Source organism: Armatimonas rosea (assembly GCF_014202505.1).
GTDB classification, from domain to species: Bacteria; Armatimonadota; Armatimonadia; order Armatimonadales; family Armatimonadaceae; genus Armatimonas; species Armatimonas rosea.
Genome location: NZ_JACHGW010000004.1, coordinates 670696 through 727829, shown reverse-complemented (window position 1 = coordinate 727829; position 57134 = coordinate 670696). Strand labels below are relative to the sequence as shown.

Sequence of the window (57134 nt, the reverse complement as noted above, 5' to 3'; positions counted from 1 at the left end):
ATCCCAAAGTCGCTCCAGAGGGCATCGAGCTCTTTTTGCCCCTTCTCGTCCAGAACCAGCTCCCGGAGCGGGACATCATCGCGGAAGTAGCTCACCGCGTTGTGCGTGCCGCCGGTGAGAAAGCGCCCGATGTGCTGGTAGATATTGTCCGACTCCATCAGGCCGCGCTCTTCGATATAGAAGACATCCGGGAAGATGCGGCTAAAGGTCTCAAAGCTCGCCAAGTAGGCCTTGCGCTCATCCTCGTTCGCAGGCGCGAAGAGATCGGGGTCGACGGGGTCGGGGACCATGACGGGGGCCCCCTGCACCTGGCCGAGTGAGCCGCCCTTGACCGGTGCGGGGCGCATGGCGGGGACACCGCCGATCTGCAGGAGCTTGGGGTTGAAGCTCAGGCGGTGCGTGGCGTACTGGCGGTCCTTCCAGAGGACATTGGTGAAGCTCCCCGTGCGGAACTCTCGCGGCACATTGAGGTTGCCAAAGCGCCAGGCGATCTTGTCGCGACGCAGGGTCACCACCCAGCTCCGAAGCTCGGTGCAGGCCTTGCGCGCTGCCTCGGGATCGCCGGGAAGCGCATCAAACCTCTTGCGCAGGGTCGCCACGGGGCCGACTGCATGCTCACTGCCACTCAGGAGCTTCCAGATCGTCTCCAGGTACTTCGCGCTGACTTTTTCCTCCGCCGCGGCCGCTGCCACCGAAGCGGACTTTCCGTGCTTGAGCTTCCAAGCGGCGAAGAAGTAGTCGGCGAGCTCGGTGGGCTGGCGCTTGTAGAAGGCGACAATGCGCTGGGAGCAGAACTTCTCCCGGTCGGTGTCGGCCAGGACGGGGTGGCTTGCGAAGGCGAAGCCCGTGGAGGTCAGGGAGAGGTGATCCGAGATCTCCTTGGCCGCCGCCAGGTACTTCTTCATCAGCGCGGGGGAGAAGGTCAGCGACTCGCCGGAGTTATCGAAGCCCTCCTGGTTGGCGGGATCGACCGGGAACTCTTTGGTGGGGCGCAGGTCGACGCCGGTCAGGTCGCGGATAGTGTAATCGTACTCCCGGTTGCTCAGGCGGCGTGCCAGCACCGGCCCCGGGTCGCCCGCGGTGCGCGCGATCTCGAACTGGCGCACGGCGCGAATCCAGGCAATCACGGCATCGCGCTGCTTGTCGCTGGGGCGCTTGCTAGACTCGGCGGGGGGCATGTCCTTGATGGTCAGGCGCTCCATCACGAGAGTCCAGTGGGGCAGCTCCTTGATCACCGCCGAGACATTGGCATACGACGCGAGGTCGAGCTGGGCGGCGGGCTTGTTCTTGCCGTGGCAGTCGGTACAAAACGCCGCAAGAAACGGACGAACCGTCGTGGTGAACTGCTTCTCAAGCTCCGCGCGTGTGGGAGCGAGGGGGGCGGAGCGGGCGTCGGTGGCGGAGGGCCAGAAGACCATCGCGGGGAGGGCAAGTGTGGAGGCAAGGGCGCCCCAGCCATAGGGACTGAACCTGAACGTTCGGCTCATCGATTCGTGCGACTCTTTCCCGCTGCGCTACCTTGGGGAGTTTGGCAAGGACTTGGCAAGCGGCGGCGGTTGTTTTGGATAGAAAAATAATAGCACAGCTCCCTGGATTCGTCTAGGCGGTTTCCCACAAAAAGCGGTATATGCAAGAAATTAGAACCTCCCCGCAAAAATTTCTGGTAAAAACCTCCCAGCTATGCAAAATAAACTCGTTGACAGCATCAACCCCCTGATCGGCGCGAGCACGAGCCAGGAGTTTGGCGAGGGCAAGACCTTCCCCGGTCCCACCACGCCCTTCGGTCTCGTGCAGCTCAGCCCGGACACGATCACCGGCGGTGACAACGGCCCCGGCTACTCCTGGCACCACAAGACTATCGAGGGCTTCAGCTTCACGCACATGAGCGGGATCGGCTGGTACGGCGACCTGGGCAACTTCCTGGTCATGCCCACCACGGGCAAGCTCAAGACCGAGCGGGGGACCAAGGGGGCCGAGGACGGCTACCGCTCGCGCTTTCGCCACGAGACCGAGGTGGTCAAGGCGGGGTACTACGCGGTCACCCTCGACGACTACAATATCCGGGCGGAGCTGACCGCCGCGCCGCGTGCGGGGCTGCTGAAGTTTACGTTTCCGAAATCAGACCAGTCTCGTGTGCAGATTGATCTTGCGAGGCGTGTCGGTGGCACGTCGGTGCGGCAGTCCGTGACCGTGGTCGACGACCACACGATCGAGGGCTGGATGGAGTGCACCCCCGATGGTGGCGGGTGGGGCAATGGCGATGGCAAGGCGCACTACACGGTGCACTTCTCGGCGCAGTTTAGCAAGCCTCTGAAAAAGTTCGGGGTCTGGTCCGCGGAGATCCCCGACAGCCAGCGGCGCAAGCGCGAGGATATCGAGAGTGCCGCCTACCGCGCCCGAGTCGCGGCCGCCGACGTGCTGGAGGGCTGCCGGGCGCGCGAGGGCAAGCACCTGGGCTTCTACACGGAGTTTCCCACAACCGAGGGCGAGGTGGTGCTAGTCAAGGCGGGCATCTCGTTTGTGAGTGTTGAGGGGGCGCGCCAGAACCTCAAGCGGGATATCCCCGGCTGGGACTTCGCGGGCGTCCACCAGAGCGCGCGCCGGCTCTGGGAGAAGGCACTGCAAAACGTGGAGATCGAGGGCGGGACTCCCTCCCAGCGCGAGGCGTTCTCCACCGCGCTCTACCACACCATGATCGACCCACGGGCGGCGTCGGACAGCGATGGCCGCTATATCGGGGCAGACCGCAAGCCCCACCAGACGGGGCAGTTTACCTACCGGACGATCTTTAGCGGCTGGGATGTCTTTCGGAGCCAGTACCCGCTTCTGAGCATCATCCGCCCCGATGTGGTCAACGATACAGTCAACTCCCTGATCCAGCAGGCTGAGCTCAGCGGGCGCGGCTGCCTGGCGCGCTGGGAGATTCTCGGGGCGGAGTCGGGCTGCATGATCGGCGATCCGGCGGTCTCGGTGATCGTCGATGCCTACCTCAAGGGAATCCGCCGCTTCGATACCGCCAAGGCCTACCAGCTCTGCCGCCAGAGCGTCATGGGAAATACAACATCGCGCCCCAGCCAGGCCGAGTACGAGCGCCAGGGCTTTGTTCCCGGGAGCATCTCCTGGACCCTGGAGAACGCCTACTTCGACCACTGCACCGCGCGCTTCGCCGACGCGCTGGGCAAGCACGACGATGCCACGCTCCTCAAACAGCGTGCCCAGAACTACCGCACGATCTACGATCCCAGCGTCGGCAACATGCGCGCCCGCAACCGCGACGGCTCCTGGACCACCTGGCACGGCGCGACGACGGAGGGCCAGGGCTGTGTCGAGAGCAATCCGTATCAGCAGGGCTGGTTTGTCCCCCACGATGTCCCCGGCCTGATCCAGCTGATGGGCAAGCAGTACTTCCTAGACTATCTCACCGCGTTCTTTGAGAAGACACCCGCCAACTTCAAGTGGAACCCGTACTACAACCACGCCAACGAGCCGGTGCACCAGGTGGCGTATCTCTTTGTCTACGCCGGCGCGCCGTGGCTGACCCAGAAGTGGGTGCGCTTTATCCTCAACAATGCCTACGGAACAGGAGTGAAGGGGCTCTGTGGCAACGAGGATGTCGGGCAGATGTCGGCGTGGTACTTGCTGAGTGCGCTGGGCTTTCACCCGGTCTCGCCGGTCGATGGCACCTACATTATCGGGAGCCCGCTCTTTGACCGAGTCACCCTACGCCTCGATCCCGCCTACTACAAGGGCAAGACCTTTACTGTGGTTGCCCACAACAACAGCGAGAAGAACTTCTATATCCAGAGCGCCCGCCTCAACGGCAAGCCGCTGGAGCGGGCTTGGCTCAAGCACGCGGAGATTGTCGTGGGGGGAACCCTGGAGTTTGTCATGGGGCCCGAGCCGAACCTGCACTGGGGGAGCGCACCAGGCACCTGAGCGTAAGGGAGTAAAGAACAGACAGATGTACCTAGACAGCGTTCTCGATGCTCGTAGGGGAGGTCGCGAGACCAAGGGAGGCGGCCTGTGGCACGTCCCCGACTTTTCCGTGAGCTTGCTCGTGCGGCTCCAATCCAAGCAGACCACCAACTTCCTGATCGCGGCCGAGCTGGCGACCAAGGAGAGCTGGCGCCTGGTGACAGAGCAAGGAACGGGGTTTCTGACCTTTGTCTCTAGCTCCCGCTATGGGGTTCCCCCGGTCTCGCTCGTCTCACGTGAGGACCTCTGCGACCAAGCATGGCACCAGCTTCGCTTAATGATCTCACAAGACACCGTTCGGATTTTTGTGGATGGAAAGCAGAAGGCCGAGGCGGCGATCAGCCTGCCCGTGGTCCCCCGCGAAGAGACGGGAACCCTCTGGCTGGGCTGCTTTCCGGCGCAAAAAGGCGGCTGTGATGGCTTTCTGGGCGATATCCAGCTAACCCGCGAGGGCAGTATTATCGGTAAGGCGGGCCTAGACCCTGCGGAGATGAAGGTTGTCCCCACCACGTTTAAGGGGGATGTTACGTCTGCGCTACGGACGGTGCCCTGGGCACCGTTTGCTGGAACTCGCTTCACCCGCCCCACAAACAACTCCACGACCAGAGCACCGCAGGTGAAGGTGATCACGTTTCCGGACTACCCAGGCGCATTTGCCGTGTGGGGAGCGCTGGGGAGCGACCTCGGGGGGCAGATCTGGGTCTCGGGAGCATCGCACTACACGGAGGACCAGTCGGCGCAGCTGTTTCGCTACAATCCCGACGACGAGACGGTTGCGCGGGTGGGGGATGTCCTCTCTGAGCTAAAGCGGGTAAAGCTCTACCGCCCTAGGGAGCAACAGGTAAAGGTCCATACGAAGTTTATTGCGGGAAAAGATGGCTTTCTCTACTTCGCCACCATGGACGATCCCCGGCAGGGCTATGTGGGTGAGGAGGCACCCCCGTGGGGCTCGCACCTCTGGCGCATCAAGCCGGGGACGACGAGCTGGGAGCACTTGATGACGATCCCTGAGGGGGTGATCGCTCTTGCGGGCAATGGCACCGACTTGTATGGCCTTGGGTTCCCGCACCATACCCTCTTCCGGTTTGACACCAAGGCGCGGACGGCAACACGGGTGCTGGTCGGGTCTGTCGAGGGGCACATCTCGCGGCACCTGATCTGTGACTATCGAGGGCATGTCTATGTCCCACGGCTTAAGTATGTCCGCCCTAACGATGCTGCTCACACGCTCGTGGAGTTTAATCGCCAGCTGAAGCAGGTCGCGGAGCACCCCCTTCCCAACTACCAGTACGGCGCGGCACAGCAGTGCCACGGCATTATCGCCTACCAGACCCTCCTGGATCACTCCGTTGTCTTTACCACCCACACCGGGCGTCTCTTTCGGATTGTCGTGCCCGCCGCCGAGACGCAGCCCAGTCGTCTGGAGGACCTCGGCTGGTTCCACAACGAGGACCGCTCGTATGCTTCTGGGCTCTATGCGCTCTCGGGGGAAGGGGAGGTTGTGGGGTTTGCTCAGGTGCGGGACCAGTGGAGCTGGGTGCGCTTTGATCTCGCCCGTCGCGTGTCGGTGTCGCAACCATTTCCCCTGAACCCACCCCCAGGCTGGTCGGCGGGGGACTGTTTCCTCTACGGCTGTAGCACGCGCGACGACTCAGGCGCTCTCTACGCGGCAGGGGCGTATCGGAATGCGATGGGGAAGCGCACCCCGATTCTGTTAAGAATTCGTCCCTAATGTGAGAGAGGGCTGAAACCATTGACAAAAATCTGGAGAGGTGATAAACTTTCTCCTCGGTCAGTGATGGCCGTAACGCCCTCGTAGCTCAGTGGTAGAGCACTTCTTTGGTAAAGAAGAGGTCATGGGTCCGATTCCCATCGAGGGCTCCATTCTGGCGCAACGCACTCGGATAGAGGCGTTGCGTCTTTCTGTGTAACGACACTAAAAGGAAGCTGAAGAATTATGGGAAAGGCAAAGTTTGAGCGATCGAAGCCTCACGTAAACGTGGGGACGATCGGACACGTGGATCATGGCAAGACCAGCCTGACAGCCGCGATTACGACGGTTCTAGCCAAGGCGGGTGGCGCGAAGGCGATGACCTACGAGGCCATCGACGCTGCACCCGAAGAGAAAGAGCGCGGAATTACCATCAACACCGCGCACGTCGAGTACGAGACCGCGACCCGGCACTACGCCCACGTCGACTGCCCCGGACACGCCGACTACATCAAGAACATGATCACCGGTGCTGCCCAGATGGACGGCGCGATTCTGGTCTGCTCCGCTGCCGATGGCCCCATGCCCCAGACCCGTGAGCACATCCTGCTCGCCCGTCAGGTCGGTGTGCCCTCCATCGTGGTGTTTTTGAACAAGGCCGACATGGTCGATGATCCTGAGCTTCTTGAGCTGGTTGAGCTCGAGGTTCGTGATCTTCTCTCCAAGTACAGCTTCCCCGGCGACGACACCCCGATCGTGGTTGGCTCTGCGACCCAGGCGCTTGCCGGTGACCAGGGTGAGTACGGTGAGCCCTCGATCCTGCGCCTGATGGACGCGGTGGATGCCTACATCCCCACGCCTGAGCGTCCCAAGGACCTTCCGTTCCTGATGCCTGTCGAGGACGTCTTCACGATCACCGGTCGTGGTACGGTTGCGACGGGTCGTGTGGAGCGTGGTCAGCTCAAGGCGGGTGAGCCGCTTGAGATCGTGGGCCTTAAGGACACGACCAACACGGTTGCGACCTCTATGGAGATGTTCCGCAAGACGCTCGACTATGTCGAGGCGGGTGACAATGCGGGTGTTCTTCTTCGTGGTGTGGACCGCAACAAGATCGAGCGTGGTCAGGTTCTTGCCAAGCCGGGCTCCATCAAGCCGCACACGAAGTTCGAGGCGGAGGTCTATATCCTTGCGAAGGAGGAGGGTGGTCGTCACACCCCGTTCTTCACGGGTTACCGTCCTCAGTTCTACTTCCGTACGACGGACGTGACGGGTAACATGGACCTTCCTGAGGGTGTTGAGATGGTGATGCCCGGTGACAACGTCACGATCAAGGGCGAGCTGATCGCTCCTATCGCGATGGAAGAGGGTCTTCGCTTCGCGATCCGTGAGGGTGGCCGCACGGTTGGTGCGGGCGTCGTCTCCAAGATCATCGCCTAAGACTTTACTCTGTCCGGCTCTGGCAACCCAGAGCCGGACATGGTAGAATCTACCACCGTACGGAAACGTATCGTGTACTAATTAAATAATGGGAGTTTAGCTCAGCTGGTAGAGCGCAGGTCTCCAAAACCTGATGCCAGGGGTTCAAATCCTCTAACTCCCGCCTTGAAAATGACCGTAGAAATGCGGTCATTTTTGTTTTATAGAGCATTCCGTTTTGTCGATTTTTCTGGAGTAGCGCGTATGGAGGTTTCGTATGCGTTTGAAAATTCGCCCTGTTTGCCTGTGCCGAGATTGTGAAAATCGTGTTTCACGACCTGGATATCTCTATTGTAGCAATCGTTGTCAGCAGGAGCACCAACATCACGAATACGTGAAAGCCTGGCTGGCCGGGGAAAAAGATGGAGCCCGAGGAGTGGTAGAGGTTTCATACCACGTCAAGCGATGGCTCAAAGATACCTACGGCGAGAAGTGTTGCCAGTGTGGCTGGGCGGAGAGAAACTTGAATACGGGGCTCATTCCTCTTCATCTGGACCACATCGATGGCAACTGGCGCAACAACCGGCCCGAGAATCTGCGCTTGCTCTGCCCGAACTGTCATGCACTGACGGCGACCTATGGGGCTCAGAATCGGGGCAATGGGCGCCCCTTTATTGTCCAGAAAAAGGCGGTAGCTGGCGATCTAGGAGCTGCTTGAGCTCTTTTACCTTGGTCGCGTGGCCGTAGAGCTCCACATGGCTCCCCGTAGACTTGGGCGTGACCGTCGCTTTCACGGTGACCGAGGACCAAGGGAGCACGGGGATGCTATAAGTGCCCGTGTCGAGGCCGGGCTTACCGCCGAGCTTGCTGGCGGCGGCGGCGACAAATTTTTCTGTCTGTGGGGGGGGCATGTCGTAGTTGCCACCCATTCCGACCGTGGCGGCGGCGGTAAGGACGGTCAGTCCGATCAGTGTGGAGAGGGCACAGACCGTGAGGGCCACAAGCAGGCCCAGGAGTCGTCGTTTCATGCGATCCCCCGGTTCACGGCGCTTGCGATGGGGGCTAGCTCGGTCATGAGGGTAGCGAAGCCCTCGGGGGTGACCTGCTGGGGACCGTCTTTGAGGGCCTGCTCGGGCGCGGGGTGAACCTCGATTAAGAGCCCGTCGGCCCCAACCGCGACCGCGCCGCGACAGAGTGCTGAGACCAGCGCCGAGCGGCCCGTGCCCTGCGACGGATCGACGATCACCGGGAGGTGGGTGAGGGACTTAAGGGCGGCAACTGCGGCGAGGTCCAGGGTATTGCGGGTGTAGGTCTCGAAGGTGCGGATGCCGCGCTCGCAGAGGATGACATTGGGGTTGCCCTCCAGCAGGATGTACTCCGCCGCCTGGAGCCACTCCGCCAGGCTCGCCGACATGCCGCGCTTGAGACACACGGCGGTCTGGGTCTTGCCGACCTCCCGGAGGAGGTCGTAGTTCTGCATGTTGCGCGTCCCGATCTGGAGGATATCGGCGTAGCCGCAGACCAGCTCCACGCGGCGCGGGTCCATGACCTCGGTGATGATGGGGAGGCCCGTCTCGGCCTTGGCCTCCGCGAGAATCTCCAGGGCCTCGATTCCTAAGCCTTGGAAGCCGTAGGGTGAGGTGCTAGGCTTGTAGGCTCCGCCCCGCAGGACGGTGGCTCCGAGCGCCTTGACAGCCCGTGCCGTGGTCAGGGTCTGCTCACGGCTCTCAACACTGCACGGGCCGGCCATCACCACGACGGGGCAGCCCTCGCCGATTTGCACCGAGCCGACCGTGACCACGGTTGGTGTCGGGTGGTGCGTGAGGGAAGCGAGGGGGTAGGCTAGCTCAGGCACGCTTCCAGCGCCTCCAGGAAGCGGGCGTTTTGCTCGGGGGTGCCGATCGTGACGCGCAGGTGGGTGGGCAGGTCCTTGGGGAAGGCACGGACGATAATTCCCTGCTTCAGGAGCGCGTCGAACATGGCTTTCGCGGGGCGGCCGGTATCGACCACGATAAAGTTGGCGCGGGTGGGCACCCAGCTCAGGCCAAGCCGCTGAAAGCCCGCGATGAGCTGCGCGATTCCCTCGTCGTTGTTTTGCTTGCTCCGGGCGATAAACTCCGTGTCGGTGAGGGCGGCGGTGGCAGCGACCTGACCGGCAAGGTTCACATTAAAGGGCGAGCGTCCCTGGTTGAGCAGCGCGATCACATCCGGGGCCGCGACTGCGTAGCCAACCCGGAAGCCCGCCAGGCCATAGAGCTTGGAGAATGTCCGCAGGCAGATCACGGGTGCACCGGCCGCGAGGTAGTCGAGGGCGCGGGGGAGCGACGGATCGTCTTCGACATACTCGGCGTAGGCCTCGTCCAGCACGAGAAACGCGCGGGGAGGGAGGGCCGCGAGGAGCGTCTCCACATCGGCCTTGGAGATCACCGAGCCCGTGGGGTTGTGGGGGTTGGCGACAAAGACCAGGCGTGTTTTCTCGGTGCAGGCGGCGGCCATCGCGGCGGCATCGTGGCGCAGGTCGCCGGGGGTGAGTGGTACTTTCACCGTGGTGGCACCAGCGAGGGTGGCGGCAGCTTCGTAGAGCACAAAGGTGGGGTCGCCGACAATAATCTCATCGCCGGGCTCTAGGAAGGTCAGGCCGAGCAGGTGAATGACCTCGTCGCTGCCGTTGCCAAAGATCAGGGAGTCGGGGGAGACTCCGTGCTTCTTTGCCACTGCAAGCCGTAGCGTGTGGCAGGCACCATCGGGGTAGAGCGCAAGGGTCGGTAAGACGGTCTGGAGTGCAGCGATTCCGGCGGGCGAGGGGCCGAGAGGGTTCTCGTTAGAGGCCAGCTTGATGACATCGCCGACAATGCCCAGCTCACGCTTGACTTCGTCGATAGGCTTACCCGGCTGGTAGGGAATGAGGCGCGAGATACGGTCCGAGACCGCGAGGCGTTCAGGGTTCACGCAGAGAGTTTACCTCACGGGGGTAAACTTCGGAACGAATTAAGGATATAATAACGTATAGTGAACGGACGAAGTAAAGTGAACGGAAAAACACCTCCCCCCCCACAACACCGCCGTGCAAGCGCCCCTGCTCCCTTACCTCCCGTGGGGCGGCGCACGGGCCGCCGACGGAAGCGCGGCAACCCCTTGGGGAAGCTCCTCGGGCTGGGGGCTCTTGCCGCCGTTGTGGCAGGAGGCATCTGGGCGGGCAAGATGTTCCCAAAGCTACTTCCGGGCAGCAGTGTCCGTGATATCTTAGATCTCTACAACAACCCCGCGAAGTTCTTCCCCAAGAAAGACCAGATCACGGTCCTGCTCATTGGCAAGGACTACTCCTACGACAAGAACTACCAGCGCTACACGGGGAAGTCGAGCCGTGCTGACTCCATCATGCTGCTCTCGCTGGACTTCAAGACCCGCCATGTCTCCGCGCTCTCCATTCCTCGTGACACCCGGGTGCGAGTCGCGGGCAACACAGGCAAGATCAACGCCACCCTGAGCAACGATACCTACCCAGGACGCGGCGGCCCCGCGCTTCTCTGTGAGGCGGTCGAGGATATCACGGGAATCAAGCCCGACTACTACATCGCCGTGAAGCCCGATGCCGTGGGGAACCTGGTCAAGGAGCTGGGCGGAGTCGATGTGGAGACGATCGACGCCATTGAGTACAACGACTTCAAGGCGGGGCTCCATGTCAAGCTTCCCAAGGGGCCGGTGCATATCGCCACCGCCGATGAGGCCATTGGCTACTGCCGCTATCGTGAGATCGACCCGTATGTCCGCAACGCCGATGGCTCCGCTGTCTTTGTTGGTAAGGATAGCCGGGGTGTGCCTCTCTTCAAGCGCAAGTCCCCGGCGGAGATCTCCGCGCTCAACCAGTGCCAGGAAAATGGCGACACGCGCCGGATGGTGCGCCAGCAGAACATGATCCGCGCGATGATCGCGTCGGGGAAGCGCCAGATCCTGCACGCCGACACGCTCGTGGACACGGCGCTGAAGCAGTTTGACACCAACCTGGAGCGCCCGCAGATCTTTGCGATCGCCTCGCTCTACCGGAACACCCAGCCGGATCAAGTGGCCTCAGGAACGCTGGCAGGGGCGTTTGAGAAGCACAAGCCCTTCTTCTTCATCCCGGACCGCCGCAAGACCGAGGCGCTTGTCCAGTGGCTGGTCTACGGGGACGAAAAGGCGGCCAACCGGGTGACCACGGTCGCGGTTCAGAACGCAACCGATATCTCGGGGGCGGCGCGCCGGGCGGCGGAGCTGCTACGCGCCGAGGGGAACTTCGATGCCGACTATGTCACCGATGGCCCCAAGACACAGGCCACGGCCACGACTATCCAGTTCACACGGGCGGTCAACAAGCCCCGTGCGGAGATGATCGCCAAGCTCCTCGGGGGGGGGACGGTAAAGAAGGACCTGGGGCCGGACCGGAGTGGAAGCCTGAGTGAGAATGTTCCCGATATCACGGTTGTCTTGGGCAGCGACCTCGCTCCCCGCCTGGGCGAGCAGTCCGCGCTCCGCTAGATGCCACGTCTAGACCGGCGTCTCGCGCGCGTCACGACCATCGAGCGGGTGACAGCCACGGCTCTGTGGGGGCGCGCTCGGATCGACAGTGAAGCGCCAGAGCGTGCCATCGTGGCCTACCCGTCGCTGACTGGCCCGCTGGCGGTGGGTGACTGGGTGCTCCTCAATACAACCGCGACGGGGCTTGCGCTGGGCACGGGCGGCGTGGACTTTGTGATCGCGGCGTCCACGGAACCCATCCCTGTGTCCCTTCCCTCCGAGCAAGAAACAGGCGATGAGCACATTATCAAGCTACGCTACACGCCGCTACAGCACGCGGTCTCCGTGGTGGAGCAGAGCGCCGACTGGGACGAGACCACGACGCTGAGTGGGCTGCCCGTGGTGGCCTGCTTGCTCCATAGCCAGGTCGCGCTGGTGGCGGCGGCGGTGAAGGCGGCGGCTCCGAGTAAGCGAATCGCCTATGTCATGACCGACTCCGCCGCGCTTCCTCTCGGATTTTCCAAGCTCGTGGCGCAGCTCCGGGCGCTGGGGCTGCTCGATGTCACCCTGACCTGCGGCCAGGCCTTTGGCGGCGAGCGTGAGTGCGTGACGCTACCGTCGGCGCTGCTGGCGGCGCGATCGGTGGAGAAGGCCGATGTGGTGATTGTCGCACCAGGGCCGGGGAACGCAGGGACGGGCACCCGCTACGGCTTCTCCGGGATCGAGCAGGCCTGGACCCTCTCGGTGACCGCCGCACTGGGGGGCAGGGCGCTCTGCTGTCTCCGGGCCTCGTCCGCCGACCCCCGTCCGCGCCACCAAGGGCTCTCGCACCATAGCCGTACCGTACTCGCCCTCGCTGGAACCTGCCCCGAGGCCGGCTGGCCCCACGACACGCCACTTCCCGAGAATCTTTCAGCCACCCCACTCCTCGCGGACCCGGAGCCGGGGCTGGCACTACTGGAGAAAAACCACCTGAGAGTCACGAGCATGGGACGAACCGCGGCGCAAGACCCGCTGTTCTTTCGTGTGAGTGCGGCTTTTGGGTGTCTGTGATACACTATGTCAATGCTCTTTACGCCGGATGACCCTGAGTTCGCTGCCCTGGAGGCGCGCTTTCGCTGGTTTGAACATGTCCTGCTCGCAAGCTGGAACGAGATCGAGACCCCCGACACACTCCCCGACACGCTCCACTGGCTGGGGCTGCTCCCCGATGGAACCGAGCTGGATATCGAGGATGTCGAGTGCAGCTTGGCCTACCAGTCGGACTCGGGCTACACCGCGACTGTCTGGGATGCGAGCGGTGTCGAGGACGATCTACCTTGGGCGGTGTTTCTTGTCGATGACCTTGGGGCGCGCTTTTTACCGGAGTACAGCCTCTTTGACGGCGAGGACGAGCTCCCGGAGTCGGCGCTGGAAGACGTGCTGGCGAAGGCGGAGCGAGAGCTGCCGGATCGACTACTGGCGGGAGAGTTTGACCGAAGCGGAGAGCCGCTACCGATTCCAGGCTGGCTGACAAGCCCGGTCTTTATCGAGGAAGAAGCATAAAATGGACCTAACAGAGACAGTGACAGAGAGCCAGCGGCTCTACGAGGGGCGCGTGGTGAGCCTGCGCCTAGACAGCGTGCTCTTGCCCAACGGCAAGCCCGGCAAGCGCGAGGTGGTCGAGCACAGCGGCGCGATTGCCGTCGTCCCGCTCGATGCCGAGGGCAATGTGCTCCTGGTGCGGCAGTTCCGTCTGCCGACCGGGGGGACCCTGCTGGAGGTTCCGGCGGGCGGGATCGAGGCGGGCGAGGACCCCGCGCTCGCGGCAGGGCGTGAGCTGGCGGAGGAGATCGGGTTTGTACCAGGGAAGCTGACTCCGCTCTATGAGGCCTATGTCGCGCCGGGCTACTGCACCGAGAAGATCTGGGGCTACCTCGCCGAGGACCTCACCCCCGCCCCCGATGCCCACACCGATGCCGATGAGTTTGTGGAGACCGTCCCGCTACCCCTCGACGATGCCCTGGCCGCGATCAGTGACGGGCGCATCCTGGACATGAAGTCGGTCGCCTGCCTCACCATGGCCGCCCGTGTCCTGGCTCAGCGTGGGATCGCGCGGATGTAGTCCATGTCCCAGAAGAGGGCGGAGTAGTCGTTGCCCTGCTGGGGCTCCTGGATCGGGGTGACCTGGAAGCTGCGGATCGAGGCGATCAGAGAGTCGGGGTAGGAGACGTACTGGCGCAAGGTCTCCCGCTCGTTGTTGGGCATGAGCTGGGTCAGTGCAAAGAGCCCCAAGACGCGGCGGTAGGTATCGCCCCAGGCCTGGAGCGCGGTGTCCTCGGGGCGGTCCCAGCGCAGGTTTGGGGTCAGGCTAAAGCCGACAATCTCTTTATTGAGCCGTGCTTCTACTTCCTGAAAGTCGGTGGAGCTGGTGGGCAAGAGCGTGACGGGCACGTCTGCGTACAGCGCCATGGTCTCGGGCGCATCGGCAGCGAGGACGCCGTCGTGGCTGGTCTGGAGGCGGTCCAAGTACGCGCCACTATTGCCTAAAAAGGCGTAGAGCCGTATCGGGGCGGGGGCGGGGCGGAGGGCAAGAAGCTGGGCCAGCCCCGCGCCACAGCACAGGACGGTCCAGGCGAGCCGCACCCCGCGTGCATGGAGCCGAGGAAGCCGCCGGGCATGGATCGTGGTCTGCAGAAACGCCGCCCCGAGCACCGCAATCGCCGGCCCGTAGAGCAAAAGAACACTCGCACACTCGTCGGCGGGGAAGAAGAGGCTCAGGGCGATCAGGTGCACGGGAATCATCAAAAACAGCAGGCGACGGAGCCGGTTGAGGCGCTGGTCGGTGAAGCGCATCAGCCCCGAGGTGATAAAGAGCAACAAGCACAGCCCGACTGTCCCCAGCGAGCGTGGCAAGAGCTCGACCAGTGTGCTGGCGGACTTGGACAGTACCTCCAGAAAACCACCGTGGGTCAGGTAGGTGCTGACCGTACGGGGGAGCGAGACCGCATGGTAGAGCGCGGTTCCGGGGTGGGACTCCGTGCGCATGATCAGCTCGATCCCGCGGCTGTGGTAGAGCGGGTTGTGCGCAAACTTCTGGGCACGCAGGAGCTGAGGCGCGGCCACGACTCCCGCCGCCACGACGAACGCCAGCACCGCGCGAATATCCCGCCGCGTCGTGACCACAACCTGCCAGAGCAGAAACGGCAAGAGCAGCAGTGCGGAGTACAGCGACAGAAATAAGAGCCCCCAGAGCGCTCCCGCTGCCAGGGCGAGCCAGAGCGACGAGCGGCTACTACTACTGGTCACATCGAGCGAGACGAGGGCCGCGCAGAGAAGCCCCCCGAGGATCGCCAGGAGCAGGCCGGGACCGGGGAGAACGGCTGCCAGGAGCGCGCCGCCGCTCCAGACATAGAAAAACGCCGCCAGCTTGTTGTCTCGCTGCGGGAACCAGCGCCGGTAGAGCCAGAGTGTCACGAGCCCTCCCGTGAGGAGCAGCCCCATCCCGAGAAGAGTCGCGGCACGCTGGCCCTGGCCGCCCTGGGTCTCGTGGAGCACCTTCATCGCAACCGCTGAGAGGCCAGTATAGAGCATCCCATGGCGCATGTCCGGGAGGGCACCGTCCCCAAACGACGTGAGGCGCGCCACGTCAAGCGGGCGCAGGACAGGGGTACCAAGGCGGTTGTGCGCGGCGGTGTAGCGTGCGGTCAGGAGCTGGTCAAGCGCACTCTCGGGCAGGGCGATCGGCGCGTTGAGGCGTGGCAGCAGCACGACGCAGGGAAGCGCCAGCAGGAGCAGGGTGAGGATATTACGAACCAGACGGCCCAGGCGCATGGTCGGTGCCTAGTAGGCTCCCTGGCGCTTGAGCACACTCACCACGGTTCGCAGGAGGATCTCGATATCCATCCCGAGCGTCCGGTTGTCGATGTAGTACATGTCCAGCTTGACGCGCTCGGCGTAGGAGACATTCTGACGACCACTCACCTGCCAGAGCCCGGTCAGGCCGGGCTTGACCGAGAGGAGCTTGGCGGCGTACTCGCCGTACATCTCCAGCTCGGGCGGGGAGATCATGCGTGGGCCCACCAAGGTCATCTGCCCCCGGAGGACATTAAAGAGCTGCGGGAGCTCGTCGAGGCTGGAGCGCCGCAGCTTGTGCCCGACCTTGGTCACCCGGGGATCGTCGCGCAGCTTGAAGTCCTTTTGGAACTCCGCCATCAGCTCGGGGTGCTGGGCGAGAAAGGCATCGGCGTTGGTGATCATCGTGCGGAACTTGAAGGCATCGAAGCTCTGGGGCGTGCCCCCTTCGTACTGCTGGTGCGAGAGGACCCGTCGGCGGTGCAGGATCGGCCCGGCGGACGAGAGGCGAACGAGAATGGCAAGAACGGAGAACAGGGGGAAGAGCAGGACGAGCCCAAAAAGCGAGCCGGCAATATCAATGAGACGCTTCAACGTAAGGTAGAGCATGTTGGTGTTGGGGAGCGCAACGGGGGTAACCGCTACCTTGGTCTGAGGCGAATAAACCTGTGATTCCATTCTTATGTGATCTCGTTCCTGCTTATACACGGGGTGTTGTCTGCTGTTTCTCTCGGGCGTAGAGCTCTAGAAAGGCACCTGCGCTACAGTCCCAGCGGTGGTGGCGCTCGACATAGCGGCGTGCGGCCTGCCCTGCAAGCTCGGCCTGGGCGGGGCTCTCCAGGAGCGCGAGGCAGGCGGCGATAAAGTCCTGAGCTCCCTCCGCGACGTTCAGTCCCCCCTCGGTAATCGCGCCTGGGAGAGCGCGGCCCGCGATGGGGGAGGCGACTACGGGGCGGCCCATAGCCATTGCCTCTAGCGCCTTGTTCTGAATTCCCACCCCGATCCGCAGGGGGCAGATCGCGAGGCTGGCGCGGGCGATAAAGGGGCGCAGGTCCTCGACATAGCCCGTGACCGTGATCGCGGGGTCGGCAGCCAGCGCACGCACCGCCGCCGACGGCTCGTTGCCGGCGATGGTCCAGCGCAGGCCCGGACGCGCCCGCTTGAGCGTGGGCCAGAGCTGCGCGGCAAACCACAGCACGGCATCGTCGTTGGCCCGGTAGCTCATCTTGCCGCTGAAGATAATCGTGTCGGGCTCGGGGGCGAGTTTGGGGTTGGGCTGGAAGTAGTCCAGATCGACCCCATTGGGAATGACATGGAGCGGTGGGCGGGTTCCCAGTGCCTGGAGCGCGGTCGCATCGTACTGGCTTGTGACCCCGATCGCATCGTAGCCGGCGTAGGCACGCGGCTCCCAGCGCCGGAGCTTGAGCCACTCCTCCCCGGCGAGTGCCCGGTCCTTTAGTCGTTCTCCTTGGTCAAACATCTGGCGTTGGAGCGCGGTGATACAGTCGACCGCATCGAGCACACAGGGCAGGTCTCCCAGGGCAGAGCGGACAGAGGCAGCGCGCAGGTGTTCGACGTGCGCGGCATCGAATTGTTCCGCCTGCACTAAGCGGCGCACGGTCGCTCTCAAGGCGGGGGTGTCGCAGTAGGCCACCCAGAGCGGCTTGGGGCTCGGGAGCGCCGCGATGCAGCGGAGGGCGGCGGCGGGCTTCTCTAGTGGGACGAGATGGACACTCTCACAGAGCTCGGCCAGCTCCGCACGGCTTGCCGTGGAGACGGGAGCATCTTCCAGTGCGACCAGGGTGATCTTGCAGCCACGGCGGGCCAGGTGCCGCAGGAGCTGGTAGGTGCGGACGCGGATCAGCGACGGCACATACGGGGTGACAAAGAGGAGCTTCATCGCGCAAGCACCTCGCTGTAGTTCTGGCGGAGCTGCGTACCGATGGCGTCCCAGCCGTAGCGCTCCTCCATCAGGCGGCGGCCGTTGGCGGCGAGGCGTGCGGACAGGTCCGGCTCCGAGAGCAGCCGCAGCGTCGCCGCCGCAAACTCCTCCGCCGTCTCTGCTAGCAAGATATGCTCGCCGTCTCTCACATCAATCCCTTCTGCACCAACCGTCGTTGAGACCGTTGGCAGGCCCATCGCCAGCGCATTGAGTATCTTCACCCGCATCCCCGACCCCGAGCGCAAGGGGACGATAAACGCACCGCAGTCCTCCCCATAGGGCCGCACATCGGGCACCGAGCCCGTGACCGTCACCGCCGGGTCCGCCGCGAGGGCAAGGACTTCGTCGGTGGGCCGCGCCCCGACAATGGTCAGGCGGGTGTCGGACTCTCCCGCTTTGATCTTCGGCAGAATCTCCGCGCAAAACCAGCGCATCGCGTCAATATTTGGCGGCCAGTACATCGTTCCGATGGAGACAAGGGTCTTCGAGGCGGGTTTTCGGGGGCGCGGAGCGAAGTAGTCGGTGTCCACGCCAATGGGTAGCGTGTATATTCTACCCTTATTTGGCCCAAGTAAATCCTCTAGCGTGGTCTTGTCTTCGTCGGAGACCGCCAGCGTCCGATCGGCGCGTCTGAGAGCACCGCGCTCGAACTCCCGCAGACGCTTCCACTCTCCCGCGGCGTAGACGCGCCAGAGCGGGTTCTTTGCCGTCTCGGCGAGGCGCTGGGGAATCCGGTACTCGACATTGTGCTCATCGAGGATCACCTTGACACCCAGCGTGGCGGCGGGGACAAACTGCGCCATCTGGAGGTGGTCAACATGGAGCGCGACATAGGCTCCCGTGGCCAGCTCCCGCGCGACCGCGGCATGGAAAGCGGGGGTGTTGTCCCGCGTGACAATAAACGACTCGCCGGTCAGAGGGGCTCGTCCCGCCGCAAGCGCATTGCGAACCCGTGTCCGGTGGATGGGGATCGCCTCGACTCCGCCCACGCAGAGTTCGCGCAGCGGCTCGGTGTTCTTGGCCTCGTCGGGGGTGCGGATCAGGGCCAGCAGGGTGATATCGTAGGCCTGCGCGAGCTGACGCAGGACATGGTAGGACTTGATCTGCCCGCCGCCGTCGAGGGGCCAGGGGAGCAGGTGCGCCAGAAAGAGAACCTTGGGCTTGCTCACGCGCCGACCTCCCGCCAGAGCGCCAGCGTGCCCTCCGCCATCGCCCGGAGCGTGTAGCGGCTTGCCTGCACCGTGCCGCGCCGGGCATGCTCGGTCCAAGCCGCCGGGTCGGTGAGGAGGCGGCGGACGGCCTGAGCGAGCTGCGTGGGCTGCTCCGGGTCGAAGTAGAGGGGCGCGTCCCCGAGGATCTCCGGCATCGGCAGAGCGTGCGAGGCCACGACCGGTGTCCCTGCCTGCATCGCCTCTAGAGGGGGCAGGCCAAAGCCCTCCAGGCGCGACGGAAACACAAAGACACTTGCGCCGGCGTAGGCATCCGAGAGCGCCTGGTTGTCGAGGCTACGCAGGAGCTTCACCCCTTTTAGCCCACGCCGTGCCACCTCCGCCTCGGCCACCTCCGCTGTCCGCGCCGACGTACACACTAGCTTCAGAGTCGGTGCCAGGTCTGCCAGGAGCGGTAGGGCATCGTAGACCGCCTCGATATTCTTTCGGGCGTCCGGTGCCGCGATCGCCAGGATCGAGTTCTTCTCATGCCGCACTCCCGCGCTTGGTAGGGGAAGTGTCAGTCCAATCGGGACAATCGGGAAGCGCTCGGGGCTCCCACCCAGCACCGATGCCAGCTCCTGCGCGGCACCGTGGGAGATCGTGAAGGTCTTGGTCGCCCTCTGGGCGGAGTGGCGCATGAGCGTGGTCCAGTAGCCATTGAGCACACGCTGCCGGAGCGAGCGCTGCACCTTCCCTTCCCACGGGTAGCGCTTGAGCAAGAGGGCATCGTAGAGCAGGAGAAGGGTCTTGCACGAGAGCCCTAGCGGCAGGTAGTTTACGGTGCCGTGCACGAGCTCGGGCTTGTCGCGGCGCACTTGTTGGGCAAAGAGCCAGAAGTCGGTCTTGAGGCGCGATGGTGAGAGCACGCGGGTCTCGAAGGGAAAGGCTGTCTCGGTCGGGCGGTCTAGGTAGAGGAGCACCTCCACATCGGCCGGCTTCACCTCCGCGAGCCCTCGCACCAGCGCACTCACGTACGAGCGGTAGCCGCCCGCCTGCGGGTGCGAGAGCGGGCGCGCATCGATCACCACCCTCACGCCGCGTGCTCCGTCGCCGCAGACGGCTCCTCCGCCCAGCAGATCCGGTTCTTCCCTTGTGCCTTTGCCTGCTTTAGGGCTGCCTCCGCGCGCTGGGTGAGGGCTTCGAGAGTCTCCTCGGCGTGTGCCTGTGCGATTCCCATGCTCAGTGTCGTTTGCTTCTGAGGAAACGTCAGCTTGTTATTCTGAATGAAGTAGAAGATCGCCGCGTTGACCGCCTCCCCGAGCTTCTGTGCCACGGTCGGGACATGGACGCTCCACTCGGAGGTGAGAATCAGGGCAAACGTCCCACCGCTCGTTCTGTAGACCTCCATGCCGCGAAGGGTGGACTGCAAGAGCACCTCCCCAACTCGCTGGAGCAAGCTATCACCCATTGTCAGTCCATTGGTATCCATGAAGTCTTTGAGGTGATCGATATCCAGAGCAAGCACGGTCGCACCGTTTGCAGGCTCGTGCCCCCGCAGCGGAAATGCCTCCCAATGCCCAACCCCAGTCAGCGGGTCTGGGTTTTGAAGGAGAGGGGGTGCCCAGGCCACACGCCCAATCCCAAGGCGCTTGGCTACGTCGTGGGCTAGGTCGGCACGCTTCAGGAGGGACTCACCCGTCTCTGTCGGCTCGGAGAGCGCAATGCCGATATGCACCCCAAGTGGGCAAGACGAGCCGCCAAGGTTGTTGGCATCCAGGAGCTCCTGGAGTGCCACAGGAATGTTCTCAACAAGAGTCTTGGCGTATGCATCGAGCTTTGCAGACTCGGCATGGGGGATCAGAATAGCAAACTCATTGCTCCCGATACGGAAGTAAGCTGCGCCTGCGGGGAGTGAGCGCTTGATGGTAGCAACAAGGTCACACAGGACTTGGTCGCCGAAGCTGTGCCCGTACTGGTCGTTGAAGTAAATCAAACCGTCTTTATTGAGATAGAGGAGTGCGGTTCCTGGGGAGAGCCTGTTCAGTGCTCTCACTAGCGCCTTCTGGTTGTGGGCACTGGTCAGAGGGTCGCGCTGGTTGAGGCGTGCGAGGGTAACGTTTGGATCCGTGGGCGGCGTTTCTGTGTCTGCCTGCTTGCTTCGTCGGAGCGGGGAGAGGAGATAGCGCCCCGTGGCGACGGCGCTGGGGGGCAGCGCGCCGAGGGGGCCTTGGGTGAGGCGGAAGAAGCGCAGGCTGGAGCGCCACATGCGCTGACGCGTGGCCTTGGGAACCGCGCGGCTGGAGCCGCCACCTAGGTGGATCACGACCGATGCGGGGATGAGAAGCGTGGTGCCGCCGGTTCGCTTTTTCAGGCGGTGGCACCACTCGGTCTCCTCGCTGTACATGAAGAACTTCTCGTCGAGCAGACCGGCCTTTTGCGCTGCGCTCGCACGGACACAGAAGACCGCCCCGCCTACCCAGTCACAAGCAAAGGGGGCGAGGGAGGTGCGCGTGGCCTCGTCGAGGAGCTGCGTGTCGGTGTAGGGGCACTGGCCGCGCTCTAGGGCACCGGAGAGCTCGCTCTGGAAGCTGGGAAAGCGTGCCCAGGAGTGCTGGAGCGTGCCGTCGCCATTGAGCAGCAGCGAGCCCGCGACCGCCGCCTCGGGGTGGGCGTCCATTGCCTCTACCAGCCTTTCCAGGGCACCGTCGGGGACCAGCGTGTCGGAGTTGAGCAGGAGCCAGTAGCGGCCCTTCGCCTGCTTCAGCGCGAGGTTGTTGGCCTTGGCAAAGCCCAGATTCGCACCCGTCTGGATCAGCGTGACGTTGGGAAACGCACTCGCCACGAGCTCGGGGCTGCCATCTGATGACGCATTATCGGCGACAAAGACCTCGGCGCGGGCGACATTTTGAATGCTCTCCAGGCAGTCTTTGAGGAGCGCTTTCGTGTTCCAGGAGACAATCACAATCGAGAGATCGGGGGTCATGGTCTGCCCTCCGTGGGGCGAACCCAGTGCGCTTGGGGCCGGGGTTTCTTGATCCCCTTGCCCGTCGCGCTCGCCCAGGTGAGGCCGCGCAGGCGCGCCAGCCCGATCCCAAACCCCGCAAAGAGCCAGACATAGACCGTCCCGCCAAACGAGGCCATCGCGCCGTTGTGGTAGCTAGGAAAGATATAGTCCCCCAGGAAGGTGGCGGCAAAGATCCCCCAGCACCCGGCGTAGGTCGCCAGGAGCCAGGCCTTCTCCCAGGTCCCCGTAGGCAGAGCCCTCCAGAAGCGGTAGAGAGTCATGAGAGTTGCGCCTTGGAGCCAGAGAAGGGCGAGCAGGCCCAGCCAGCCGAGCTCCGAGAGGGTCTGGGCGTAGGTGCCGTGCGCCGATGTAAAGGTCGTGGAGTTCCAGACGGTCGGGGAGCCGTAGTGGTGGTTGTAGTTCTTGTAGTTGCCCAGCCCAACCCCGAGTGGGAAGGCATCGGCGTACTGGAAGGCAGCGCGTAGCATCCGGCTTCGGTCGTTCTCCAGGGCACCGATCTCCTGGCCACGCAGGGTGGCGACTCCCCAGTTCATGTGCCCGCCCGCATAGAAGTTCATCTTGTAGAACTTGTCCCAGAAGTAGCCAAAGTTCAGCAAGACAATCGCCGCGATCACGCCCACTCCGATCCAGAAGAGCTTGCGGCGGGCATTGAAGACAACTATGGCGAGCGCCAAGCCGCCGGCAAGCCAGCCTGAGACCCACTCCGCATTTCGGACAAACGCCCAGCCAAAGATCGTCAGCGCGACCGTGAGCATCACGGCCTGCTGCCAGCGCTTGCCGATCCCCGAGACCGCCAGCGCTGCCAGCACCCCGACAATCATCATCTGGGGAAAGGCGCCGTAGCCCTGCCCCGGAACATAGCGCGCCAGCCCGACCGGGTGGTCCATGTTGTTGGTCTTGGTCTGAAGCGAGAAGAGAAACAAGAGCACGCCGGCGGCAATAAACATCGCGGCCATGCGGCCCTTTCCGCGCGGCGTGACCACATTGGCGACAAGAAGCAGGCCGCCCAGCGCCAGCACCCGGAGGATGTTCTCAAGGACGTTCACCGCTATCGGGGTAGCGGTGATCAGGCCACGCTCGATATTGCTGTCGGGGAAGAGCAGGCTGTGGATGGTCGACCAGGCGCAGATAAAGAGATAGGCAAAGATCGGGGCGGTCAGGGGGGTGCGGAAGAGCTTGCCATCGGGGCGGAAGAGGCGCCGCAGCCCCCAGGCGGAGAGGAGCAAGACCAGGCCGATCTGGCTGAGCGCGAGCCCTTGCTCCCCACCGCCCCCCTGGCCTTGGGCAAGGCCGGGGGTCTTGAAGAGGAACCAGCAGGCGGCGATAAAGAGGGTCACGCCCACCTCCAGGTAGCTGGCGACCGTGATCACGCCCACCATCCCCAGCACGACAATGGCAAGCCAGATCAGGCCCTTGGTGCCCGCCCCCGACGCCAGGACGCCCCCGATTCCCAGCGCGGTCCCAATCACCAGGGCGCTCCCGAGCAGCTTGAGTTTCTGCTCCGCTCCCTGGCTGATGAGATCGCGCACGGGCCGGTCGGAGTCGTCGCCCCAGATCGTGGCCTCGTCGTAAAATTCTTCTCTTGCCTTACTCATTTTCTTGCTTGCACGAGGTGCTCCGAGAGTGCCTCCACGATCACGTCCCAGTCGTAGCGCGCCTCGACCAGAGCACGGGCATTGCGGGCGAGCCGCTGCCGTAGCTCAACACTCTTGAGGAGCGTGATGGTCTCCTGGGCAAAGGCCTCTGCGGTCTCTCCCAGGAGCAGGTGCTCGCCTGCGACGCTTCCCTCCAGCCCCGCCGCCCCGATTGGCGTGGCGACTGTCGGAAGCCCTGCGGCCCAAGCCTCTAAGATCTTCAGCCGAGTCCCGCCGCCCGCACGGAGCGGGACGACACAGACCTGCGCCACCGCGAGCGTGGGGCGCAGATCGGGGAGAAACCCGGTCAGGGTCACGTGCGGGTGGCGACAAAGGCTCTCGGGAGCTGCCTCCGCCCGCCCCGTCACAACCAAGTGCGCCTCGGGGACCTGCTCTTTAATCTTCGGTAGGATCGCCTCCACAAACCAGAGTACCGCGTCACGATTCGGGCCGTACGAGAGGGCACCGTTGTAGATCAGCCGCCCCGGGACCGTCTCGCTGAGATTGGCAGGGGTAAACTCAGCGGTCGCGACCCCGTTGGGAACGACTAGAGTCGCCTTCCCCGAGACCCGCTCGACCGCCGCCGCCTCGGCCTTTGAGACCGCAGTGAGTGTGTGGTAGCGCCGGAGCCGTCGCCCCCAGTAGCCCACCCCCTTTTGGTACGTCAGCCAGCGGGCCAGGCGTTCCCGCGGCTGGCTTGCCTGCCGCCAGGCGTGCTCCAGGCCCGAGACCTCGACCTGGTCCAGGAAGACCGGGCAGGGGAGGGTCTCGGGGAGGTAGGCATCGCTGCCCAGCTCCATCGCCAGCACGGCATCGGGCTGTAGGGCGAGCTCGGCCTCAATCGCGGCGACAAAGGCGGGGTTGGGGGTCTCCAGGATCGAGCGCGGCACCGACGAAAACAGAGCCCGGAGGGCACCGGCCTTCCCGGTCGCGCCGGGCTGGTGCCAGAGCCAGGGGACCACGGTCGTGGGAATGCCGGGGGGAACCTCGCCGGTTGCATCGTCCTGCCGCCCGACAATCAGCCGGACCTCGTGGCGCTGCGTGAGCCGCTGGATCAGGTGCCACGCCCGCAGGCGCGACCCATTGTCGGGCGGGTAGGGGAACCAGGGAGAGACGATCAGCAGCCGCATTTCAGGGGTATTGTCGGTCAAAACCTAGGCGGCCAACACCTCTACTCCGCAAAGGCCTCATCGATCAGGCTGAGGTAGGCGTCTTGGACCCCGGCCCCACAGACCACGCTCCCCGGGATCGGCCCATCGCAGCGGAGCGGGTTGCCCTGCAGGTCGGTCACGCAGCCGCCCGCCTCCCGGACAATGATATCCATCGCGGCCACATCCCAGGGCTTGTCGCCGCGGCTGATCATCCCCGCCAGCTCGCCGCGCGCCACCAGCAGGCCGGCATAGACCATCGAGCAGACCTTCAAAATCTTGCTCCCCTCGCGCTCCAGGAGGCTGGGCAGGCGGGTGAGCTCCCCGACCGGAAAGCCGCTCCACCAGATTCCCTCGACATCGGAGACCGTGGCGCGCAGGCTGGTGCCTTGAAAGGCCTTCAGGGGGACACCATTGCAGAACGCCCCCTTGCCGCGCTCCGCCGTGTACATCCGGTCGGCGTGGAAGTCGTAGGCGACCCCCACCTCCGTGACACCGTCGATCACCAGCCCAAGCGAGAACGCCGAGGTCGGGATTCCCAGCGCGTAGGGGATGGTTCCATCGATGGGATCACAGACCCAGACATGGCTCGCACCCGCGTGGGGCTGGCTGGACTCCTCCCCGATAATCGCGTGGTCGGGGTAGAGCCGGGAGAGCTCCCGGATCACGAGATCGTTGATGGCGATATCCGCCTCGGTCACGGGGGTGTTGTCGGACTTCCAGGTGCTCTCGCGGGCGGTGAGAAAGATCGTCCGGCCGATCTCCCCCGCCTGCCGGGCGAGAGAGACGGCGGTTTCTAGGTAGGTAGTATTCACTCGCCTATTGTAGCAGAGAGTTCCCCGATCAGTTTTTCGATGGTCGCGCGATCGAGCTTAGCCTCATCGGTCTGCCCGGTCCAGGCGACAACGGGGTGCTGGTACTTCGCCGTGCTCTGCTTGGTAAAGGCGAGCGTGATGGTGCTGCTGCCCGGGCGTGCTGCGGGGGCGGCGACAACAAGCGAGAGGTGCTTGAGCTCATGGCTCTCCGCCAGGGTCTTGAGCTCCGCGAGGCGTGTCTTGAGCTCGTCGGCGGTGTAGCCCCCTCGCTGGGCGCCCTTGGGATCGCTGACCTGGACAAACGACCACTTCAGCTCGGGGTGCTTCTCGATCAGGCTGTCCACGCGGCGGGCGAGCTTGAAGAAGTCTTCGCTGAGGGTCGGGGTGTAGAGGACGATCTTGGCCTCAGGGGAGGTGGCGGGGCTCACCCCACGGGTCTGCCCGTAGGTCGCGGGATTGAGGGGGGCTCGCTCCAGCCAGGGGCCGGTTGCGGCTGTCGCACTGGTGACCGGAAGGGCCTTGCCGACCTCGATGGCACGCTGCTGCCCAGACGCAGAAGCGGCCAGGCAGACAGCGGCGACGAGAAAAGAGAGTTGTTGTGATCTTTGCATAGAGTGATTCTACGTAGCAAAGATTAAAAATTTACTTCTTGTTGGAAATCATGCGGCCAGCCAGGACGGTAGACGTCCGGCTAGCCTCGACGGTAAACGTCGGGCTATGGGGCCTTCGGCCGCCTCCTCGTGCCTCGTCGGTAGAATTTCGCCGAAGGCGCGGCGGAGGAACGACGCCCTATAGCCCGACGATGTCCGTCTGGGCGATCTTCCAAGCCCCGTTGGGCTTAGCGCTTTCGGCTCGTGGCGTAGAGCTTGATCAGGGTCGCGGCATCCCGCGTGCTCAGAGACGAGCTGGTCTTGATCACCGGGAACATCACATCGCCATCGTAGGAGCTGTGCCCATTGTCGCCCTTGTTGCGCCCGACAATCCCAAGCGCGTGCCCGAGCTCGTGCTGCATGGTCGGGAGGATGATATTGCTCGCGATCCCGGTCTTGAGGGTGATCGCCCCTGACTGGATAATGCCATCGGCGGTCGGGTTGCCTGGGACAATGGCAAAGCTCACCGACGCCAGCCCGACACCACCATCAGAGGTATCGACCGTATCGCTAAACGTCACCGTGATATCCGCATCCGCCGCGGTATCGGTCTGGGTGAAGCGCACCAGGTTGCTGGTCGCCACCGACCACGAGGTCGCGCCTGCCATGACCTCGGTGGAGCGGTCCGTGGTGCCATCCTTGCCGATAAAGACCTTCAGCGGGTTGGCGGTCTTGGTGCTGGACCAGCGCAGGCTCAGAGAGAGCTCATCGAAGTAGTCCGTGGTGCTGGGAGGGGGAGTCGTGCCGCCGCCGCCACAGCCCGCGAGGACCAGCACCAGCGCCAGAGTCAGTAAAGGTTTGTTTCTCATGGGGGGATTATATCGGAAACCAAAACGGCGCTGCGGCACTCTAACAGGGGCAGTTATTTTTTTAGAGGAGAGTTTACAACCATGTTTTTCAAGCCAACCCGTGAGAGAGCCGTCTTTTTCACCCTCGCCAGCCTCGCCCTTGCCGGTGCCGCGCTCGCGCAGGACACCATCCCGCTCCCCGCCGTCTTGCCAAAGCCTAACTTTATCGGAACCCCCTCCGATGCACCCGCAGGCGCCAATGTCGAGAAGCCACTAGGCCGACCGCGCCCCATTCCCCAGGTACCCAAGGGAACGGTCAACCTGGCCCTCAAGAAGAAAGTCACCGCCAGCAAGGCACCCTACGAGGGCTCGCTGGATCTCATCACCGATGGTGTCAAGGACGCCAAGCAGGGCAGTGCGGTCGAGATGTACCCCAAGCTGCAGTGGGTCCAGATCGACCTGGAGGCAGCCTCTGAGCTCTCCTACGTCCTGGTATGGCACTTCCACGAGCAGCCGGTGGTCTTTCGCGATGTGATCGTGCAGGTCTCCAACGACCCTAAGTTCGTGGAGGGCGTGACGACACTCTACAACAACGACGCGGACAATAGCGCCGGTCTTGGTATCGGCAAGGACCGTGAGTACTTCGAGACGAGCGAGGGCCGCCTGATCGCTGCGAATAAAGTAAAGGCGCGCTACGTCCGTCTCTACAGCCGCGGTAGCACCTACACCGACCCGCTCAACCGCTACACCGAGGTCGAGGTCTACGGCCTTCCCAGCAAATAACCCTCCATTACTGGCTACGAAGGTAGCCGTAGCCCTCTCAAGCCCGAGGACTTGTTCCTCGGGCTTTTTGTTTTGCCCGCCTGCTCCGAGTAACCTCTCCCTCCCCCAGCCCCTCCCCGGGTACCCTCTGGGTGCGGGCAGTCGTTCCTCCTTGGGGAAGAGAGGGGAGCCCGACTCAGAACCCCCTTCCCCAGCGAAGAATGAGCGCCCGGGGGAGGGGGCAGGGGGAGAGGTTGGCATCGCCACCGGAGAGGGGCTGGGGGAGAGGTTGGCTCCGTCACCGGAGAGGTTATGCTCCCCGACGTGCTATAATCTCTCTGCATGGCCGACATCACCAACGTCAACCTCGTCTTCCTCCGAAAAGCCCGCGGCTTGGCCCCGCTCTCTCGCTACGCACTCCAGGACGATGGGACGCTCCTGGTCTCGGTTCCCGATGAGCTGGAGGTTCGCACGTTCCATCTCGTGCGCTACTCCGAGCAAGGGCGGAGCCGCACGCTCCACACCTACAACGTCGAGACCCTCCGCAAGACCGAGATCACCCCCGATGGCTCGTCGTATGTCGGCACCACCGACGATGACCTCTACCTCTTTCGCGAGGCGCGCAAAACCCGCTTCCTCTCCGACCGGCGCGCCTCCTACACCGATATCTCGCTTGGGGCCGAGGCCGCGCGCTTTGGGACCGCGTTCTGTGACCTGCTCGGCTCCGGGCACTCGGTCGCGCTCGGGGAGCTCGATGGGCGCTTGCTCTGGACAAAAGATATCGCCTATCCCATCAGCCGCATCTGTATCGACCGGGGCGCACGCTACCTTGCTATCGCGGGGGAGAGCGGCGATCTCTCGCTGGTAGACTACACCCGCACCACGATCTGGAGCCACCGCCAAGAGGTGCCACTGCTGGCGGTCGCCACAGCGGGGCCAGAGCGCACCGCGTTTGCCACGGGCGGGCCAGAGGTCGAAGCGGGCGGGGTCGGGCTGGTCGGTAGCGATGGCGTCCTCCTCTGGTTCACCGAGCTGGTCGGCACCCCCATTGATGTGGCCATGGACGCCACCGGGCAGAGTATCGCGGTGCTGCTCGCGCTGGACCATGGGAGCGGGCGCTTGGTGTTCCTCAACGACGAAGGCATGCCGATCTGGGATATCGACTTTGAGGACGCGCGCCCGACGGGAATCTCCGTGGCTCCGGGGGGACGCTTTGTGGCCGTGAGCCTGCGCGATGGCAGCCTGATCGCCTACGAGCTCACCTTTGGGGAGCGCATGGCCTCGCTCTCGGAGGAGGCAACCCTCGCCGAGGCCCGTGGCGCGTGGGACAAGGGTAATGTGGCAGTCGCCGCCGAGGTGCTCCGTGCGCGTCTGGACGCCGTCCCCTCCGATCTGCGGGCGTGCCAGCTGCTGAGTGACGTGCTCGCGGACCTGCGCCAGCGTGCGCTTGGTGCCGCAGAGACAGCGGAGACGGTCGGGGACTTTGTGGGAGCGGCGGCGCACCTCGCGCAGGCCCTGCAAGACCTGCCCCACGACCTCGTGCTGACACAGGCGAGCGCTGCGCTTCAGGAGCGCTGGTATCAGGCGAAACTTTTACAGGCACAGGCCGCTCTAAGCGAAGGGAACACCGATGCAGCCGAGGCGGCTTTTCTGGAGGCGATTCAGGCCAACCCCCTCGCGACTGATGCTCGGACGGGGCTCGCTCAGGTGCGCTATGCCGCTGCGGAGAGTGCGCTCTCCCGTGGCAGGGGGCTCCTGATGCGGGGAGATGCTGTCGGAGCGATCCTGGCCTTCACCGAGGCCCGTCAGAAGGGAGTCTCCGGGCCAGACCTGAACGAGCTTGTTCGTCAGGCACGGGTCACGGAGGCGATGGCCCTGGGCAACGCGCTCTACCAAGACCAGCAGTACGCCGCAGCGCTGTTCCAGTACAAGAAAGCCCTGCGTCTGGACCCGGACAACGGTGAGGCGCTTCAGAAGCTCAGATATGCTCAAAACTTCCTTCAGGACACACAGCTCTCGGATCGCTTTAGCCGCTTGGAGTAGTCTTCTCTTTGCTCTGGCGGCGCACGCACAGGCCCCGGAGGGCCGCCAGACCGCACCCCTTGCCAACAGCGGGGCATCCTACGAGCGCAAGCGGATCAAGCGCACGGTGACGCTAGACTCCCTGCAGGGCTGGGATCTCCTCTACGACACCCCCGAGGGCCGTGTCTACTTCGACTGGGACTCGCAGTTTCTCTACCTGGCGGTGCAGACCAAAGACGAGACCGAGGTCCGGTTTGATCTGGATGCCAATGGAGATGGCTGGTTTCAGGGGGCAGAGAACTTCAGCATCCGGCTCCTCAAGTCCGCGACCGGAGTCACGCCGCTGGTGCGCCGCTTCGACAATGTCCAGAACAAAGAGCACCCGGTCTGGGCCGAGGTATTGCTCCCCGAGGGCAGTGTGAGGGGGCACCAGCTGACCACGGAGCAGGGAGTTGTCCAGCTTGTTGCACTGCCGATCGGGCTCCTCGGGACGGGCCGGAAGCCCGGTGCGGAGGTGGGATTTCGGGCTCTCTGGGGGGGCGCCGCCCTCGCCGAGCCGCTGCCCGAGCTCCCCTTGCTCCGCCTGCAGCTCACCGACGACAGCGAGGCGCTTGCGGGGCCGCTCGCGGCGCACCTGAGCCTGCGCGACCGGGCGCTGGTGGCGGGGGGACTCGTCCGGGGGACACTGGAGCTCACGAACTCAGGGCTGAAGCCGCTCTTCCTGAAGCAAGTATTCTTGCCCGATGGGACGGTGATCGTGGACCTCAAGGACCCCATCATGATCCTCAACCCGGGCGAGCGCCTCAAGAAAGAGTTTCGCTTTGTCCTGCCCGAGGGACCTGAGCCCGCCAGTGTGGTGCTCCGGGGCGGGGCCGAGCGCGAAGAGGGCGGGGTGAGTGTTGTCGCACTGGCGAGTGTGGAGCGGCAGGAGCCCTACGCGCTCTCCCTGGACCACGATATCAAGCCCATCCTCAGCGCGGCCCCCGACGGCCCCGCGCGTCGCCGGCTCCTGGTCGCGACGATCACCGGGCGGCGTGAGGGCAAGACAAGTGGCCTCGTCCACCTCATCCTGCCATCGGGCTGGAGTGTCGAGGGCGAGGTAAAGCGCACGATCTCCCTATCCTACCCCAACGAGCGCCGCAGTGTCAGCTTCAAGCTCAGCGCTCCCGCCGGGCTCGCACCGGGCCGCTATCCCGTGGAGGCGCTGTGTGAGATCGGGGGCAAGTCCTACCGTGCCAAGGTGGATTTTACCGTCCAGTAGAGAATGTACCTCTTGCAGAAGTCATGGCGCTGAGCCCCTGAGAACAAGTCTTATGGTTCCGGCGAGGCGTGGTTCCGGTAACTTTTGCAGGAGGTATAATGTTCCGCTCCGATGCGTGCACTTGCTGGCTTTCTTGACCTGATCTACCCGCCCCGCTGCCTGCTCTGTGAGAGCTGGGAGGAGCCGGTGCTCTGCTCTGCGTGTGTGGCCCAGCTTCCCACTGTCCCAGAGCCGGTGTGTGTGGTCTGTGGGCACCCGAGTGAGCCCGAGCGTGTCTGCCGGCTCTGCGAGGCGGCGGCGGACCGGTGGGGCGGCTGGGCGTTTGAGAGCGCACGTGCGGCGGGGCGGCATGTCGGGGCGCTCCGCTACGGTCTCCACTTGCTGAAGTACCGAGGGAAAGAGTCGCTTGCCGAGCCCCTGGGGGCGTGGCTCGCGCACCGCTATCTCACGGAGCTCCGTGGCACGGCACCGCCTGAGCTACTGGTCGCGCTCCCACTCTCCGCGCGTAAACGGCGCGCGCGTGGCTACAACCAGGCGGCGCTCCTTGCCCAGCCGCTTGCGGAGCAGCTCGCGCTCCCGGTCTTACCGGAAGGGGCGTTTGTGCGGGTGCGTGCCGAGCAGTCCCAGATGACCTTGGGGGCGGCGCAGCGCCTCGCCAACCTCTCCCCGACGGACTTTGAGGTTACGGACCCGGCTTTGCTGGCGGGCAAGCGGCTGCTCCTGATCGACGATGTCATGACCACGGGGGCGAGCCTGCACTGCGCCGCCGCTACGCTCCTCAAGGCCGGGGCGGCGGGGGTCGAGGCGCTGGCGCTCTCCCGCTCGTTCTGAGCCGGCGGTGTAAAATGGGGGTATGGCAATCCATCTCTGCTCCCACCCGCTGGCCCAGCACCTGCTCACGGGCCTGCGCTCTACCGAGACCAACCCCCAGCACTTTCGCCCGCTCGCACGGCGCTTGACCACACTCCTCGCGCTGGAGGCGACCGCTGATCTCCCGACCATGGCCTCCCCGATTACCACCCCTCTGGAGCCAATGGAGGGGCAGGTCCTTGCCCATGGGATTGTGGTGATCCCGATCCTACGGGCGGGGCTGGCGATGCTGGAGCCGTTCTTGGAGCTCTTTCCCGATGTCTCCGTGGGCTACATCGGGCTGGAGCGCGACCATGCGACCGCGGTGGCGGCGAGCTACTACTGCAAGCTCCCACAGGTACAGGGCTGCACGACCCTGGTGGTGGACCCGATGCTGGCCACGGGCGGCTCGGCGGGCCAGGCGATCGACCATGTAAAGGCGGCGGGCGCGACCGATGTCCGCCTCGTGTGTGTGGTGGCGGCTCCCGAGGGCGTGGCGGCGGTCGAGGCGGCGCACCCCGATGTCCCGATCTACGCCGCGGCGCTGGACCGGGAGCTCAATGCGAAAAAGTACATCTGCCCCGGCCTCGGCGACTTCGGCGACCGGCTCTACGGGACGCTCTAGCGCTCACTTGCCGATACAGAACCGGGAGAAGATTCCCTGGATGATCTCCTCGCGGGTGGTCTGGCCCGTGAGCTCCCCAAGGGCGGCGAGGGCACCGTGCGTGTCCACGGCGATCAGCTCGGCGGGGAGCCCAAGGGCGAGGGTCACGCGGGCGTCGTGGATTTGGGCAGCGGCGCGGCGGAGGGCATCTTCGTGGCGGGCTCGCGTGAGCAGGGGGGCGTCGCTGGCGGGAACCGATGTCCCGATCACCGCTTGGACCAGCGCATCGAGCCCCTCCCCGGTGCGGGCGGAGATCGCCACGGCGGGGTGGGGGGCAAAGCGCTCCAGCTCTGGGGAGGCCAGATCGGACTTGTTTACCGCGATCACAAAGCTCTGCTCGGGCAGGGCGAGGGGCTCGGGGCGGGTGGCATCGACCACGACAATCACCACATCGGCGGTCGCGACCGCGGCACGGGCACGGGCGACCCCGATACGCTCCACGGGATCGTCGGTCTCGCGCAGCCCGGCGGTGTCGAGGACGCGTACCGGTACGCCGGCCAAGACCAGCTCCTCGGCCAGAATGTCGCGGGTCGTGCCGGCGAGCTCCGTGACAATGGCGCGCTCCGCTCCGGCGAGGGCGTTCAGAAGCGAAGACTTCCCGACATTGGGGGCACCGGTCAGGGCGACGGTGAGCCCTTCTGTGAGCCGCCTGCCGTACGCCGCTCCCGCCAGGAGACGCTCCAGGCGCTGCGCGGCGCGGCCGAGCGGGGCCTCGACAGTCTCCGGCACGAGCTCGCCCACGTCCTCCGGGAAGTCGATCGTCGCCTCCAAGCGGGCGAGGGCTTCTTGGAGCTCGGCGGCGATGCGGTGCGCCTCCTGCGAGAGGCTCCCGTCGAGCTGGCGGCGGGCGGCGCGCTGTGCTGCCACGGAGCGTGCAGAGATCAGGTCCGCGAGGGCCTCCGCTTGGGCGAGGTCGAGCTTCCCGTTGTGAAACGCCCGCTCCGAGAACTCTCCCGGACGTGCCAAGCGAGCCCCGGCGGCCAGGAACGCCTGTAGGACCTGAGCCAGGGTGAGCATCCCCCCGTGCCCCTGAAACTCGACCACATCCTCACCGGTGAAGGAGTGCGGTCCGATAAAGTGCACCAAGAGGCCATCGTCGAGGGATTCCCCGCTCTGCGGATCGTAGACCGTGGCACGCTTGAGCAGGCGAGGTGGCTGGTCTTGAAGGGAGCGACGCACGACCTGCGCGGCGATTGTCCGCGCATTGGGGCCGGAGAGGCGGACGATCCCCACGCCCGCGGCACCGGTGGCGGTGGCGATTGCCGCAATGGTGTCAGTCATGCGAGCGGACTACCGTGGCGGCGCGGCAAAGGGACGCTGGCCGGGGATATCCAAGGGGGGAGCCTCGGAGTTGAGGTCCTGTGACTGCCCGGTGCGTGCCCCCCCTAGGTTGGGGATCAGGCGGGTGGCGTTCATCAAGAGGGGATAGAGGGAGACTACGGCGATCACCCCATTGAGCAGGGTCCCGACCAGGCCAAAGAGAATATTCCACCAGCCGATCTGGTGCTTCCGGCGTTCATCGAGCATGAGAAAGACCAGCCCCACGGGGATCGCCAGCATGGGAAAGAGGACGCCCATCGCCACCGACGACCAAAACGCAGCGGGGGACTCACTCCGCAGCTCGGGAGCGGGCAGGGGGCGTGCCAGTGGAGGTGCTCCGGCGGGGACGGCGCTCATCGGAGCAGGCGCGGCGGCAGGCGGCGGAGCGCTCAGGACCTTGCCACACTTCCAGCAGGCAGCCTGGGTGGCAAAGTTATTGGAGCCGCAGGCGGCGCAGACAACACGCTCGTTGGACATGGGGCAGCCTTACTGAGGAAGCGTCGGTTCGGGGCGTGCTAGGCCGCCGTGTTCTGGAGTCTTTTCAAAGGGATTGAAGCCACTGGTGCGAAAGGCCATCATGCCCAGAAATCCAACCGCAAGAATCACGACAGCAACCATAGTCGCCCGACGGCCCTTGTCGGCGTTGGAGAGCTTGGGGACGATCACATCGGTGGTGGTGGTGACACTGGTGGAGTTAAATTTCTTAAGATTGAGCCCCGTGGACTCGGTCTTGGGAGAATTGCTAGGATCTGCCATAGTAGCCTCTTTGTACCATGCCGCAGAAAAAGAATCTTGAAACTTTTTGAGGACCAACCGATTCTAACGGCATACAGCTTGTATACGCAAGACTGGGACAGAGTGTGACCAAGTGAGCAAAAAAATGACCCCTGAGGAAATCACGACCGACGATAGCAACGAGGAGGCCTTTGCTTCTCTCCTGAAGCAGGCGTCTTCGGCACCGATGGTGACCATGCTACCGCCAGGGCTCTCCGAGCGGATCGCCGCCTCGACCTATGCACGCCCGACCCTTTGGGACAAGCTCTCACGGGTTCTGCGGCCTGCTCCGGCTCGCTTTGCCCTTGCGGGTGCGCTCACCGCTGCAACTCTCAGCGCGGTCTTCCTGCCCCGGCTCTCAAAGGTGACCGTGCCGCCACCACCTGGCACGCCCGCGCCCCTTGCGCCGTCTGCTGCCCCTAAGCAAACAACTCCTACAACGCCGTCCGCTCCCGTGTCTGCTACGCCGACTCCCGCGACGCCTGCCCCGGCCCTCGCCGCCGCGCCGACACAGCTTGCGAAGAGCACCGAGCGGCCCGCGACGCCAGAGTCCAAGCCTGCGCCTAAGCTGGAGCGTGCCACCCCTGCGCCGCGCGCAGCGGTGACTCCCATGAAAGAGCAGCCTAATCGGGACCTGAAGCCGCAAGTCGCGGCGGGGGCACCGGCACCTCTTGTCGCCTCGCCCACCGGACAGGTGACTCATGAGGTAGCCCCGACACAGCTCGCGGCGCGAACCGGGAGCACCAAGCTAGAGCCTGAGACCGCACCGACTCCCGCTCCGGCGGTGGTTAGCCCCGTGGTGGTCGCTAAGCGGAGCCCACGCCTGGAGACCGCGCTAGCCAGTGCGAGTGAGCCCGAGTCCACACCGACCACTGCCGCGTCGGAGACCGAAGAGGCCAGCCGTGCCCTCCGTAGCATGCTGACAAGCGTGGTGGGGAAGAAGAAAGCGCCCGATATTTCGTCGCTCTCCGCCTCTCGGAGTGGTCAGACAGCCGCGGGAACCGGCCTCTCGGTCGTCCGTGCGGATGTAAACTAGGAGTGGTACAATTGGCGTGGCGCATGGCGTTGCTATAGCGCTTGCTGGAGGAGACAATGGGACGGACAGCCCTTCGTTGCACCTGTGGTCAGCGTATTGGTGAGCGGGAAGTTCTGCGGGCCGGGTACTATCCGCGCCCTTTTGGTCCAAGCTATGTCCTCGTGCGCTACCGCTGCTCTCGTTGCCGGCGACGTGGGGAGCAGTTTCTTCGCCAGGAAGAGTGGGACCAGGGAATTCTCTCCGACGCTACCCTAGAGCTCGATGTGCCTGCCCGTACCAGCTTTGCGGCTCAAGGAGCCATTACGCTCCGGGAGCAAGCGGCCTTCCACCACCAGCTCGACAGCCTCGGGCTTCAGGAGCTCCTCTCCGAGTTCGAGCCCCGCGCCGACGAGTAGCGGCTAACCACCAATCTGTGACATCATCCGCAGGCTCCCCCCACGGGAGAGCCGTCCCTCAAAATCACTCTGAATGGGCTTGTGTACGAGGGCGGCGGCGGTGTGCTCCAGGATCTCTTGATCGGAGCAGCCCGCCCGAAGCGGCCCGATCAGATCGTACTCAAAGTTATCCGAGAGGCAGGGAACGAGCTTGCCATTGGCGGTAAGCCGAAGCCGGTTGCAGCCATCGCAGAACTTATGGCTGATCGGGTTGATCACCCCAATCGTTCCCAAGGCACCGGGAATGCGGAAGTTGCGGCTCGTGCTCTCCGGGGAGTCATTGAGCGTTTCAAGATCAGGCCAGAGCCGCTGAAGCGTGGCGAGCGCCTCCTCATTGCTGACATAGTGGGCACGCCACTGCGCGGGGCTCACCTCCCCGATCGGCATGTACTCCAGAAACCGCACCGAGAGCGGGCGCTCCTGGGTCAGCCGCCCAAACGCCGCCACTTCATCGTCGTTGATTCCCCGCATGAGCACGCAGTTGAGCTTGATGGGGGAGAAGCCAATCGCCAGCGCCGTCTCCAGCCCCGCCCACGCACGGGCAAACTCCGCACGCCGCGCTAGCTTCTCGAAGCGCGCCTCTTGGAGGGTGTCCATCGAGAGGTTCAGCCGCCGAATCCCCGCGTCCCAGAGGCCTTGGGCATCCCGCTCCAGCAGGATACCGTTGGTGGTCAGGGTTACCTCCTCAAGCCCCGGGATCGCCATGAGCTGTGCGGCCAGCTCGGGAACCCCCTTGCGGACCAGTGGCTCGCCGCCCGTGAGCCGCACTTTCTTCAGCCCGACACTTGCCAGGACCCGAATGATCCGCACGAGCTCCTCGAAGCTCAGCACGTTGTCTAGGTTCTCAAAGGGCACTCCCGCCTCCGGCATGCAGTAGACACAGCGCAGGTTGCAGCGATCCGTGAGAGAGACACGCAGGTACTCGATCCGTCGGCCAAAGCGGTCTGAGAGGGCAAGGGGCAGGGGAGTCATCCCTTGATTATACGCAATATTTCCAGGAGATGCTGAGAATTCGGTATACTCTATACTCTGTGCTGCGAAGTCTTCTGCGAGTCCTGATCTTTATCCTCCCCTTGCTTCTCTGGATTGGGCTGGCTGCCTTGGTGGCCACGGAGCTCGGAAGCTACCAGCGCTCCTGGATACTGCTCCACCAGCTCCTCGACTTTATCCAGCCGGGCTTCTACTACGGCGATCCCTCGGTCGTCTCGATGTACCAGCTCACCCAGGCGACCCGTAAATTGGCCCATGTCGTGGTCTATGCGGTGCTGACGATCTTAGTGATCCGGCTTGCGCAGCGGGGCCGCTCCGAGCTCCGGTTTCGCTCCTTGGTGCTCGCGGTGCTAGTTGCCGGGGCGGTTCTTGCGCTCGAGGTCTACGTCCGCCGCTACCACTCTGAGGGGACGCGCCATGTCCGTGCGGAGCAGTTTTTGCTCGATGGGATTGGGGTCGGACTGGTCCTGATCGGGGCTGTTGTGTTCTTTTTTCAGAAAGCACTGGAGCGCTGGTTGCTTACCGAGCCTAAAAACGGTTAAAATCCGCGCTAGCTGTGTCACACTACGAGATTAAACTGTTTGGGACCTTTCAAGTGCTGCGCGACGGGGAGCCGATTGCGCACTTCCGTACCCAGCGCGCCCGTGCAATTGTCGCCTACCTGGCGCTCTTTCCAAAACAACACTCCCGTGAGCGTCTCTGCGATGCCATCTGGCCCGATGCGCTCCTCGAAGAGGGCCGCTCACGCCTGCGCCAGGAGCTCTCCGTCCTCCGCAAGACCCTGGAGCTTCCCAGTCAGGAAGAGCTTCTGATCGCGGATCGGCTGACCCTGGGGCTCCGTCCGGGGAGCTTCACCACCGATGTCGCCGCCTTTGAGCGCGCCTACCGTGCCGGCGAGTGGCGGCTGGCGGCAACCCTCGGTCGGGAGCCCCTGCTGGAAGGTTTCTGGGACGAGTGGGTCTTACAGGAGCGAGGGCGGCTGGAGCTCCTGGGAGAGAGCGCCCAGAGCAAGTGCACCGAGGCGGTCCCCCTTGTCGCCGCTCCGCTTCCGCTGGCCTTGCCCCTGCCCCTCACCCGCTTCTTTGGGCGTGAGCGTGAGCTAAACTGGCTGGTGGAGGCCCTCACCGAGGGGACGCGGCTGGTGAGCCTGACGGGCCCGGGCGGGAGCGGGAAGACCCGGCTGGGAATCGAGACCGTACGGGCGCTCCAGCGGGCCCACAGCGCGTCCCCGGTCTTTGTCTCCTGCGGCGACTTGGAGGCGCTCTCCCGGCTCCCCGAGGCGGTGATTGTCGCCACGGGAAACCTGCGGCAGCCCCTCCAAGACCCTCTTGAGCAGGCGACGGAGATACTCCAGCAGCTGGAGGCTCCGCTGCTCGTTCTAGATGGCATCGAGCAGCTCGTCCCCCGGGGAGCGCCGCAGCTGGTACGCACCCTGCTGACAACTATCCCCACCCTGCGCTGCATCGTGACAAGCCGACAGCCTCTGGATCTGGCAGGAGAGCGGGAGCTTCCTGTCATGCCCCTGGCCGTACCCGAACAAGGGCTGACAGCGGAGCGGATGTACCTCTGTGCCTCGGTGCGGATGTTCCTCGACCGTATCCAGGCAAAGCGCCCCGAGTTCTCGCTGAACGCACGCAACGCCGAGGCAATTGGCGAGATCTGTCGGCGGCTGGAGGGACTCCCCCTCGGGCTGGAGCTGGCGGCGGGACGCTGCCGTGAGCTGAGCCCCGAGGCCTTCTTGGAGCGCTACTCCCAGCGCCTCCACGAGATCGAGGCCCGGGATCGGGATATCCCTGCCCGCCACCGGAGCCTGCGCGCCCTGATGGAGGGGAGCTACCGCGAGCTGACCGAGGCGGAGCAGCAGCTCTTTGCCCGTCTCTCGGTCTTCTCGGGAGGCTGGACCCTCGCGGCCGCGGAGGCGATCTGCGGCGAGGGAGTGGGGGAGATCCTCGATGAGTTGGCGACCCTGCGCGACCGCTCGCTGGTCTTTGTGGAGGAGCGTGGGGCGAGCCAGCGCTGGAAGATGCTGGAGCTGCTGCGCGCCTTCGCCACCGAGCTACTCCCCCCCGACGAGCGCCGGGGGCTTCTGCGACGGCACACGCGCTACTGCTGGGAGAACGCGGCAACCCTACTCACCGACCCGGCGGAGACGGCGAACCTTCGTGGCGCGGTCGAGGCGGCGTTTGAGGAGCTGGCGGACCCTGCCCTCGCGCTGGAGCTCTGTGTCCGGCTGAAGGACTTCTGGCTCTACCGGGGGCACCTGCGCGAGGGCCTCGCCTATCTGGAGCGGGCTCTAGGCGCGACCGAGGGCGCTCAGGGGGTGCGGGCGGAGGGCTTTCGGATCGCGGGGATTCTCTCCCGACGCGCGGGCGATCGTGAGCAGGCCCGCCAGTGGCAAGAGACCGCGCTCGCTCTCTACACGGCGGTGGGCGATGAGGCGGGAGTCGCGGCGGTGCACAACAACCTGGCCGTGCTGGCGCGGGTGACGGGCGACCTGCAAGAGGCGCTCCGCCAGCACCGGGAGGCGCTTGCCCTACGACGGCGGCTGGGAGACACTGCGGGCGTGGGGTCCTCGCTGAACAACCTTGGGGTGACCTACCGGGCTCTTGGGCGTGGCGCGGAGGCGCTGGAGAGCCTGCAGGAGTGCCTGACCTACTACGAGACCAACTCCGTGGGGGCGGGGGTGGTGCATATCAACCTGGGCTGGGTGGGGCTCCTCCTGCACGACCTCACGCTGGCGACTCAAGAGTTCGGGGTGGGGCTAAAGCTCGCCCTGGAGAACGACCTGACCTCCTGGTTCCCCGAGCTCTGGGAGGGAATCGGCGAGCTGGCTGCCCAGCGTCAAGACGGGGAGAGTGCCGCGCGGCTCTGGGGAGCCGCCGCCTTGGAGCGTCGCCGCCAGGGCCTTCCGCTCGCCCCCGAGGACCAGCGGGAGCACGACCAGCGACAAGCAGCACTGGAGACGTTGCTTGGCCCGGAGCGCCTGGCGACCCTGCTGGAAGAGGGCAAGAGCCTGAGCCTGGAGGCGGCTCAGGCGCTCGCCCAGAGTTTTTGCGTCTAGGCCCTACTTCTTCAGGCCGTAGAACGCCTCGGCATTGTCGTGGAAGAGCTTGCGCTGCTCGTCCTCGGGGCGGTCCTTGACGATCTCTCGAAGGGTCTCTACCCAGCCACGGAAAGTCGTGGCGATATTACAGACGGGCCAGTCGCCGCCAAACATCACCCGATCTGGGCCGAACGCGTCCAGGGTGGGGACAATCACCGGGGTGAGCGCCTCGACCGCGTTCATGCCGGGCTTGACGGTCTTGACGATCCCGGAGACCTTGCAGACGATATTGGGGCGCTTGGCGAGCTCTTTGATATCCCGCTCCCACTGTGCTTGGTTGGGGTTGGCCGCCATGCCATTGCCGCAGTGGTCGAGGATAAAGCGGGTCTTGGGGCACTTATCGACCAGCTTGGCCGCGTCCGAGAGCTCGGTGGGACGGATGCAGATATCAAAGCTCAGCCCCAGCTCCCCGAGTAGCTGGATATTCTTGACATAGGTCGGCTGGAGGCAGAGACCGCGCGGTGCATCCGGGACCTGAAGTACCTGGCGCAGGCCCTTGATATAGGGGTGGTAGGGGCTCTTGGCGAGCATCTTGGCGTAGGCGGCAAAGCCCGGTAGCGCCGGACGACACGAGACTACCCCGGCAGCCATGACGGTCTTACGGCTCGCACTGAGCCCGGCGACATACTTGGCCTCGGCGACCTGCTGCTTGGGCGCGACATCGACCTCCATGTAGACCGTCTTCACCACATTCAGCCCCGCAGTCGCCTTGGCGTAGTCCTTGAGCGTCATGCTGTGGTTGAGCTTGGGCTCGGTCTTGAGCCAGGGCGGCTGGAACTTGGTGAAGTCCCAGAGGTGCTGGTGGGTGTCGATAATGGGAAGGGTCTCTAGAGTCAAACGAGCCATCGTAGGCGTCCTCCACAAGGAAAGCTAGCGCCGATTGTACCTGAAAATTTCTTGTTGCGCCGGTGTTGCGTTTGTGTTGCGGACATGGCCGATACTGCCTCAAGAAGGAAACGAGACACCATGAAGCGCGTATCTTGGGGATTTGTAGCGGCACTAGTAGGCAGCCAGGCACAGGCTATGGAGCGGCCCATTATCTTTGAAGAGAGGGCACCGGCACAGTTTCTCGCCCACGCTCATGGATTCCAGCTTGGGCTGAGTGGGGCAGGGGCACGGCTGACACTCCCGGATGGGAGGCGTGTTGGGCTCGCTCCTGTGGCAGCCCGCTCCGTACCACTGGAGGCAGACGGCGCACGTAGCATCATGAACGCCTACCACGGGAACCGGCCCGAGGCCTGGCGCACCGGGCGCCATGCCAGCAGTGCGCTACGCCAGCGCGGGCTCTGGCAGGGAATCGACCTGTGCTGGTACAGCCAGAATGGGGAGCTGGAGTACGATCTGATCGTCGCGCCCGGCAGTGATCCTAGAAAGATTGGCTTTCGCACCCACGGAGCCACCCCGCGCCTGTTGCCCAACGGAACCCTGGCAATGGGGACGCTACGCTGGAAGCCGCCCGTCGCCTACCAGCTCCAGGCCGGAAAGCGAGTCTCGGTACCCGTGCGGTACACGCTGAGCAAGGGGGGAGTCCTGGGGTTCTCCACGGGGCGCTACGACCGGAAAAAGCCCTTGGTGATCGACCCCGCTCTGGTCTCCAGTAGCTTTCTAGGGGGCTCGGGTCAAGAGTATGTCTTTGGGGTCACCACAGACGCCAGCGGGGCTGCCTATGTCATGGGCGCAACGACATCCGGGGGGGCGGGGCGCAAAGACCTCTTTGTCAGCAAGATTAGCGCCGCGGGGACACTGGTCTACACCACCTTTATTGGGGGCTCCAACAATGAGGGGGGCTCGGATCTGGGGGGGATCGCGGTCGATAGCGCCGGAAATGCCTTTGTGACCAGCGACACGTTCTCCACGGATTTTCCTGCCACTCCGGGCGCGTTCCAGACGACATCGGGGGGGCGCCTCGATGCCGCTCTGGTGAAGCTTAGTCCCACCGGAGCACTCCTCTGGGCGAGCTACTACGGCGGCACGCAGGACGAGTTCCCCGCTGCGGTTGCCGTTAGTCCCACAGGCCAGCCGGTGATTGTCGGGCAGACCACCTCCTCCGATCTATCCACTACCCCGGGAGCCTTTCAGAGAGCACGTGGAGTAGGAAACGATGGCTTTATCGCCCGCTTCCCCAGCGGCGGAAATGGGCTGCTCTATGGGACGTTTCTGGGGGGCAACGACCTCGATTTTGTCGCCGCGGCGACCTACAGTGCCTCGGGCAACCTCTATGTCACGGGGGGCACCTACTCGTCCAACTTCCCGATTCTTCTGCCACCCGGCGCGAGCCACCTCGGGCTGGGTGGGGGCTCGGATACGTTTGTGGCCCGCTTCAACCCCGACGACTCGGTGGGCTATATCAACCGTTTTGGTGGCTCCAACGAGGATCAGCCTAAGTTCAGCGGGGCGCTCACGGTGGATAGCCTGGAGAATGTCACGGTGGTCGGGGAGACCAACTCGACAAACTTTCCTGTCTACGGGGGACTTCAGTCGGCCCCCCAAGGGAGCATGGATGGCTTTGTCTTTCAGCTTGGGCCAACGGGACTTCGGAACTGGGCGACCTACCTGGGAGGGAGCGGCTTTGACAGTGCCTTCGCGGTCTCTGCCGATGCCGGTGGGATGCTCTACATCACCGGAACGTCGAGCTCAAACAACTTCCCCCTGGACGGGGCGTTCTTTACCAATCCTGGTGCCTACGCGCTTCGCTTGACCTCCAGTGGGGCGCTGGCTGGCTCGACCTTCCTCGATCGGCAGCTCGGTGTCGCCGGGATTGTCTCGATTCCCACGGCACTGGGCGATGCGTGGGTCGCAGGGAGCACCAGCAGTACTACCATGCCGACACGCGATGCCTTTCAGCCAAGCTTTGGCGGAGGCTTCAGCGATGGCTTTCTGAGTCGGCTTCACTTCGATGCGGTCGATCTTGAGGTTACCCAGACCGCTGCGCCCTACACGTACTACTCAGGCGATGTCGCCACGTTTACGATCCGGGTGACCAATATCGGCCCCGATGCCGCGAGCAATGTCACCCTGACCGACACGATCTCGGGCACGGAGCTCGCAGACCCCGACAACCACGCCACCCTGACACTCCTGGGAGCGGATACGACCCTGGGCTCGCTGACAATCTCCGGGCGTGTGGTGACCGTCAACCTGGGGACGATGGTGCCCGGAGCAACCGCGACCATTCGGGTCTCGGTACGGATGACCGTGGAGACGGCAAACCTGGCGGTCTTCAGCCAAGCGGTCGTCGCGACCACGCCCACGGATGCCCGCCCGCGCAACAATACCTCGACCACCTCGCTGCTGACCCATGTGGATACCCGACCTCGGATCGTCTCCCTGAGCCCCAGTGCAGTCGCCGCGGGTAGCCCCGATTTTGAGCTGACGGTACGGGGACAAAACTTCCTCCCCGGCTCCGTGGTGCGGGTCAATGGCCTCCTGCGCTCCACGACCTACATAGACTCCTACCTGGTCCGGGCACAGGTTCGGGCTGGGGATGTCAGCGCGCCAGGCGTGGTCCCGATCACGGTTCAGACTCCCGAGGGAACGTCGCCCGCGGCACCGCTCACCGTCGGCACGCCACGACTAAGCCTCAGCGCGACTGCTCGTGTTGCACCCGGGGGCGGCTGGTTGCTCGATGTCCGTGTGCTGAACTCAGGAACCGCGGCTGCACTGAGTACCCTCCTCAACGCCGCGACTCTTGGCTCCACGTCCACAACGAGTAGCCTCCCGCAGCTGCTGGGAACCATCGGCACCTCCGGGGCAGCGACAACCACCTTGGCATTTCCCGCGGGCTCGGGGGTCTCGGGAAACTCTGCCCTTCTTCGCCTCTCTGGCTCCCATGCCCTCGGCACCTTCGGCGGGACACTGCGCGTGCTCCTGCCCTAACTCGTCCTAACCAAAGGAAACAGAATCCATGACTCTTCGTAAACTCGTGCTCTCGGCAACTGTTGCCCTCCTCGCCTCGGCGGCCCACGCGCAGCTCTCGGTGACCCTTCTCACACCGGCTCAGAGTGGACTCCATAACGGGACGGTGACCTACGAGGCAACGCTGACAAACCTAGGCGGTAGCGCACTGGATATAACGGGCAGTGGTTTTACGGTAATCGGCACGCCGGCGGGACTCAGTATCGACGATAGCCCGCTCTTTCTGAACTTTCCCGCTACCTTTGGCTCGGGGGCAAGCTTCACTGGGGAGCTCTTTAATATCTTTATCGGTGACTCTGCGACCATCTCTGTGGGGGACTACTTTGGAGACTTCACCGTGCAGACATCGGCGGGAGACACCACCCAAAACTGGCAGCTCTCGGTTGTCTCCGCGGCGGGCAGTGCTCCCGAGCCCACGACAGTCGCCTTGCTCTTGGCCGGAACGCTCGTCGTTCTCCGTCGCCGACCCGCGCGTATTCTCGGGCAAGAATGATGGAGATCGAGGACGACCGCCCGACACCCAAAAAGGAGAGGCCGAAGCCGACAAAGCCTTCCTCGCCGGCAAAACCCAAGGATCACACACCAAGTCTAACCTGAACACGATTCCTCAGGCCGTGTCCCGTTCTGCGGGTGCGCGGCCTTATTTTTTTCCGAAGATACGGCGGAAGAGATCGGTCTGGAGGAGGCTCTCGGGGTCGAGCTGCTGCTTGAGCGCGAGAAAGCGCTGGACACGCTCCTCGGCCAGATAGCTCTGGAGCCGGTCGGGGTGGAGGGTGATGTCCTTGGCGAAGTAGAAGCGCCCCCCCGCGGCGAGGACAAGGGCATCCAGCTCCGCCGCCAGCGCCCAGAGCGCCGCTCGGTTCTTCTGGGTGATCTTGAAGTCCAGCGCAAAAGAGTAGCCATCGACCGAGTGGGTCATGAGAAACGGGTCGGTCTTGTGGCGCTTGAACACCCCGAGATACGGAACGATCCCACGCTTCTGGCAGAGCGCGAGCTGGTCCGCGAAGCACTTCTCGGCGGTCTCCTTAGGAATAAAGCTCTGGTACTGGATCAGGCCATCGGGCAGGTAGGCGTACTTCCAGCCCGGGACGTAGTCCAGCAAAAAGGCAAATCCCGCATGGGTGACATCGTGGACCTTCCCTTGGGTGAGGGTCACCGACGACAGGTACTTGAGGCTGTTGATGAGGCGCATGCCAAGGTCGTTGGTGAAGGGCTTGATGAACTTCCACATGATGCTCTTGGGAAGTAGCCCAAAGAGGGTGTCGGGGAGCTCCTGGTGTGCCACTTGGAGGGTCTGTGCGGGGATCGTGTCCTCGCCGGGCTTGAGGTAGTCCGCGCGGTGGATCTGGCCGCGCCCGCTCGCCGCGCCCGCCCCGAAGCAGTCCACCCAGCCGACCAGGTAGTCCGAGTCGGGGAGGTGCTTGTCAAACTCGGAGAACATCTCGCGCCAGTTCTTGACCCCGATAGGCGTGACCCGCAGGTGGCCCGAGTAGACCTTTTTGAGCTCGATCTTGATGCGCGTGAAGACTCCCAGCATCCCGAAGCCCCCGATCGCGGCATGGAAGAGCTCGGGGTCTTGCTCGCGGCTGCAGGTGCGCAGCTCGCCCGACGGGAGCAGCAGATCAAACTCCAGGATATGGTCCCCGATTGTTCCGACCCGGAAGTTGTTCTTGCCGTGGATATTCATCGCGGCGGCCCCCGCCAGGGTCGGAAACATCGTCCCCGAGACCACGTAGGGCCACCAGCCATCGCCGAGGGTGTACTGCCAGAGCTGCTTGATGGTCACGCCCGGCTCGCACTCCGCGACTCCCTTGATCGGGTCCCAGGAGAGAATCCGGTTCATGCGGGTGATGTCCAGCACGACATTCTCCGCGCCGAGCGATGCATCCCCGTAGGAGCAGCCGGAGCCGCGCAGGGCCACAAAGCGCCCGTGCTGGCGTGCGGTGTCCAGCGCCTCTTGGATGCCCGCGACCGTCGTGGGGCGGAAGACATAGCCGGTGGTGTGGGTGTTCATGCCCCACGCACTCACCCGCTCGATGCGGTCTTTGGGTAGGGGGCAGCTCAAAACTTTAGCCTCTGCATGAGCGGCGACGGCAGCCGGCGGATGATAAAGAAGGCGAGGGCCATCGTCCAGGGAATGTAGGCCACCCGCTTGCCCGCCCGTGCCGCGCTGAGAATCTGACGGGCTGCCTCGGCGACCGGAAACTTCGCCCCGACATGGTCTGCGGCCATGGGGGTATCGGTGGGGCCGGGCTTGATGGTGACCACGGCGACCCCTTTGCTCCCAATGCGGTTTCGCAGCGACTCCAGGTAGCACTCAAAGAAGGCCTTGGTCGCGCCGTAGACCGGCTTGGGGGCGCGGCCACGGTCTCCCGCAACCGAGCCGATCCCGACAATCGTCCCACTCCCGGCCTGCCCGAAGCGCTGCGCCGCTTCGTTGCACCAGGCAACCGCTCCCAGGACATTGACATCGACCATCTGCTTGTCCTTGTCGAAGCTGAACTCATCGGGCCTGACGGGAGGCATGACCCCCGATGCGTAGACCAGCAGGTCGAGCCCGCCTAGGTCGAGACAGATCTGCTGGAAGAGGGCAGGGATCGCGGCGAAGTCGGTGACATCGTGGGCGTAGGTGCGGATATTCTCGCCCTGGGGCTGGTCGCGGCGGGCGAGCGAGGCGACCTGGCAACCGGAGGCCGCGAGCTGTGTCACGAGCTCGCGCCCAATCCCCGACGACCCCCCGACCACGATAGCCCGGTGAAATTGCTGTGGCATATGCCCTAGATTATGGCTGTTTTGGCTTTTTTGCTACAGGTGCCGCCGCTTTTTTCTTTCCGGCGGCCTTGGGTTTTGCCTTCGCTGTCGTCTTCGGCTTTGCCTCGCCGTAGAACGTCACCGGCAGGTCGCCCGGTCGGTGTGCGGAGACATAGTCCTGCCAGCTCCGGGGAACCGTCATCGTCGCGGGGTCGCCGTCGCTCACGTAGAGCTTTCCACTCTTGGTAAGGCGCGCGTAGACCGCCTCGAAGTAGCCATTGTCCACCCCGATTCGGTCCACTATCCTGGGATCGAAGCGCTTATCACCGGGTGCGTAGGACTCATCGCCCCAGGCCTTGAAGGCAACCAGGTTCTTGTACTGCCCTTGCGGGTCCTTGAGGATCACGTCCCAGGTACTCTTGTCCTTGGGGTAGGCACCGTAGGGGACGCAGAACGTGTCCATGGTCGCACTGGGGGCGAGCTTGCGGATATCCCGGACGCACCCCCAGACCGCCTCGCGGACCTGGGCGGCGTTCATGGGGGTCATGAACTTATGGGCAAAGCTATGGTTGGAGAGCTCGTAGCCATTGTCCACCAGCCACTGGCACTTCTTCTTCTCCAGCCCCGCCTGCCAGAAGGGAGTGGGGTTGTACGACGACTTCGGCAGGGCAAAAAAGGTCCCCGCACGCGGCCACTTCTCACCGTATTTCTTATGGAAGCTCTCCAGAATCCCGACGATACAGTTCGGGTCGATCGTGCCGTCTTTCTTGTAGCGGAACTGCGAGCCCCGGGCATCGTCGAAGGTCAGCCCGACCGGGGTCATGCCCGCGGGGACCGCCTGGAGCTTCTCGGGGATGTAGATGTCGCGGGCGTTCATCGGGTACCAGCCCGCCTTGGCCATCATGGTCAGGTGCTTGCGGAAGGTCTCGCCATGAATATTGAGGCCGTGGGCATCGTACTTGGTCCCGGGCTCGTCGATGGAGTGGTACATGACAATCGGGATGCGCCCGATCTCATTGGCCTTGAGCTTGGCCCCATCCACCGCGGGTGTGGCGGGCGTTTGTGCGTGCGCCACACCCGCGACCGGCTCGGTAAGGTAGAAACGACGATCCTGGGCACGCAGGGAGAACGCGATGGCTCCGGCAGCTGCGGTGCCGCCTGCGAGGAGGAGAACAGAGAGACGCTTTGGGTTCATGATAGCAACACTTAGTGTACCAAACTAACGCATTAAGAACCACTCAAGATTTGCTATACACCACTAAGCCATTTGCACGAATTGCTACACCGCCGGTTAGAAACCAGCGTCTGCAATGGCGTTCCGCCGCAAAGCCCGTGCCGGGCTGAGCATACTCAGCCCGGCACGGGCTTTGCGGCGGAGGGACGACGCCACTGTAGACGTCCATTTTCAATGGGCGGCAAACGATTCGTGCACATGGCTCATCACCCTGGCCCGCGCTAGACCGCCGCGCGGGCGTGGCCCTCTAGTCCTTCGTAGCGCCCAAAGGTCTGGGCAAGCGCGGCGAGCGTGGCGGCGGTCTCCTGGTCGAAGGCGACAATACTGGACTTCTTGAGGAAATCATCGACATTGAGCGGTGAGGCAAACCGGGCGCAGCCGGCGGTGGGGAGCGTGTGGCTCGGCCCCGCGACATAGTCCCCGAGGGCGGCGTTGCTGTGCGGCCCCAGCAGGATCGCCCCGGCGTTCTCGATCCGCGGCAGGACACTCCAGGGCTCGGCGCAGAGGACGTGCAGGTGCTCGGGGGCGTAGGCGTTCACCACCGCAATCGCTTGGGAGAGGGTCTCGGTTAGCGCCAGAAACGAGCGCTCGGCGAGGGCTTGGCGGACCACGGCGGCTCGCGGGAGATCGGAGAGCTGGCGCTCGATCGCGGCCAGGATCGCCTCGGCGGTGGCCTCGCTGGTGGTGGCCAGCAGCGCGGAGTTGAGCGGGTCGTGCTCGGTCTGGCAGATGAGCTCACGGGCGGCGGTCTCCGGGTCGGTGGTGGAGTCGACCAGCACGCCGACCTCGCTCGGCCCGGCGAGCATGTCGATCCCCACGGTGCCAAAGACCTGGCGCTTGGCAAGGTTGACATAGACATTGCCCGGCCCGACAATCTTATCGACACGGGGGACACTCTGGGTGCCGTAGGCCAGCGCCCCAATTGCCTGCGCCCCACCGACCGCGTAGACCTCTGTGATTCCCACCAGCGCCGCTGCCGCGAGTGTCCCATCGGGCGGGAGGCCGGTCTCCTTGGACGGTGGCGTGGTCAGGGCGAGCTCGCGCACCCCCGCGACCTTCGCCGGAACCCCGACCATCAGCACGGTGCTTGGGTAGGCCGCCGCGCCACCCGGAATGTAGATCCCCACGCGGCGTAGCGCTGTGATCTTCTGCCCCAGGGTCTCCCCCGGTGTCGAGAGGGTCACCCAGCTCTCGCGGAGCTGCCGCCGGTGAAAGTCCGCGATCCGGGCCGCGGATTTTTCCATCGCGCCCCAGAGCGGGGTGCCCTGGATGCGCTCCACCGCCGCTGCAATCGCCGCCTCGGGCACCCGGAGGGCACTCGCCTGGGCGTAGTCAAAGCGGCGCGTGTAGTCGAGAACTGCAGCGTCGCCGCCAGTCTTGACCGCCGCGAGGATCTCCCGCACGGTCTGCTCGGCGGAGTCCTGAATGTCGGAGAAGCGGGTATCGAAGAGGGCACGGGCGGAGCCGATTGTGGCGGGCTCCGTGGCGTTGGGACGAAAGTCTAGGCGGCGCATATGGTGTGTATTGTATCGCGCAGGTAAAATCCCTCTGTGAACCATCTTCGCCTGATTGTCGCGGCATCGCTGCCACTCGTCCTCTCGCTCCTCGCGGGCGCAAACGCGCAAAAGAAGTCTCCCCCGCCTAGCGGGGGCAGGGGGGGCAAGCTCAGCTATACCCGTGACATCCGTCCGATCCTTGCCGAGAACTGCTTCCTCTGCCACGGCCCCGACCCTGGCTCGCGGCAGGCAGGCTTGCGCCTCGACCAGCCCAATGCGGCGACCAAGAAAAGCCTCTGGGAGCGTGTCAGCGCCAAGGCCGACTCGCCGCTCCACATGCCGCCGGTGCACACTAAGAAGTCCCTCACCCCAGCCCAGCTCGCGACCCTCAAGCAGTGGCTCGCCGAGGGCGCGGCCTACGAGAAGCACTGGGCGTTTGTCGCCCCGGTATTGACATCCCTCCCCCCGGCCCCCTCCCTTCCCCTGAAACCCACGTTCCGTGGGGGGAAAGGAGGGGGAGAGGGGATGGGTTCCCCCCTCCCTTCGTCCCCGCGAAGCGGGAAACAGAGCGAAGGGAGGGGCCGGGGGAGGGATGCCAATGCTGGTACGACAAACCCCATCGACCTGTTCATCCGCCAGCGGCTGGCGAAGGAGAACCTCAAGCCCTCGCCGGAGGCAAGCCGCGCGGAGTGGCTGCGCCGCGTGAGCCTGGACCTGACCGGGCTGCCGCCGAGTATCGCGGAGGCGGATGCGTTCTTTGCGGATAAGACGCCCGGCGCCTACGAGAGAGTCGTGGATCGGCTGCTGGCGAGCCCGCACTTTGGGGAGCAGATGGCCCTGCCCTGGCTCGATGTGGCACGTTATGGCGACAGCTACGGCTACCAGTCCGACCAGCTCTCGACCACCTGGCCGTGGCGGGACTGGGTGGTGAGCGCCTTCAATAAGAACCTGCCCTACGACCAGTTCATCACCCAGCAGCTCGCGGGGGACTTGCTGCCCAATGCGACTCGTGAGACACGCCTCGCGACCACGTTTAATCGCCTGCATCGCATGACCAACGAGGGCGGCTCGGTCCCCGAGGAGTGGCGCTTGGAGTCTGTCGCAGACCGGGTACGGACCTTGGGGACGGCGTTTCTGGGGCTGACTCTGGAGTGCGCCCGCTGCCACGACCACAAGTACGATCCCATCAAGCAGAGTGATTTCTACGGCCTCTCGGCATTCTTCAACTCCATCGACGAGCACGGCCTCTACGACTCGGGGAGCATCACCCCGACACCGTCGGTGCTGCTGCCCACACCGGAGCAAGAGAAGGCGCTGGAGCAGGCAAAGCAGGGTGTCCGCGATGCCGAGACGGCGCTGGTGGAGACGAAGAAAGCCCGCGAAGCCGCGTTCCAGGAATGGCTGAAGCGCCGTCTGCTGGAGGATCGTAAGGATGGCGGGCGTCCTGACTTGGTGGAGCACTTTGGGTTTGAGACGCTCGACGGTGTGCCGCACGCGGACACTGTACCGCTGGTAGAGGGCAAAGTGGGGAAAGCCGCCCAGCTCGACGGGGAGAACAATATCAACCTGGGCGACAAAGCACGCTTTACGCGCCACACGCCCTTTACGATTGATTTTTGGATGAAGGACGCACGCATCCTCAAGGACCCCGTGGTGGTCTACACGTCGAGCGCGGGCACCGATGCCGGCCCGTACGGCTACGACCTGATGATCGAGAATGGGATTCTCCAGGCCCGCATGATGCGCCACTGGCCCGGCAACGCTATCGCCATCCGCGCCATGAGCCCTGTTCCCGCCAACGAGTGGGTGCACGTCACCCTGACCTACGATGGCTCCAGCACGGCGGCGGGTATGAAGCTCTACGTGGAGGGAAAGCCCTTCTCTACCACTATCCTCCGTGACCATATCTGGAAGGGCACGGGGACCCACGCGCTTGCCTTTGGTCAGCGTTTCCGGGATAAGGGCTTCAAGGGCGGCCTGATCGACGAGCTCTCGGTCTATAGCCGTGCGCTCACCCCCGCAGAACTCGGCGGCACCGACCAGCTAGACATGCTGCGTGACTACTACTTCTCCGCCTTTGACTCTGAGACCCGTGCCGCACAGGCCAAGCTCACTGCCGCCCGCGAAAAAGTCTGGCGCGCCGAGGACCCGATGCTCGAAGTGATGGCGATGGAGGAGCTGCCCACGCCCCGCCCAAGCTATGTCCTCGCCCGCGGTGCCTACGATGCCCCCAAGACCGATAAGAACCGTGTCGGTCGCATCACCCCCGCGTTTCTGCCCCCCCTCGCCCCTGCCCCCCCCGCCCCCACGAGTGGGGGAGCCCGCGTGGATCGGCTGGCGCTGGCGAGGTGGCTGACGCGCCCGGACCACCCGCTCACGGCGCGGGTCGCGGTCAATCGCTTCTGGCAGCAGCTCTTTGGGCGTGGGCTGGTCGAGACCAGCGAGGACTTTGGGATTCAGGGGCGCCTGCCCAGCCACCCCGAGCTCCTCGACTGGCTCGCCAAGGACTTCCAGCGCGACTGGAGTGTCAAGCGTCTTGTGAAGCAGCTGGTTCTCTCTGCCACCTACCGCCAGAGCAGTGCCCAGCGCCCCGAGCTCCAAAAGCGCGATCCCCAGAACATCCTCCTGGCACGCGGCCCGAGCTATCGGCTCTCCGCGGAGACCATTCGTGATGTGGCCCTTGCTGCCAGTGGCCTGCTCGACACGCGCCTCGGGGGGCCGCCCGTGAGCCCCTACCAGCCTGGCGATCTCTGGCGGGAGGCCAACACCATGAGCCCGGGCTACCGGCAGAGTGTTGGGGGGGATCTCTACCGGCGCTCGCTCTACACGGTCTGGAAGCGCACTGCGCCCATGCCCAACATGATGGCCTTTGACGCCAGCGGGCGCGAGGTTTGTACCGCACGTCGCCAGAGCACCAGCACGCCGCTCCAGGCGCTCGTGCTCCTCAACGACCCGCAGTTTGTCGAGGCGGCGCGGGTGCTGGGCGAGAGGATCGTCAAGGAGGGCGGCACCACCGACTCCCAGCGTGTCGTCTTTGCCTTCCGCACCCTCGCCACCCGCTTCCCCACTCCTACCGAGGCCCGGCTCCTGGAGCAGCTCTACGCCACCGAGCGCCAGCTCTTCTCGTCGGATGCGGCGAGCGCGGCAAAGCTCCTGGCTGTGGGGGAGAAGAAGGCCGATCCTGCTCTAAATCCGGTCGAGGTAGCCGCCGCCGCGTCCGTGGCCCAAGCGATTCTCAACCTCGATACGACTATCTGGAAGCGCTAGGCTGACCGGGCATTAGCCGGGGGCTGAAAGTCCCCGGCAGGAAGAGAGGAGCGCCCCGTGGGCGCAGAGAAATAAGCGCTCTCCGCGCCCACGGGGCGCTCCCTAAATCCGAGGCGGGTAATTTACTGCCCGGCCATCTCCGGCAAAATCAAGGTACACTATCGGGAAAACCGGTTTATGGGAGAGAGCATCGTGATGTCCCGACGAGAGTTTGTGACGAGCGCGGCCCTGACTGCCGCCCTGCCTGTGACGGCAGCGGAGGCGCAAGAGGGGATTGAGCTGCGCTGGCTGGAAGGGGTACCCACTTACTGTCCTGGGGCAACCCTGGGGGTGCCCTGGAAACAAGGAACCCAGCCGCGAAACCAGATATTTGCGATCGTGGATAGCGACGGCGGGAGGTATCCCGTGCAGAGCTGGCCCCTGGCAACCTGGCCGGATGGATCGCTGAAGTGGAGCGCCCATGCGTTGGGTGCCTCCACGCTTCCCTTAAAAAAACTGCGCCTTATGTCTGGTCAAGCGTCCGCGCCCCCTAAGGCCGTGACGGTTCAAGAGACCAGCAACACGATTGTGGTGGATACCGGGGTGCTTCGGGCGACTCTCCCGCGGACAGGGGAGGTCTTTCTCACGGCGCTGGAGCGTGGTGGGCGCGTGGTGCTAGAGCAAGGACAGCTTGTCAGCCTCCGCTGTAATGCTCCCGAGCTTGCGGAAGTAGGAGGGACGCAGCAACAGGAGAGGCGTGTGGGGAAGGTCGAGCTGCTCACGGTAGAGCAGGCAGGGCCGGTACGCGTCGTGGTGAAGATCGAGGGCCGGCACAGTGGCTGGCTTCCCTTTACCGTGCGGCTTTACTTCTTCGCTGGCGCGGAGAGTATTCGTATTGTCCATAGCTTTATCTTCGATGGCGATGAGAACAAAGACTTTTTAAGTGGCCTTGGCGTGCGCTTTACGGTGCCACAGACGGAGCCCCTCCACGACCGGCATGTGCGCTTCGCGGGGGAGGAGAAGGGGCTCTTTGCCGAGGCTGTGCGCCCTCTCACGGGCCTGCGGCGCGATCCAGGCCAGGCGGCACGGACAAACCAAATCGAGGGGAAACCGGCCGGGGAGCTCGCCCAAAATGTCGCCAAGAACCTGGAGCGCATCCCGGCGTGGGGGGACTTCACGCTTTCCCAGCTTAGTGCGGATGGCTTTCAGATTCGCAAGCGCACCAAGCCCGGCCATGCCTGGGTGCGTGCTGCGGCGGGGAGACGAGCCAGCGGGGTCGTCTCTCTCGGAGGCGTGGTGCTGGGGCTGCGGGACTTCTGGCAGCGCCACCCGACCCAGCTCGATATTCGGGGGGGGGCTAGCGAGAGAGCGACGGTCACGGCCTGGCTCTACGCGCCTGATGCCGGCCCGATGGACCTGCGTTTCTACCACGATGGCCTCGGGATGGAGACACACGCCCAAGAACTTGAGGGGCTGGATGTCACCTACGAGGACTACGAGAAGGGCTGGGGCTCACCCTACGGAGTCGCCCGCACCAGCGAGCTCTTTCTGTGGGCGCTGGAGACCACTCCCAGCCGCGAGTGGCTCAATACCCTCACCGAGGTCGTCCGCCGCCCCCCACAGCTTGCAGTCTCTCCCGCACACCTCCATGCCGCGGGGGTCTTGGGGGACTGGAGCCTGCCGGATCGGAGCACACCTACCAAGAAAGCGATCGAGGACCAGCTCGACTATCTCCTCGAAACCTACCTGCGTCAGCCGGAGCAGCGGCGCTGGTACGGCTTCTGGGACTACGGCGATGTGATGCACAGCTACGACACCGACCGCCACGAGTGGAAGTACGATATCGGCGGCTTTGCCTGGGCCAACTCCGAGCTCTCGCCCGATCTGTGGCTCTGGACCAGCTTCCTACGCACGGGCCGCGCCGATATCTTCCGCCTCGCCGAGGCCATGACCCGGCACACGTCGGAGGTGGATGTCCACCACATCGGGCGCTTCGCGGGCTTTGGCTCGCGCCACAATGTCCAGCACTGGGGCGATAGCTCCAAGCAGCCGCGGGTGAGCACGGCGGCCTACAAGCGCTTCTACTACTACCTCACCGCCGATGAGCGCACGGGCGATCTCCTGCGCGACTTGCTCCACAGCGACGAGCGCCTGCTGACGGTGAAGATTGGCCGCAAGCTCGCGCCCGGTGACTCGCCGCAGGCTCCCGATCCGGCCTGCCCGACCCATCAGGTGAACATGGGAATCGGGACGGAGTGGTGCTCGCTGGCCGCCGCCTGGCTGACCGAGTGGGAGCGCACCGGCGACACCCACTGGCGGGATCGCTTGGTCGCGGGGATGCAGAGCCTCGGTGCGCTCCCGCTGGGCTGGCGCTCGGGCGGGGGGCGCTACGACCTCACCACAGGGCGCTTTGTCGGACCCGGTGACAAGGAGAGTGTCTCCCACCTCAGTGCGGTCTTTGGGGCGATCGAGCTCAACTCCGAGCTTCTCGCGCTCCTCACCGTGCCCGAGTACGAGAAGGCGTGGCTGGACTACTGTATCTGGTACAACGCTCCCCACGGGGGCAAGCCGCTCAACCTGGGCGAGTCCCACTCCCGCGCCACGGCCTACGCCGCCAAGCGCAAGGGTGACAAAGCCCTCGCCGAGCGTGCGTGGCAGGAGTTCTTCAGCGGTGCGGCGGGCTACGGCGTCCACACCGAGCTTGCGTTCACGAAGATCACCGGCCCCGCAGTGCTCAACCCCGTGGAGGAGGGCTTCGGGCTCTCTACGAATGCGTCATCGCAGTGGGGCCTCGCTGCGATCCAGAACCTCGCACTGATCGGGGAGTTTCTTCCCCCAACACTGCCCGTGGCGAAACCGGGGCGGCGGGGGCGCTGATGCAAAAAGACGTTTTCAAGAATCTAGACAACTGGCTGGTGGAGCTGGAGGCGGGCGGGACTGTCACGGCGCAGAAAAACAAGCTTGTGATCGATGTCCCCAAGGGCTGCACGGTCTGGTTTCGCCACGAATTGACCGGGCCGGTGACGATCGAGTACGAGGCGACCGCGATCTCCCAAGGCGGCCCCAACGACCGGGTGAGCGACCTGAACTGCTTCTGGATGAGCCAAGACGACCCAACCCGAGTCAAGCGCAACGGGGCCTTTGCCAGCTACGACACGCTGAAGTGCTACTATGTCGGGCTGGGCGGCAATGCCAACACGACGACGCGGTTTCGGCGCTATATCGGCCAGGCGGGGAACCGCCCGCTCCTCCCTGAGCACGACTTGAGCGCCCCCGAGACCCTACTACGGCCCAACGTCAAGCAAAAAATTCGTATCGTCGCCAGCGGAAAGCACATCGAGTACGCCCGCGACGGCAAGACTCTCTTCACCTACGACGATCCCGAGCCCTACCTGCGCGGCTGGTTCGGATTTCGCACGGTCGCCAGTCACCTGGAAGTCCAGCGCTTTCGGTTTGGGCGTTAGCCGGGCATGCGCCGGGCAATAAATTACCCGGCACAGATTTAGGGAGCGCCCCGTGGGCGCGGAGAAACGAGCGCTCCCTCCCTGCTGCCGGGGACTTCAGCCCCCGGAGCGAAAAAGCCCCAGAGGGATGGACTCGGCCAGGACCTTGTAGCCGAGCTTCTCGGGGTGCAGGTGGTCGTTGCTCTCGGCGGCGGGGGAGAGCTGGGTGGGGTTTTGCGGGTCGCGTAGGGCGGCGTCGAAGTCGAGAAACGCATCGAGGGTGCGGGTGGTGCGGATCCACTGGTTGAGCGCTTGCCTCTCGCGCTCCAGCTCGGGGGTGAAGTAGAACGAGCTGCCGCACGGGAGAATGGTTGCGCCATAGACCTTGATGCCGTGCGCCTGCGCCCGAGCGGCGAGCTGCTCGTAGGCGGCGATTAGCTCCGTGGCGTTGGCGGACTTGGTGCCCAGGTCGTTGATGCCCTCAAAGAGAATGAGCCACTTGACGCCGGGCTGGGCGAGCACGTCGCGGTCGAAGCGGGCCAGCGCACTGGGGCCAATGCCGCCCTTGATGACGCAGTTCCCGCCGATTCCCGCGTTCAAGACAGCGATATTTCGGGTGCGCTTGTCGGCCTGCAAGCGCCGCGCGAGATAGTCCGGCCAGCGCCCATTGCCGTTGGTGGGCGAGCCACGCCCATCGGTGATGGAGTCGCCCAGCGTCACCATCGCGGCGGCGTTTTTCTCGGCGAGTACCTCGACACCGGAGAGAAAGTACCAGTGGTCCACCTTCGCTGCATTGGGAAGCTCAGGCGCATCGAGCGCGACCCCGGGCTGTAGATACGACGTGCACCGCGAACCAGGATGCCCCGTGATCTCCGTGGTGTTCGTGCGCAGGTGCAGCGTGATCGCCAGATCGGAGAGCGCAGCGACGGGGAAGTCCAGCACGTCGGAGAGAACCGGCGTCCCCGGCGGCACGGTCACCGACGGCGCGCCATGAAATGTCAGCGCCCGGTTCGTCTCCGCCACGATCCTGCTCTCGCCCAGCGCCCGCGCGACCTGCACGCCGGTAAAGGTCAGCGGCGCGCTGCCAAACTCATTCGAGAGCCGCACCCGCAGCTTGCGCCCCGTGAGCGTCACCCGAACGATCTGCCGCACGGTCGTGTCCACAAAACCCGGTGCTGGCGGCAGGTTCCCCGCCTCCGTCAGTTGTGGAGACGCCATCCACGCTCCCACCCAGTTGTCGTGATTGCTCAT

At 64.5% G+C, this 57134-nt stretch carries 48 protein-coding genes and 2 tRNA genes (2 of these 50 only partly in view); 24 read left to right on the top strand and 26 right to left on the bottom strand.

Annotated elements, in window-relative coordinates; all coding sequences use genetic code 11:
* Window positions 1-1487 carry the 5' portion of a DUF1592 domain-containing protein gene (locus HNQ39_RS22845; RefSeq protein ID WP_184202422.1) on the bottom strand. Its footprint begins 1636 nt before the window's first position, so 1487 of the gene's 3123 nt are visible here — the first part of the coding sequence; it begins with the start codon at window positions 1485-1487; its stop codon lies beyond the left edge, outside the window.
* A gap of 193 nt (window positions 1488-1680) precedes the next feature.
* Between HNQ39_RS22845 and HNQ39_RS22840 the strand changes: the two genes are divergently transcribed.
* From HNQ39_RS22840 to HNQ39_RS30695, 6 genes are all read left to right on the top strand, one after another.
* The gene (locus tag HNQ39_RS22840) at window positions 1681-3936 is read left to right on the top strand and encodes a GH92 family glycosyl hydrolase (RefSeq protein ID WP_184202420.1); all 2256 of its coding nucleotides are present in this window, start codon (window positions 1681-1683) and stop codon (window positions 3934-3936) included.
* 25 nt (window positions 3937-3961) lie between these two features.
* Window positions 3962-5707, top strand: coding sequence for a LamG-like jellyroll fold domain-containing protein (locus HNQ39_RS22835; RefSeq protein ID WP_184202418.1), 1746 nt, complete (start codon window positions 3962-3964; stop codon window positions 5705-5707).
* A gap of 77 nt (window positions 5708-5784) precedes the next feature.
* Window positions 5785-5859, top strand: a tRNA-Thr gene (locus HNQ39_RS22830).
* A gap of 73 nt (window positions 5860-5932) precedes the next feature.
* On the top strand, window positions 5933-7123 hold the full coding sequence (tuf, locus tag HNQ39_RS22825) for an elongation factor Tu (RefSeq protein ID WP_184202416.1): 1191 nt from the start codon (window positions 5933-5935) through the stop codon (window positions 7121-7123).
* Window positions 7124-7213: 90 nt separating this feature from the next.
* A tRNA-Trp gene (locus HNQ39_RS22820) sits at window positions 7214-7286 on the top strand.
* A gap of 93 nt (window positions 7287-7379) precedes the next feature.
* A complete protein-coding gene (locus HNQ39_RS30695) occupies window positions 7380-7820 on the top strand; it encodes an HNH endonuclease (RefSeq protein WP_184202414.1) in 441 nt (146 codons plus the stop codon).
* Here the strand turns inward: HNQ39_RS30695 and HNQ39_RS22810 are convergent.
* Genes HNQ39_RS22810 through hisC form a run of 3 tightly spaced genes read right to left on the bottom strand, consistent with a single transcriptional unit; the run spans window position 7774 to window position 10051 of the window.
* Window positions 7774-8130, bottom strand: coding sequence for a hypothetical protein (locus HNQ39_RS22810; RefSeq protein ID WP_184202411.1), 357 nt, complete (start codon window positions 8128-8130; stop codon window positions 7774-7776). The two genes, HNQ39_RS30695 and HNQ39_RS22810, sit on opposite strands and share 47 nt — an antisense overlap.
* Window positions 8127-8957: a 3-deoxy-7-phosphoheptulonate synthase gene (aroF, locus tag HNQ39_RS22805; protein ID WP_221290244.1), complete on the bottom strand. Its 831-nt coding sequence runs from the start codon at window positions 8955-8957 to the stop codon at window positions 8127-8129. The genes HNQ39_RS22810 and aroF overlap by 4 nt, the downstream gene beginning before the upstream one ends.
* Window positions 8945-10051, bottom strand: a complete 1107-nt coding sequence (gene hisC / locus HNQ39_RS29690) for a histidinol-phosphate transaminase (protein ID WP_221290241.1) — start codon at window positions 10049-10051, stop codon at window positions 8945-8947. Before hisC ends, aroF begins: the two co-directional genes overlap by 13 nt.
* 60 nt (window positions 10052-10111) lie before the next feature.
* On the opposite strand from hisC, the gene HNQ39_RS22800 reads away from it, so the two are divergent.
* The 4 genes from HNQ39_RS22800 to HNQ39_RS22785 are packed head-to-tail and all read left to right on the top strand — an operon-like array spanning window position 10112 to window position 13700.
* On the top strand, window positions 10112-11617 hold the full coding sequence (locus tag HNQ39_RS22800; RefSeq protein WP_184202409.1) for an LCP family glycopolymer transferase: 1506 nt from the start codon (window positions 10112-10114) through the stop codon (window positions 11615-11617).
* The gene (locus HNQ39_RS22795; RefSeq protein WP_184202407.1) at window positions 11618-12649 is read left to right on the top strand and encodes a DUF3866 family protein; all 1032 of its coding nucleotides are present in this window, start codon (window positions 11618-11620) and stop codon (window positions 12647-12649) included. It abuts the gene before it with no gap.
* Window positions 12650-12661: 12 nt separating this feature from the next.
* Window positions 12662-13141 (top strand): hypothetical protein, encoded by a 480-nt coding sequence (locus tag HNQ39_RS22790; RefSeq protein WP_184202404.1) that lies wholly within the window; start codon window positions 12662-12664, stop codon window positions 13139-13141.
* Window position 13142: 1 nt separating this feature from the next.
* Window positions 13143-13700: an NUDIX hydrolase gene (locus tag HNQ39_RS22785; protein WP_184202403.1), complete on the top strand. Its 558-nt coding sequence runs from the start codon at window positions 13143-13145 to the stop codon at window positions 13698-13700.
* Here the strand turns inward: HNQ39_RS22785 and HNQ39_RS22780 are convergent.
* The 11 genes from HNQ39_RS22780 to HNQ39_RS22730 all read right to left on the bottom strand — a co-directional run bounded on the left by HNQ39_RS22780 (window position 13676) and on the right by HNQ39_RS22730 (window position 26604).
* Window positions 13676-15409, bottom strand: coding sequence for a hypothetical protein (locus HNQ39_RS22780; RefSeq protein ID WP_184202402.1), 1734 nt, complete (start codon window positions 15407-15409; stop codon window positions 13676-13678). The two genes, HNQ39_RS22785 and HNQ39_RS22780, sit on opposite strands and share 25 nt — an antisense overlap.
* A gap of 9 nt (window positions 15410-15418) precedes the next feature.
* Window positions 15419-16108: a sugar transferase gene (locus HNQ39_RS22775; protein WP_184202401.1), complete on the bottom strand. Its 690-nt coding sequence runs from the start codon at window positions 16106-16108 to the stop codon at window positions 15419-15421.
* 22 nt (window positions 16109-16130) lie between these two features.
* Entirely contained in the window at window positions 16131-17330 is a 1200-nt protein-coding gene (locus HNQ39_RS22770) for a glycosyltransferase (protein ID WP_184202400.1), read from the bottom strand.
* The gene (locus HNQ39_RS22765; protein WP_184202399.1) at window positions 17327-18541 is read right to left on the bottom strand and encodes a glycosyltransferase; all 1215 of its coding nucleotides are present in this window, start codon (window positions 18539-18541) and stop codon (window positions 17327-17329) included. Before HNQ39_RS22765 ends, HNQ39_RS22770 begins: the two co-directional genes overlap by 4 nt.
* Window positions 18538-19617, bottom strand: coding sequence for a glycosyltransferase (locus HNQ39_RS30690; protein ID WP_184202397.1), 1080 nt, complete (start codon window positions 19615-19617; stop codon window positions 18538-18540). Before HNQ39_RS30690 ends, HNQ39_RS22765 begins: the two co-directional genes overlap by 4 nt.
* Window positions 19614-21506, bottom strand: coding sequence for a diguanylate cyclase domain-containing protein (locus HNQ39_RS22755; RefSeq protein ID WP_184202396.1), 1893 nt, complete (start codon window positions 21504-21506; stop codon window positions 19614-19616). Before HNQ39_RS22755 ends, HNQ39_RS30690 begins: the two co-directional genes overlap by 4 nt.
* The gene (locus HNQ39_RS22750) at window positions 21503-23143 is read right to left on the bottom strand and encodes an O-antigen ligase family protein (RefSeq protein WP_184202394.1); all 1641 of its coding nucleotides are present in this window, start codon (window positions 23141-23143) and stop codon (window positions 21503-21505) included. The genes HNQ39_RS22755 and HNQ39_RS22750 overlap by 4 nt, the downstream gene beginning before the upstream one ends.
* On the bottom strand, window positions 23140-24312 hold the full coding sequence (locus HNQ39_RS22745; protein WP_184202392.1) for a glycosyltransferase family 4 protein: 1173 nt from the start codon (window positions 24310-24312) through the stop codon (window positions 23140-23142). Before HNQ39_RS22745 ends, HNQ39_RS22750 begins: the two co-directional genes overlap by 4 nt.
* Before the next feature lie 41 nt (window positions 24313-24353).
* Window positions 24354-25145 (bottom strand): inositol monophosphatase family protein, encoded by a 792-nt coding sequence (locus HNQ39_RS22740; RefSeq protein WP_184202390.1) that lies wholly within the window; start codon window positions 25143-25145, stop codon window positions 24354-24356.
* The gene (locus HNQ39_RS22735) at window positions 25142-25756 is read right to left on the bottom strand and encodes a hypothetical protein (protein WP_184202388.1); all 615 of its coding nucleotides are present in this window, start codon (window positions 25754-25756) and stop codon (window positions 25142-25144) included. Before HNQ39_RS22735 ends, HNQ39_RS22740 begins: the two co-directional genes overlap by 4 nt.
* Window positions 25757-25983: 227 nt before the next feature.
* The gene (locus tag HNQ39_RS22730) at window positions 25984-26604 is read right to left on the bottom strand and encodes a matrixin family metalloprotease (protein ID WP_184202386.1); all 621 of its coding nucleotides are present in this window, start codon (window positions 26602-26604) and stop codon (window positions 25984-25986) included.
* A gap of 81 nt (window positions 26605-26685) precedes the next feature.
* Between HNQ39_RS22730 and HNQ39_RS22725 the strand changes: the two genes are divergently transcribed.
* The 5 genes from HNQ39_RS22725 to upp all read left to right on the top strand — a co-directional run bounded on the left by HNQ39_RS22725 (window position 26686) and on the right by upp (window position 32102).
* Window positions 26686-27366, top strand: coding sequence for a discoidin/SUN/FTP domain-containing protein (locus HNQ39_RS22725; RefSeq protein ID WP_184202384.1), 681 nt, complete (start codon window positions 26686-26688; stop codon window positions 27364-27366).
* Between the two features lie 321 nt (window positions 27367-27687).
* The gene (locus HNQ39_RS22720) at window positions 27688-29388 is read left to right on the top strand and encodes a tetratricopeptide repeat protein (protein ID WP_184202382.1); all 1701 of its coding nucleotides are present in this window, start codon (window positions 27688-27690) and stop codon (window positions 29386-29388) included.
* Window positions 29330-30628, top strand: coding sequence for an NEW3 domain-containing protein (locus HNQ39_RS22715; RefSeq protein WP_184202380.1), 1299 nt, complete (start codon window positions 29330-29332; stop codon window positions 30626-30628). Before HNQ39_RS22720 ends, HNQ39_RS22715 begins: the two co-directional genes overlap by 59 nt.
* A 111-nt stretch (window positions 30629-30739) precedes the next feature.
* A complete protein-coding gene (locus HNQ39_RS22710) occupies window positions 30740-31459 on the top strand; it encodes a ComF family protein (protein ID WP_184202378.1) in 720 nt (239 codons plus the stop codon).
* Between the two features lie 22 nt (window positions 31460-31481).
* Window positions 31482-32102 (top strand): uracil phosphoribosyltransferase, encoded by a 621-nt coding sequence (gene upp, locus HNQ39_RS22705; protein WP_184202376.1) that lies wholly within the window; start codon window positions 31482-31484, stop codon window positions 32100-32102.
* A 3-nt stretch (window positions 32103-32105) separates the two neighbouring features.
* Here the strand turns inward: upp and mnmE are convergent, their stop codons facing one another.
* From mnmE to HNQ39_RS22690, 3 genes are read right to left on the bottom strand one after another with little or no spacing between them, the layout of a single operon-like run.
* Window positions 32106-33422, bottom strand: a complete 1317-nt coding sequence (mnmE, locus tag HNQ39_RS22700; protein ID WP_184202374.1) for a tRNA uridine-5-carboxymethylaminomethyl(34) synthesis GTPase MnmE — start codon at window positions 33420-33422, stop codon at window positions 32106-32108.
* Between the two features lie 9 nt (window positions 33423-33431).
* A complete protein-coding gene (locus tag HNQ39_RS22695; RefSeq protein ID WP_184202372.1) occupies window positions 33432-33938 on the bottom strand; it encodes a hypothetical protein in 507 nt (168 codons plus the stop codon).
* A gap of 9 nt (window positions 33939-33947) precedes the next feature.
* Window positions 33948-34217 (bottom strand): hypothetical protein, encoded by a 270-nt coding sequence (locus HNQ39_RS22690; protein ID WP_184202370.1) that lies wholly within the window; start codon window positions 34215-34217, stop codon window positions 33948-33950.
* 124 nt (window positions 34218-34341) lie between these two features.
* Between HNQ39_RS22690 and HNQ39_RS22685 the strand changes: the two genes are divergently transcribed.
* Together HNQ39_RS22685 and HNQ39_RS22680 are read left to right on the top strand one after the other, a co-directional pair.
* Window positions 34342-35271, top strand: a complete 930-nt coding sequence (locus HNQ39_RS22685; protein ID WP_184202368.1) for a hypothetical protein — start codon at window positions 34342-34344, stop codon at window positions 35269-35271.
* Window positions 35272-35327: 56 nt separating this feature from the next.
* On the top strand, window positions 35328-35666 hold the full coding sequence (locus HNQ39_RS22680; RefSeq protein WP_184202366.1) for a hypothetical protein: 339 nt from the start codon (window positions 35328-35330) through the stop codon (window positions 35664-35666).
* Between the two features lie 3 nt (window positions 35667-35669).
* Here the strand turns inward: HNQ39_RS22680 and moaA are convergent, their stop codons facing one another.
* Entirely contained in the window at window positions 35670-36677 is a 1008-nt protein-coding gene (gene moaA / locus HNQ39_RS22675) for a GTP 3',8-cyclase MoaA (protein ID WP_184202364.1), read from the bottom strand.
* Between the two features lie 59 nt (window positions 36678-36736).
* Between moaA and HNQ39_RS22670 the strand changes: the two genes are divergently transcribed.
* Complete coding sequence (locus tag HNQ39_RS22670; protein WP_184202362.1) at window positions 36737-37237, top strand: VanZ family protein; 501 nt, start codon at window positions 36737-36739, stop codon at window positions 37235-37237.
* A gap of 14 nt (window positions 37238-37251) precedes the next feature.
* Entirely contained in the window at window positions 37252-39756 is a 2505-nt protein-coding gene (locus HNQ39_RS22665; protein WP_184202360.1) for a tetratricopeptide repeat protein, read from the top strand.
* 3 nt (window positions 39757-39759) lie between these two features.
* Here HNQ39_RS22665 and HNQ39_RS22660 read toward each other — a convergent pair whose 3' ends face one another.
* On the bottom strand, window positions 39760-40644 hold the full coding sequence (locus tag HNQ39_RS22660) for an amidohydrolase family protein (RefSeq protein WP_184202358.1): 885 nt from the start codon (window positions 40642-40644) through the stop codon (window positions 39760-39762).
* A gap of 120 nt (window positions 40645-40764) precedes the next feature.
* Here HNQ39_RS22660 and HNQ39_RS22655 point away from each other — a divergent pair, with 120 nt between their 5' ends.
* Window positions 40765-43674 (top strand): DUF7948 domain-containing protein, encoded by a 2910-nt coding sequence (locus HNQ39_RS22655; RefSeq protein WP_184202356.1) that lies wholly within the window; start codon window positions 40765-40767, stop codon window positions 43672-43674.
* A gap of 28 nt (window positions 43675-43702) precedes the next feature.
* Window positions 43703-44206: a PEP-CTERM sorting domain-containing protein gene (locus tag HNQ39_RS22650; protein WP_184202354.1), complete on the top strand. Its 504-nt coding sequence runs from the start codon at window positions 43703-43705 to the stop codon at window positions 44204-44206.
* A gap of 147 nt (window positions 44207-44353) precedes the next feature.
* Here HNQ39_RS22650 and HNQ39_RS22645 read toward each other — a convergent pair whose 3' ends face one another.
* From HNQ39_RS22645 to hisD, 4 genes are all read right to left on the bottom strand, one after another.
* Window positions 44354-45778, bottom strand: coding sequence for an FAD-binding oxidoreductase (locus HNQ39_RS22645; RefSeq protein WP_221290238.1), 1425 nt, complete (start codon window positions 45776-45778; stop codon window positions 44354-44356).
* Entirely contained in the window at window positions 45775-46485 is a 711-nt protein-coding gene (locus HNQ39_RS22640) for an SDR family NAD(P)-dependent oxidoreductase (protein WP_184202352.1), read from the bottom strand. Before HNQ39_RS22640 ends, HNQ39_RS22645 begins: the two co-directional genes overlap by 4 nt.
* A 10-nt stretch (window positions 46486-46495) precedes the next feature.
* Window positions 46496-47659 (bottom strand): polysaccharide deacetylase family protein, encoded by a 1164-nt coding sequence (locus tag HNQ39_RS22635; protein WP_184202350.1) that lies wholly within the window; start codon window positions 47657-47659, stop codon window positions 46496-46498.
* 260 nt (window positions 47660-47919) lie between these two features.
* Entirely contained in the window at window positions 47920-49212 is a 1293-nt protein-coding gene (gene hisD / locus HNQ39_RS22630; protein ID WP_184202348.1) for a histidinol dehydrogenase, read from the bottom strand.
* Window positions 49213-49248: 36 nt separating this feature from the next.
* On the opposite strand from hisD, the gene HNQ39_RS22625 reads away from it, so the two are divergent.
* From HNQ39_RS22625 to HNQ39_RS22615, 3 genes are all read left to right on the top strand, one after another.
* The gene (locus HNQ39_RS22625) at window positions 49249-52461 is read left to right on the top strand and encodes a DUF1553 domain-containing protein (RefSeq protein ID WP_184202346.1); all 3213 of its coding nucleotides are present in this window, start codon (window positions 49249-49251) and stop codon (window positions 52459-52461) included.
* Window positions 52462-52638: 177 nt separating this feature from the next.
* Window positions 52639-55317: an exo-rhamnogalacturonan lyase family protein gene (locus HNQ39_RS22620; RefSeq protein ID WP_184202344.1), complete on the top strand. Its 2679-nt coding sequence runs from the start codon at window positions 52639-52641 to the stop codon at window positions 55315-55317.
* Complete coding sequence (locus HNQ39_RS22615) at window positions 55317-55904, top strand: DUF6250 domain-containing protein (RefSeq protein WP_184202342.1); 588 nt, start codon at window positions 55317-55319, stop codon at window positions 55902-55904. The genes HNQ39_RS22620 and HNQ39_RS22615 overlap by 1 nt, the downstream gene beginning before the upstream one ends.
* Window positions 55905-56000: 96 nt before the next feature.
* Here the strand turns inward: HNQ39_RS22615 and HNQ39_RS22610 are convergent, their stop codons facing one another.
* Window positions 56001-57134, bottom strand: coding sequence for an SGNH/GDSL hydrolase family protein (locus tag HNQ39_RS22610; protein ID WP_184202340.1), 1134 nt, complete (start codon window positions 57132-57134; stop codon window positions 56001-56003).
* On the bottom strand, window positions 57131-57134 hold the 3' end of the coding sequence (locus HNQ39_RS22605) for a helix-turn-helix domain-containing protein (protein ID WP_184202337.1). The gene runs 323 nt beyond the window's last position; only the last 4 of its 327 coding nucleotides appear in the window; the start codon falls outside the window, past its right edge; it ends in the stop codon at window positions 57131-57133. Before HNQ39_RS22605 ends, HNQ39_RS22610 begins: the two co-directional genes overlap by 4 nt.

Excerpts from the sequence above, each read along its gene's own strand:
- HNQ39_RS22840 (WP_184202420.1), top strand. The coding sequence starts at position 1,681 with ATGCAAAATAAACTCGTTGACAGCATCAACCCCCTGATCGGCGCGAGC.
- HNQ39_RS22835 (WP_184202418.1), top strand. The coding sequence starts at position 3,962 with ATGTACCTAGACAGCGTTCTCGATGCTCGTAGGGGAGGTCGCGAGACC.
- tuf (WP_184202416.1), top strand. The coding sequence starts at position 5,933 with ATGGGAAAGGCAAAGTTTGAGCGATCGAAGCCTCACGTAAACGTGGGG.
- HNQ39_RS30695 (WP_184202414.1), top strand. The coding sequence starts at position 7,380 with ATGCGTTTGAAAATTCGCCCTGTTTGCCTGTGCCGAGATTGTGAAAAT.
- HNQ39_RS22810 (WP_184202411.1), bottom strand. The coding sequence starts at position 8,130 with ATGAAACGACGACTCCTGGGCCTGCTTGTGGCCCTCACGGTCTGTGCC.
- HNQ39_RS22795 (WP_184202407.1), top strand. The coding sequence starts at position 11,618 with ATGCCACGTCTAGACCGGCGTCTCGCGCGCGTCACGACCATCGAGCGG.
- HNQ39_RS22790 (WP_184202404.1), top strand. The coding sequence starts at position 12,662 with ATGCTCTTTACGCCGGATGACCCTGAGTTCGCTGCCCTGGAGGCGCGC.
- HNQ39_RS22785 (WP_184202403.1), top strand. The coding sequence starts at position 13,143 with ATGGACCTAACAGAGACAGTGACAGAGAGCCAGCGGCTCTACGAGGGG.
- HNQ39_RS22780 (WP_184202402.1), bottom strand. The coding sequence starts at position 15,409 with ATGCGCCTGGGCCGTCTGGTTCGTAATATCCTCACCCTGCTCCTGCTG.
- HNQ39_RS22775 (WP_184202401.1), bottom strand. The coding sequence starts at position 16,108 with ATGGAATCACAGGTTTATTCGCCTCAGACCAAGGTAGCGGTTACCCCC.
- HNQ39_RS22770 (WP_184202400.1), bottom strand. The coding sequence starts at position 17,330 with ATGAAGCTCCTCTTTGTCACCCCGTATGTGCCGTCGCTGATCCGCGTC.
- HNQ39_RS22755 (WP_184202396.1), bottom strand. The coding sequence starts at position 21,506 with ATGACCCCCGATCTCTCGATTGTGATTGTCTCCTGGAACACGAAAGCG.
- HNQ39_RS22750 (WP_184202394.1), bottom strand. The coding sequence starts at position 23,143 with ATGAGTAAGGCAAGAGAAGAATTTTACGACGAGGCCACGATCTGGGGC.
- HNQ39_RS22745 (WP_184202392.1), bottom strand. The coding sequence starts at position 24,312 with ATGCGGCTGCTGATCGTCTCTCCCTGGTTCCCCTACCCGCCCGACAAT.
- HNQ39_RS22735 (WP_184202388.1), bottom strand. The coding sequence starts at position 25,756 with ATGCAAAGATCACAACAACTCTCTTTTCTCGTCGCCGCTGTCTGCCTG.
- HNQ39_RS22730 (WP_184202386.1), bottom strand. The coding sequence starts at position 26,604 with ATGAGAAACAAACCTTTACTGACTCTGGCGCTGGTGCTGGTCCTCGCG.
- HNQ39_RS22725 (WP_184202384.1), top strand. The coding sequence starts at position 26,686 with ATGTTTTTCAAGCCAACCCGTGAGAGAGCCGTCTTTTTCACCCTCGCC.
- HNQ39_RS22720 (WP_184202382.1), top strand. The coding sequence starts at position 27,688 with ATGGCCGACATCACCAACGTCAACCTCGTCTTCCTCCGAAAAGCCCGC.
- HNQ39_RS22715 (WP_184202380.1), top strand. The coding sequence starts at position 29,330 with ATGCTCAAAACTTCCTTCAGGACACACAGCTCTCGGATCGCTTTAGCC.
- HNQ39_RS22710 (WP_184202378.1), top strand. The coding sequence starts at position 30,740 with ATGCGTGCACTTGCTGGCTTTCTTGACCTGATCTACCCGCCCCGCTGC.
- upp (WP_184202376.1), top strand. The coding sequence starts at position 31,482 with ATGGCAATCCATCTCTGCTCCCACCCGCTGGCCCAGCACCTGCTCACG.
- mnmE (WP_184202374.1), bottom strand. The coding sequence starts at position 33,422 with ATGACTGACACCATTGCGGCAATCGCCACCGCCACCGGTGCCGCGGGC.
- HNQ39_RS22695 (WP_184202372.1), bottom strand. The coding sequence starts at position 33,938 with ATGTCCAACGAGCGTGTTGTCTGCGCCGCCTGCGGCTCCAATAACTTT.
- HNQ39_RS22690 (WP_184202370.1), bottom strand. The coding sequence starts at position 34,217 with ATGGCAGATCCTAGCAATTCTCCCAAGACCGAGTCCACGGGGCTCAAT.
- HNQ39_RS22685 (WP_184202368.1), top strand. The coding sequence starts at position 34,342 with ATGACCCCTGAGGAAATCACGACCGACGATAGCAACGAGGAGGCCTTT.
- HNQ39_RS22680 (WP_184202366.1), top strand. The coding sequence starts at position 35,328 with ATGGGACGGACAGCCCTTCGTTGCACCTGTGGTCAGCGTATTGGTGAG.
- moaA (WP_184202364.1), bottom strand. The coding sequence starts at position 36,677 with ATGACTCCCCTGCCCCTTGCCCTCTCAGACCGCTTTGGCCGACGGATC.
- HNQ39_RS22660 (WP_184202358.1), bottom strand. The coding sequence starts at position 40,644 with ATGGCTCGTTTGACTCTAGAGACCCTTCCCATTATCGACACCCACCAG.
- HNQ39_RS22655 (WP_184202356.1), top strand. The coding sequence starts at position 40,765 with ATGAAGCGCGTATCTTGGGGATTTGTAGCGGCACTAGTAGGCAGCCAG.
- HNQ39_RS22650 (WP_184202354.1), top strand. The coding sequence starts at position 43,703 with ATGACTCTTCGTAAACTCGTGCTCTCGGCAACTGTTGCCCTCCTCGCC.
- HNQ39_RS22640 (WP_184202352.1), bottom strand. The coding sequence starts at position 46,485 with ATGCCACAGCAATTTCACCGGGCTATCGTGGTCGGGGGGTCGTCGGGG.
- HNQ39_RS22635 (WP_184202350.1), bottom strand. The coding sequence starts at position 47,659 with ATGAACCCAAAGCGTCTCTCTGTTCTCCTCCTCGCAGGCGGCACCGCA.
- hisD (WP_184202348.1), bottom strand. The coding sequence starts at position 49,212 with ATGCGCCGCCTAGACTTTCGTCCCAACGCCACGGAGCCCGCCACAATC.
- HNQ39_RS22620 (WP_184202344.1), top strand. The coding sequence starts at position 52,639 with ATGGGAGAGAGCATCGTGATGTCCCGACGAGAGTTTGTGACGAGCGCG.
- HNQ39_RS22615 (WP_184202342.1), top strand. The coding sequence starts at position 55,317 with ATGCAAAAAGACGTTTTCAAGAATCTAGACAACTGGCTGGTGGAGCTG.
- HNQ39_RS22610 (WP_184202340.1), bottom strand. The coding sequence starts at position 57,134 with ATGAGCAATCACGACAACTGGGTGGGAGCGTGGATGGCGTCTCCACAA.